The following is a 54,872-nucleotide window of genomic DNA, read 5'->3' on the forward strand; positions in this document are numbered from 1 at the left end:
AAATGCCCCATGGCGGTCAGAAATTGTCCGGTTACGGGAAGGACATGTCGATGTACGGGTTGGAGGACTACACCGTGGTTCGGCATGTGATGTTCAAGCACTAAAAGCATCGCCAGCAGGCTGGCTCCCACAGGGTTGTGTTGCGACCGGCCCTGCTGTGGCAAGCCTGCCCACAGGGTCGGGGGATGTACACCAATCCTGTGGGCAACTCAATACAGGTGGGAGCCAGCCTGCTGGCGATGGCGACCCTACGGTCACAACGTCCGCTGCCCGTTGCCGATCCCCTTGGCAATGTCCACCCCCCAATCCAGCGCCGCTTCCATGTCCAGCAAATGCGGTTTTGGATCAGGGTCTTCAAAGATGACCGAACCGTCCGGCCGGTAAACACCGATCAACATCTTCAACGAGCCGTCCCGCAATATTTCCGCTTTTACCTCGATGGTGCATCCGTTCGACAACGTCTCCTTATGGTCCAAATGGCGTTCAGTCATTGCGGCAATCCTCCGGTCGTTGAAGTCCGAGTCAGGTGTTCCCCTGCACTCATGTTAGCTCACCATTTCGCACCAAAATGGCCCACTGAATCGCCTGCAAACAGCGCCCTGACAGCGGCGCAATGCCACCTATACTCATAGCCACCGCCCCCTCGGGGTCTGCACGTCCAACAATAAAAAGCAGAGGTGGAACATGGTTTGGCAGCAAATCTACGATCCGTTCAACAACCCGGTCATATCCACGATCATGGCCGCCGTGCCGGTCGTGGTGATGCTGGCGTCCCTGGCTTTCTTTCACATCAAGGCGCATCTCGCTGCACTGCTTGCCTTGGCATCGGCCTTGCTGATCGCCATTTTTGCCTTCGGCATGCCTGCGAACATGGCAGGCTCCGCAGCGCTGTTCGGTGCCGCCAATGGCTTGCTGCCGATTGGCTGGATCGTGCTCAACATTATCTTCCTGCACCGGCTGACCACCGAGAACGGTTCGTTCAAGGTGCTGCAAGACTCGCTGGCGCGGATTACCGATGATCGACGATTGCAACTGCTGTTGATCGCGTTTTGCTTCGGCGCGTTCTTCGAAGGGGCCGCCGGGTTCGGTACCCCGGTGGCGGTCACCGGTGCCATTCTGATCGGCCTGGGCTTTTCGCCCCTCGCCGCTTCCGGCCTGGCATTGATCGCCAACACCGCGCCGGTCGCCTTCGGGGCGCTGGGCACACCGATCATTACCCTGGCCAAAGTGACCGGGCTGGATGAAATGGAACTGTCGATGATGGTTGGCCGGCAGCTACCGTTTTTCTCGGTGCTCGTGCCGTTCTGGTTGATCTGGGCGTTCGCGGGCTGGCGCAAAATGCTCGAAGTCTGGCCGGCGATCCTGGTGGCTGGGGTCAGTTTTGCGGTACCGCAGTTCCTCGTGTCCAACTACCACGGGCCGATGCTGGTGGATGTGATCGCGGCGCTGATCTCCATGGCTTGCCTGGCCGGGTTCCTCAAGGTGTGGAAACCCGCCACGGTGCACACCTCCGCAGCCCTGTCCGGCCGTGTCGACAACTCAAAAATCGACGCCGAGCATGACAAGAAGCCCGAACCCACCGCAGCCTTTGCCACCGACGCCAAGCCCGCCGTGATGCGCGCATGGATGCCGTGGATCATCCTGACCGTCTTCGTGTTTGCCTGGGGCACTCAAGGCTTCAAAAACATGTTCGACACCCGTCCGGCCATCGACCCGGTCACCCACTCGGCCAAGCTTGATCCACAGGGCAAGCCGATGCGCGAAGCGAACCCGATCTTCTCGCCGGCCCTGACATTCACTACCTTGCACCAGCAAGTCGAGAAGGTGCCGCCCGTGGTGCCTGCACCAAAAACCGAGGAGGCGATCTACAAGTTCAACTGGTTCACGGCGACCGGCAGCGGGATCCTGTTTTCAGCGATCCTCGGCGGGCTGCTGATGGGCTATTCCATCCCGCAGCTATTCAGCCAGTACGTGCGAACGTTGTGGGTGGTGCGCTATTCGCTGATCACCATCGCGGCGATGCTTGCGCTGGGCTACCTCACCCGCTATTCCGGTCTGGACGCAACCATGGGCCTGGCCTTCGCGGCGACGGGCATTTTCTACCCGATGTTCGGCACCCTCCTCGGCTGGCTCGGCGTGGCGCTGACGGGCTCGGACACGGCGTCAAACGTGCTCTTTGGTGGCTTGCAGCGCGTCACCGCCGAACAACTGGGGATCAGTCCGGTATTGATGGCCGCAGCCAACAGTTCCGGTGGGGTCATGGGCAAGATGGTCGATGCCCAGTCGATCGTCGTGGCGTCCACGGCGACGCGCTGGTATGGGCATGAAGGGGAAATTCTGCGCTACGTGTTTTTCCACTCGATCGTTCTGGCGATTCTGGTCGGCGGGTTGGTGACCTTGCAGGCGTACGTCGCGCCATTCAGCCATATGGTCGTCGGAGGGCACTGACATTCAATCAAGACCTGTGGCGAGGGAGCTTGCTCCCGTTGGGCTGCGAAGCGGCCCTAAAAAACAGGACTGCTGCGCAGCCCAGCGGGAGCAAGCTCCCTCGCCACAGGTGCAGTGTCGTTATTAGAGAGGTAGACCGATGACGCGTTTGACTGCGAAAGATTTTTCCCCGCAATTGCTCGAACTCTATGACTACTACGCTCACGGCAAGATCAATCGGCGCGAATTTCTGGACCGTGCGGCGCTGTTCACCCTCGGTGGTTTGACTGCCAGCGCCCTGCTGACTGCCCTGAGCCCGAACTACGCCCTCGCCGAGCAAGTGGAATTCACCGACCCGGACATCGTCGCCGAGTACATCACCTACCCTTCGCCCAAGGGTAACGGCCAGGTCCGGGCCTATCAGGTCAGACCGGCGAAGGCCACCGGCAAGGTGCCGGCGGTGGTGGTCGTGCATGAAAATCGCGGGCTCAACCCTTACATCGAAGACGTCGCCCGGCGTGTGGCCAAGGCCGGTTTCATCGCCCTCGCCCCCGATGGACTGACGTCCGTGGGTGGCTATCCAGGCAACGATGACAAGGGGCGGGAGCTGCAAGCTACGGTCGATCCGGAAAAACTCATGAATGATTTTTTCGCGGCCATCGAGTGGCTGATGAAGCACGACATGGGCACCGGGAAAGTCGGTATCACCGGTTTCTGCTACGGCGGCGGGGTCGCCAATGCGGCGGCCGTGGCTTATCCGGAACTGGGCGCCGCCGTGTCTTTCTACGGTCGCCAGCCTGAGGCAAAGGACGTGCCCCGGATCAAGGCCCCGGTGATGCTTCACTACGGCGAACTGGACACGCGCATCAATGAGGGCTGGCCCGCGTATGAGCAGGCGCTGAAAGCTGCGGGCAAGACCTACGAGGCGTACATCTACCCCGGCGCCAACCACGGCTTTCATAACGACTCGACACCCCGCTACGACGAGGCGGCGGCGAAGCTGGCGTGGGACCGCACACTGGCGTGGTTTCGGCGTTATCTGGTTTAAAAGCAATGCGACGACGCACTAACACATCCCGATCCCGATACGTCCTCTGTATGATGGCGCGCTTTTAGCGCGGGTCATTCATCGAGGAGTTTTCATGGGCAGGCATTACCGGACACGTCACAAGGGAATGTCCGCTCCGCGGTTCGCGCTCAACTGCTTCACTCTGGGCCTGCTCTCGGCCAACACCGCCCTGGCGGCCGAAACCGAGCTGCCGGCGCTGACCGTCACCGGCGAAGACACCTCCGGCTATCAAGCCGACAGCGCATCGGTCAGTGGTTTCGATGCCGCCCCCTTGCTTGACACGCCGGCGTCGATTTCGGTTTTCAACGACGCCCTGATCAAGGATCAACAGGCACGCCTGCTCAGCGAAGTGCTGCGCAACGATGCATCGGTCGGCCAGAGCTACGCGCCGGTCGGCTACTACGAAAACTTCGTGGTGCGCGGCTTCTCGCTGAATTCCGCCAGTAGCTACAAGATCAACGGGCGCACCATCACTGGCGAACAGAACGTCGGGCTGGAAAACAAACAACAGGTGGAGTTGCTCAAGGGGCTTTCCGGCCTGGAAAGTGGCGTCTCCGAACCGGGCGGACTGGTCAACTACGTGACCAAACGGCCCACCGATGTGCATTCGGTGACAGTGTCGACAGACGATCGGGGCAGCGGCTACCTGGCCACCGATGTCGGCGGTTTCTTCGGCAGCGAGCAGCAGTTCGGACTGCGCGCCAACCTCGCCCATGAAGACATTCATTCGTATGTCGAACACACCAACGGCCAGCGGGATTTCGCCTCCCTGGCGTTTGACTGGAACATCAGCCCTGACGCGCTCCTGCAACTGGACGCGGAATACCAGACCAAGGAACAGCGCTCGGCACCGGGCTACCAGCTACTCGGTGGCACGACGCTGCCGCACCACGCCTCACCGAAAAAACTGCTGGCTCACCAGAGCGGTTCCAGGCCGGTCACCACCGATGCGCTGAACCTCAACGGCAACTTCGAATACCGTTTCAGCGACGACTGGAAAGGCAACCTCAGCGCGTCGCGCAGCCGAGTGGTGATCGACGATTACAGTTCTTTCGCCTGGGGCTGCTACGGCGCCGCCAGTTGCGCCGACGCCGCGGTGCCGAACTACTTCAGCCCCGAAGGCGACTACGACATCTATGATTTCCGCAGCCCCGACGACACCCGCCGCAATGACGAGGTCCAGGCGACACTCAGCGGGCGTTTCGACACGGCCGGCCTCGGGCACGAACTGACTGTTGGTACCAGTGCATTTCGCCGGGTGGTGGATAAACGCGACCCGATCAACGTGATGATCGGCAGCGGCAACATCGACCGCGAACCGGAAGACTTCGCCCGCTACGACGGACCACTCAACGATTCCTTCCGCCGTCTGGACAGTCGCCAGTACGGAGTGTTTTTCAATGACCGGATCAGTTTCAACGAACGCTGGCAAACCGTGCTGGGTGGACGCGAAGTGCGACTGGATGAAGAAACCTTCGACAGCCAGGGCGACACCACGCGCCATACCCAGCGGTATGAATTCCTGCCCCAGGCCGCGCTGATCTACAAGCCGGTGCACAACCTGTCGTTGTATACCCGTTACAGCAAAGGGCTGTCCCTGGGCGGCGAAGCGGCCTGGTTCACTACCAACGCGTTCGAGATCCTGGCGCCAACGGTTTCCCGGCAGATCGAGGCAGGGATCAAGTACGACTGGCAGCGCATGACCCTGGGCGCGGCGCTGTTCCAGATTCGTCAGGACTACCAATACGCCCGGCCGAATGACGACGGCACCTTTACCTTTGCCCAACAGGGCGAACAGAAAAACACCGGGCTGGAACTCTCGGCCAACGGTTGGGCCACGCAGCGCCTACAGATCAGCGCCAGCGTTGCGGCGATTCGATCGCGGGTGACCGGTACCGGTACGCCTGCTTATGAAGGCCACCAGACGATCAATGTGCCGACGATGCGTGCCAGCCTTTATGGGGATTATGCGCTGCCGTGGGTCGAGGGTCTGGCAGTGCTGGGCGGCGTGCAGTACAGCGCCAGCAAGTACGCCAGTCAAGTGGGTGAAGTGGAGACGGGGGCGTATGCGATCTTCAACGTGGGGAGTCGCTTCAGTACGCGCATCGACGGCTATGAGACGGTGTTCCGGCTTAGCGTGGACAACCTGTTTGATAAGCGCTATTGGCGCGATGCAGGTGAATACATGGGGGATGACTATGTGTTCCAGGGCGCACCGCTGACCGCACGGCTGAGTGCTTCGATCAACTTCTGATCCGGGAGCATGGTGTTGGAGGCGGTGGCATATCCAGCATCTTCGTTACCTGACACGGCGTCATCGCGAGCAGGCTCACTCCCACAGGGGATCGGTTGAGGACAAAAATCTTTGTTAAATGCAAATCCCTGTGGGAGCCGAGCTTGCTCGCGATATCGCCCGTCCAGCCACTACCTGCATGCCTGACACACCGCCATCGCGGGCAAGCCCAGCTCCCACAGTTGATCGATGGTGCACACAAAGGCCAGATTCGCCGACGATCCTCTGTAGGAGTGAGCCTGCTCGCGATAGCGGTAGGAAATTCAACATCGAAGTCGCCTGACACGGCCCCATCGCGAGCAGGCTCACTCCTACATTTTGATCGGCGGTGAGCACTGGATCTGCGTCCAGCTCAGTTCCCCTGTGGGAGCGGGCTTGCTCGCGATGGCGGTCTGACATTAAGCATAGAGCCAGCCTGACACGACCCGCTCCGGCGGCATTCCAACAATCTGCACCTATGCTGAAACTATCCACCCGAGGATCAGCCCATGTGCGGTCGTCTATCGCAATACCGGGGTATTCACGATTTCGTCGCCGCGCTGAGCATTCCAGACGCGATGATCAATCACGTCGGTGATGAGCCGCTGGCCCGCTACAACGCCGCGCCTACCACCCAACTCGCCCTGCTGCATCTGGAAGACGACGGTCTGCACGCCGACACGGTTCGTTGGGGATGGCGCCCGCACTGGGCCAAGGATCGCCCGCCGCCGATCAATGCGCGTGTTGAAAAAGTCGCCCATGGACCTTTCTTTCGGGCGATCTGGCCGCACCGGGCAATTGTGCCGATCGACAACTGGTTCGAATGGGTGGAGGCCACGGACAAGACGAAGCAGCCCTGGCTCATCCGCCGCAAAGACCGCGAACCGGTTTTCTGCGCCGCCATCGGCCAGTTCCCCAGCCGAGACGCCGAGCCGCGGGCGGATGACGGATTCGTTATTGTCACGGCGGACAGCGCTGGCGGCATGCTCGACATCCATGACCGGCGCCCGATCGTATTGTCACCCGAACTTGCGCGGGAGTGGCTTGATCCTGCGACCCCGAGGGAACGCGCAGAACAGATAGCGCTGATGCAAGGTGAAAGCAGTGACGTTTTCGAGTGGTACAAGGTGGACAAAGCCGTCGGCAATTCAAGAAACCAGGGGCCGGCGTTAATTGAGAAAGTTGCTTGAACACTTCAACGAATCAGTCTTAGTTGTATAGACAGGCCCATAAGTTAAATCGTTACACTCACTGTTTCATCCAGGAAACACTGCCTTGAAAAAGTGGCAGTTTGCCGCCTCCACCGCCTGTCTGACATTTCGATTGTCATACATACATTTGAGACGACTGCCGCTAGCATGCGCGCCGCCATTCCCATGGCCTCAGCTTGATTGACCGAAGAGTCAACAAGCGAAAAAGGAGCCCCTGAAACTCAAGCCTTGCAGAGAATTAAGTTGCGCGACGATTTATCTACCAATGTACCTGGTGGTCTGGAGTGTGTTTTTCTTTCGACCACTGAACGCTATGCACTCGATTGTTTTATCGGGCAATACATCAACACCCGAAACCTGCAATCAATACCCGCCATTGAAGCGGTCCTGCGCGCCGCCTTGCGCAACTATCCGGGTAAACATCCGGTGATGGTCAATGAACTGAATGCCTGGATCGACAAGACGTTGGGTTATCGAGCGGCTCACCCTGACGAGCTGCTTGTGGAAGATGTTTGAGGCGACTCGACAGGGTTTGCTTATTCGTCGTGACCGCAAAAAATCAGCAGATCAAGATCAAAAGATCGAAGCCTCCGGCGGCTCACATGGATCGTGAGAGATGCCGAAGGCTCGGGCCGCGTGCGGACGATCTTTTGATCTGATCAAGGTTTTAGAGGGAACTCTCTGTCGCGGTCCGACAATTCTTTACCATCGTCGGGATGTTTCCAGGTCGGTGAAGAACGTCTCTGCTGCTCGATTTCTTCTTCCGATGGTTCATCCATGTCTTCATCCACGCCATTATTCGGGCCTGGATGCTTGGGATCATTTGCCATGTTCACCTCTCTTCCTGAAGGGATCAGTCATCAGGTTTCAGCGTAGAACAGATTTCGGCATCTGGCTTACAGCCACCACCGCAGCAAGAAGAAAAACGCCATGCTCAACAACATGCTCAGCAGCGTGTTGCGGGTGTAAATCACCAGCGCAACGGCCACCAACGAGCTGATCAGGTACGGATTGTCCCACTGCAGGTTCAGTTGCCTGTCGGGCATGAATACGATCGGCCCGCAGATCGCCGTCAACATGCCGGGCACAGCGAACCCCAGGAATTGCCGGACATTACTGCTCAGGCGCACCGGCAGCCGTGGCTCGAGAAACACGTAGCGGTTGAGAAACACCAACGCGCCCATCCCGAAAATCACCGCCCAGACCATCATGCTGCTTGCCTCACATAGAATTTGTTGCAGAGAAACCCTGTGGTCATCCCCGCCAGTCCCGCCAGGACCAGCGCCGAGCCCAATTGCCAGTAGCTGAACAGCACCGAGCAGAACAACGAGACCGCCACGCAGGCCACCGTCGGCACGTTGCGCACCACGGGTGTGATCAATGCGATGAAGGTCGCCGCGATGGAGAAATCCAGGCCCATATGCTCAAGCCCCGGAATGCTGCTGCCGAGCACGATGCCGGCCAGCGTGAAGAGGTTCCAGGCGATGTAGAACGTCAGCCCGACACCCAGCGCGTACCAACGATTGAATTGCTGCTTGTCATACTGGCTGGTCAGGGCGAACAGCTCATCGGTAAGCAAAAAACCCAACCCCACCCGCCAGCGACCCGGCAGGGGCGAGATCACCGAGCGCAGGCTCATGCCGTAGAGCAAATGTTGCGACGTCAGCAACAACGTGGTCAGCAGAATCGAAAAGATCCCGGCACCGCCCTTGAGCATGCCAATGGCAACCAATTGCGCGGCGCCGGCAAACACAATGCCGGACAGCGCCTGGCCTTGCAGAGGTGTGAGATTCGCTTCAATCGCCATGGAGCCTGCCAGCAGCCCCCAAGGCGCGGTCGCCAGGGATAATGGCAGGATCGCCACAGCGCCGCGCAAAAATGCGCTGCGGGGCAGGTGTGAGTTGGACATAACGCTCTTGACCGAAAAAAAGATGTCAGACTTTGCCAGCACTCATCGCCGATGGCTTTAAAAATTTGTCATTCGTTGAAGGGTGCACGAATCCCTACGCCCACTGCTCGCCTGACATCTCACGGAGTCGACATGCTGTATCGAATCGCTGCCGACGGGCTGGTGCTGTTCCACCTGATGTTCATCCTGTTCGTGCTGTTTGGCGGGCTGCTGGTGCTCAAGTGGCGCCCCCTGATCTGGTGGCACCTGCCCGCCGCTGCCTGGGGTGTCTCGGTGGAAGTCTTCCACCTGATCTGCCCGCTGACGGAATGGGAAAACCGCATGCGCCTGGCAGCCGGGCAAACCGGTTACGGTGGCGGCTTCATCGAACATTACGTGTGGCCGGTGATCTACCCCGCCGGCCTCACCCCCGCGATTCAGCTGGGGCTCGGCGCGGTGGTGCTGGTGATCAACGTTGGGGTCTATTTTCGAGTGTGGCGACGCGCCCATTGACTCAACAGATCGCCCGAGGACGTTGAACCCTGGCGCTCCCGACCCTGCGCGCGAACATTCTCGCCCAGGGCGATGGCTTGGCCGTGGGCTGGCCACGACCGCTTTGTCCGATATCAGTTGGCAATGACGCTCATGTTCCTGCCGCTGGCCTTGGCCACGTACAACGCCTTGTCCGCAGCGCGCACCAGGTCATCGGGTTGATCCTGCGAGGCGGTGTTGTAAGCGCAGACACCGATGCTGACCGTGACCGTGCCCTCGACCCCTTCACTGTGCTCGATACCGGCCTCCTTGACAGCGTTACGGATTTTTTCCGCGATCAGGAACGCGCCCACATAGTCGGTACCGGGCAACACCACGGTGAACTCTTCGCCGCCGTAGCGGGCGGCCAGGTCGCCTGGGCGCTTGATGTTGTCGCGAATGATTGCGCTGATCTTGCGCAAACAGAGGTCGCCCGCCACATGGCCGTACAGGTCATTGAAGCGCTTGAAGTGGTCGACATCGATCATCAGCAACGCCAGGTGAGTCTGGGTGCGCCGGGCACGGCCCATCTCGGCCAGGATGAACAGATCGAACTGCCGCCGGTTGGACAATCCGGTCAGGGCATCCTCCAGCGCCAGCAACTCCAGGCCATGATTGACCTCAAGCAGCTTTTCCTGAGCATCCAGCAAGACGCTCTGGATGTGATTCTGCTGCCTCATGAGTCGGATCAGGCGATAGCCCAAGACCCCGAGAAAACTCAACAGCAAGGCGACAATGCCGGCACTGAGCAGGGATTCGTCGCGCCAGCTGGTGAGGACTTCATCTTTGTCTAGCGCGGTAAAAATGATCAGCGGGTAACCCTCGACCCGGCGGAATCCCACCACGCGTTCCACACCGTCAACGATCGACTTGACCCTGGCCGTGCCTGAGTTGCCCTTGGGCAGTAATTGGGTAAACAGCGGTCCATTGGCAACGCTGGTGCCGATTTCTGCGTCATTGAATGGCCGGCGCACGACGATGGTCGCGTTGTCGGCGATCAGGTTGATGACGCCGTTGCGGCCCATGTCGATGCTGTCGTAGAGCCCGAGAAAATGATTCAGGTAGATCGTTGCCAGCGCCACGCCGGCAAAGCTGCCGTCCGGATGATTGACCCGGCGCGACACGGTCATGATCCATTCGCCGCTCGAACGACTCTTGATCGACGGGCCAATGTGCGGCCCCAGGTCGGGATGATCCCGATGAAAAATGAAATATTCACGGTCGGCATTATTGGAATTGGGCACCAGGGCGCCGTTGGAATTGGCGATCCACTGCCCCGTCGCGTCGTAGACGAACAAGCCATGCAACTGGCTCAACTCCGAGCGCTGCACACTGAGCAGCCGTTGCATCCTCGGCAGGCGCGCGGATTCGACACCTTCGTTTTCCAGGCGCTCGACCAGGGTCAACAGCAGCGTGTCCGCTTGCTTAATCGACGCCTGGGCTTGCCACGCCAGGGTCTGCGCAAGGTTGGACATTGCCACTTCCTTGTCCCGCAGATGGTACTGACGCGAACTCCAGGCTTCCCAGATGACAATAATCGTCATCGACAGACAGACCGCGACGAGCAGAAAGACCACGGACCGGACCTTGAGCCTGGACACGGGCCGCTCACCGTTCAACGGCGTGGCGAGCCTGGCGTTTTCGATGCGTTCGTTAATGGACAGCTGACCCATATCATTCCCTGATTACTTATGATTTCGGCGTTTGCTTGACGGCGTCCAGCCAGGCGGGATCCAGTCGCGTCTGGTCGGTATCAATGCCTAGCGCTTCCATTCGCGTTTTGTGCAGGTCAATCTCGCGATGCAACTGACCATGGTCGCTGGAATTGCCGTCCAGCTCATGCATCTGGCTCAACCCCAGATGGTAGAAGCGTAGCAACTTCATGGCGCGAGGATCGTCGCGCTCCACCGCGGCCGTCACCTGGTGCATGACGTTGGTGACGCTCATCAGGCTACGCTTGAGCTGCCAGCCGTATACGGCCGATGCCATCCACGGCTGGTTCCAGAAATAGCCGCGCATCAATGCAACCATCAACAGCACTGCCACGAACACGCCGCCAACGTTGAACCGCAGGTTGTCGCCGCCGGGCTCGCCGAACAGCGCCACAGCGGCGGTGGACAGCACCATCGCCAGCGCCAGGAACGTCAGGGCAATAATGACCGTGCTGCGCCGCGTCTGTTGTCGATAGGTCTGGGCATTTATCGGCTGAATTTCAAACATTGCGGCGGGGTTCCTTGGATCAAGGGAAAGAGACTCGGTGATAAAACTGCGGGGCATTATCGCCTCCCCGGCAGATTTAGCTATGCTGGAGCTCCTTTTCATCTTTTCATCGTCAAAGGGCAACGTGGCGATACTGCGCAGTTCGTGCCATCTTCTTTAATGGATACACACTATTCGGATGCCATTTGCCGATCCCCGTGTGAGTGACATCGTTTTAAGGATCATTGAATGACCCAACGCCATGTAATCAATGCCTCTGTCAGCCCAAAAGGCAGCCTGGAAACCCTTTCTCAGCGGGAAGTACAGCAACTGAGCGAAGCCGGATCCGGCAGCACCTACACCTTGTTTCGCCAATGCGCCCTGGCCATCCTCAATACTGGCGCCCATGTTGATAACGCCAAGACCATTCTGGAAGCCTACAAGGACTTCGAAATCCGCATTCACCAGCAGGACCGCGGCGTACGCCTCGAACTGCTGAACGCCCCGGCCAACGCCTTCGTCGACGGCGAAATGATCGCCAGCACCCGGGAAATGCTCTTCAGCGCCCTGCGCGACATCGTCTACACCGAAAACGAACTCGACAGCCAGCGTATCGACCTGAGCAATTCTCAGGGCATCAGCGATTACGTGTTCCACCTGCTGCGCAACGCCCGCACCTTGCGGCCCGGTATCGAACCGAAAATCGTTGTCTGCTGGGGCGGTCACTCGATCAACACCGAGGAGTACAAATACACCAAGGAAGTCGGCCATGAACTGGGCCTGCGCAGCCTGGATATCTGCACCGGTTGCGGCCCCGGTGTGATGAAAGGCCCGATGAAAGGCGCGACCATTGCCCACGCCAAGCAGCGCATTCACGGCGGCCGCTACCTTGGTTTGACCGAGCCCGGCATCATCGCGGCGGAAGCACCGAACCCGATCGTCAACGAGCTGGTGATTTTGCCGGACATCGAAAAACGCCTGGAAGCGTTCGTGCGCGTCGGCCACGGCATCATCATCTTCCCGGGCGGTGCCGGTACGGCGGAAGAGTTCCTGTACCTGCTCGGTATCCTGATGCACCCGGACAACGAAGGCCTGCCCTTCCCGGTCATCCTCACCGGACCGAAGCATGCCGCGCCTTACCTGGAGCAGCTGGACGCGTTCGTCGGCGCCACCTTGGGTGAAGCGGCGAAAAAGCATTACGAAATCATCATCGATGACCCGGCCGAAGTGGCCCGCCAGATGACCAAAGGCCTCAAGGAGGTCAAACAGTTCCGCCGCGAGCGCAACGACGCCTTCCATTTCAACTGGCTGCTGAAAATCGACGAAAGCCTGCAGCGCCCGTTCGATCCGACCCACGAGAACATGGCCAACCTGATACTGCGCCGTGATCTGCCCGCCCATGAACTGGCCGCCAACCTGCGCCGCGCGTTCTCCGGCATAGTCGCCGGCAACGTCAAGGACAAGGGCATCCGCCTGATCGAAGAACACGGGCCGTATCAGATCCGCGGCGACGCGGCGGTGATGCAGCCACTGGATAAACTGCTCAAGGCATTCGTCGCCCAGCACCGGATGAAACTGCCCGGCGGCGCTGCATATGTTCCGTGTTATCAAGTGGTTGCGTAAATAACCTAAAGTCAAATGTGTACTTGCGAGCCGAAGCTTTTGCTTCGGCTCGCTGCCTTCTACGGAAAGAGAAATCACGATGCGCCAACGTAATGCTGCACGACTCCTGGTGATAAACCCGCAGAACGAGGTGCTGCTGTTTCGCTTCCAGCACAAGGGCGATGCCCTGGATGGCCGCGATTATTGGGCCACGCTAGGCGGCGGGGTCGAGGATGGTGAAAGCTTTGAAGAAGCGGCGGTCCGCGAACTGCTGGAGGAAACCGGATTGCAGGTCGACAACGTGGGCACCTGCGTGGCCGAGCGCAATTTCACGATGATGCTGCCCAACGGCGAGACGGTGTTGTCCGTGGAACGCTACTTCGTCGTTCGCGCGGCGGGTGAGCAACTGACCCGTGATGGCTGGACCGTGGATGAGGCGCGAGTGATGACCGAGCACAAATGGTGGTCAGTCGGCGAGTTGGAGCAGACCGCTGAAACGGTGTGGCCGGAGCGGTTGATCGAGATGATCGAAAAGGTGTGACAACGCCATGCCAACTACCCGTGTAGGAGCTGCCGAGTGAAACGAGGCTGCGATCTTTTGATCTTTGATTTGTTAAAAACAAGATCAAAAGATCGCAGCCTCGTTTCACTCGACAGCTCCTACCAGTTCCTGCAAAGACGCGCGGTGGTGTTATAGCCGATCCGCATCAATCACTGCCTTGGCAAACGCCTGCGGGTCTTCTTGCGGCAGGTTGTGGCCGACACCCCCGTTGATCAGCCGGAATTCGTACTTGCCCGTGAACCGCTTGGCGTAATCTTCTGGCGCCGGGTGCGGCGCGCCGTTGGCGTCACCTTCCAGGGTAATGGTCGGCACGCTGATGGACGGCGCCTTGGCGAGTTTCTGCTCCAGGGCCTCGTACTGGCTTTCACCTTGCACCAGACCCAGGCGCCAGCGGTAGTTGAAGACCGTGATGGCGACATGGTCCGGGTTTTCCAGGGCCGCAGCACTGCGGTCGAAGGTGGCGTTATCGAATGACCACTTTGGCGACGCCAACTGCCAGATGAGCTTGGCGAAGTCGTGACGATTTTTTTCGTATCCCGCCTGACCGCGCTCCGTGGCGAAGTAAAACTGATACCACCACTGCAACTCGGCCTTGGGCGGCAGCGGGTTTTTCCCCGCTGCCTGGTTACCGATCAGATAGCCACTGACCGACACCAGCGCCTCTACCCGCTCCGGCCAGAGTGCCGCAACGATGTCTGCCGAGCGCGCACCCCAATCGTAGCCCCCCAGCACCGCCCGCTTGATCTTGAGCGCGTCCATGAAATCGATCACGTCACTGGCCAGCGCGGCGGGCTGGCCGTTGCGAACGGTCTTGTCCGAGAGGAAATGCGTATCGCCGTAGCCCCGCGCATAGGGAATCAGCACGCGGTATCCCTTCGCCGCCAGCAAGGGCGCGACCTCGGTGTAGCTGTGAATATCGTAGGGCCAGCCGTGCAGCAGGATGACGACCGGCCCGTCCGCTGGACCCACTTCCGCGTAAGCCACATTCAGCAAGCCTGCGTCGACATGCTTCAGCGGGCCGAACGGTGTGTACGCCGGCGTCTTGACTGTCGCCGCCACCGGCTCTGCGCCGGCGGCATTGGCTACTCCGAGCACGCCCAGCTGCATCAGTGCTAACGCAAGCACCGAGGGGCCAATCAAGCGGCGGCGTTTTGGGGTTTTCGGACTCAATACGGTCATGTTCACAGTGATCTCTCCCCAAGTCGGCGGCGTTAGGAATCAGCGTAGTGGAAGGGTCAGCCGCCCTGATTGGCGCATTCGGCGAACTTGCTGTAATCGAGGACTTTTTGTGTGCCGCTGGAATCCAGGTAAGTCATGCGGGCATTCACGATGCCGCAGCTGCCACCGCTTTCGACGGTCGAGATCACTTTCTTGATATCCAGGTGGGTGCCGTAGGTATAGGTCTGCGGCGCGCTTTTGACGTCGGCGTGGGCGGAAAACGCAGCGATATTCAGAACAGCGAAGACGCCAGCGACGATAACGTTGTTTATGCTCATGGTGATGACCTCGGGGCTGCAATGGGAAGACGTTGCGAGCAAGTTGCCTTGTCTCGATGGAACCCATTTAATCGACGCGAGGTATCTGCCATGTGTCGTAAAACCGCGGCTACTGAGGCGTAAGGTGTCAAACCGGGCATTCGATACAGTGCGATACAAAACCTGCGACACATAACAAGAAGGTTGAGCGATGGAACACGTGAACCACATCCTGATCGTCGATGACGATCGAGAAATCCGCGAGCTGGTCGGTAATTACCTGAAGAAGAATGGGCTGCGCACCACAGTGGTCGCCGATGGCCGGCAAATGCGCAGTTTTCTCGATGCCAACCAGGTGGACCTGATCGTGCTGGACATCATGATGCCCGGCGATGACGGCTTGCTGCTGTGCCGCGAACTGCGCTCAGGCAAACACAAGGCCACGCCGATCCTGATGCTCACCGCCCGCAACGACGAAACCGACCGCATCCTCGGGCTGGAAATGGGCGCCGATGATTACCTGACCAAACCCTTCTCCGCCCGCGAACTGCTCGCGCGGATCAATGCCGTGTTGCGCCGCACGCGGATGCTGCCGCCTAACCTGCTGATCACCGAAAGCGGCCGGCTGCTCGGTTTCGGGCGCTGGCGCCTGGACACCACGGCCCGTCATCTGCTGGACCAGGACGACACGATGGTGGCGCTCAGTGGCGCCGAGTACCGCTTGCTGCGGGTCTTTCTCGATCATCCGCAGCGGGTGCTCAGCCGCGATCAACTGCTGAACCTGACGCAAGGCCGTGACGCGGACCTGTTCGACCGCTCCATCGATCTGCTGGTCAGCCGGCTGCGCCAGCGGCTGATGGACGACTCCCGAGAACCGACCTACATAAAGACCGTGCGCAGCGAGGGGTATGTGTTCTCGTATCCGGTTGAGATGCTGGGCGCGTAGACAGCGCCGTTGCGTTCCCTCGGATCAACGCGCGTGATAAAGACTATGCGTGCAGGTGTTTTTTCATGCCCTGGCTCCAGCTCTACAGTGGCCACATCTTCTTCCCACGCTCTGGAGCTACATCATGAAAAGCATTATCGGTCTTGGTTTCGCGCTTTCGATTCTCGGTGCAACGTCCGCCATTGCCGCACCCCATGGGGTGTCGCAAGTCGTTGCCGCCGCCAAGGTCAGCCAACCGGCTACGTTGAACGTCAATACGGTTGGCGTTGATCACAAGGACGCTCAGACGAGCAAGCTGTATGTCGCCGAGAACCGTCCTGAGTTTGGGTCGAAGTATCAGCGTTATTGATTGCTGGCTTTAAACCCCGGGTGGTTCCCATCTACCCGTAAGCGTGATGCATACCTCTGTGGCGAGGGGATTTAGCGAAACGTCGCACCGCCCCGTTGGGCTGCGAAGCAGCCCTAAAACTGCAACTGAGGTGTACCTGATACACCTCCGTTTCAGGTTCTGGGGCCGCTTCGCAGCCCAACGGGGCGGTGCGACGTTTCGCTAAATCCCCTCGCCACAGTGCTGCGCTCGCCTCAAGCTCTTCTTGAGCGAACAGTATTACGTTCTATCCGGTTTTTTTAGGATCAGTCGCGCGGCGAGTGCCTTGGCCTGGCTCGCGACATCGGTGACTGCCGTGCTTTCCCACCACATGCCGCGCAATGGCGGCCCCATTGCAAACAATCGATCAGATACGTCGCCGTTTGCATCCATGACGGCGCCATCCGCCGCGGCCGCGATGCCGAGTGCCAGCGGGCCCGGCTGAATCAGTCCACGCGCGAGTAGCTGCCGGGGCAACGGTCGCGCGACGCGGCGCCAGTCATATTCGATGCCGCTGGAGTTGATCAACGCCGCACCGCTGACGACGGAGGTTTCGGTCTCGCCGCGACGCCGGATGTAAAGGCTGACGTTGTCGCCATGGGTCGAAGGCGCCAGCCCTTTGAACGACGCCGCCTCAATGTGCAATCGACCTTCCCCGAGCAACCGCGCGACCAGCTCGGCGCTCAAGGGCGGCGAACGGTGGTGATGACTTTCCCACCACGGCCGCACATGCCGTACAAACTGCCGGCGCTGTGCATCCGTCGCCTGATTCCACAACCGGCCGATATGCGCCCGGACCGTGTCCAAGGGTGCCTGCCAGTCGATGCCCCGAGCGATGGCGTCCCGGCAATGCCGACGCAATTCGCGAACCAGCTGGCGTGGGGTGCGCAACGTCGCATCTTCGGCGAGAAAGTCCACCCAGGCCGGCGGCTGACGCCTTACGTGCGGCAGCAAACCATGGCGCGAAAACACCTTGATCGGCCCGCGGTGCCCGGCCTGCTCCAGTGACACCACGGCATCGACCATGGTCAACCCGGAACCGATGATCAACACCGTCGATTGTGGATCGAGCTGCCGCATGGCCGCCACATCCCAAGGATCGAGCGCGGCCGCGTTCACACCGCTGGATTGGGTCTGGGGTGTGCGCGCAGCGGGAAACATCCCGGTCGCCAACACGGCGTAAGCGCCCTGCAAGCGTTGGCCGTCGCTCAGGGTCAGCCGAACGCTATCGTCCAGAGTCTCAAGGTCCACCACTTCAGCCCGCACGTGCTCGACCGTCGACCCGTTCAGCGCGCCGACCGCTTGTGCTTCCCTCAGACGCTGCTGCACGTACACACCGAACAGCCCGCGAGGCGGGAACAACTCGCTGATGGGCACATGTTGCTGGTCAGACTCGGGCCAGCCGCCCGCCTCAATGTGTTCGGTGAGCCATTGCGTGAGGTCGTCGGCGTTGTCCGGATCGACGCTCATGCGGGCGGCATTGCCATTGAGCGTATGGCCCAATTCGACGGCGCTGTACGCTTCGCCCCGACCGAGTTCGGCACGCGGTTCGATGACCAGCACCGAGCGCTTGCCCGGCAAACGCAGAAGCTGCGCCGCCAGCATGGCGCCGCTCAGACCGCCGCCGACGATCAGAATGTCGGCGTGGCGAATGACGTCGGTCGCGTGTCCGCGTGGGGTTTCACTCATGGCGTTCTCACAGATCAGTGTTTACCTAAAGGGAAGTCATGCAGTTCGCGCGGCTGCTGCCGGATTGGCGAGGCGACTGTGAGCGCCACATTAAAGGGTCGCCCGGGAATCAGGAAGCGGGCAATTTCCTGAACGATCATAAGCCGCAAATCCATGAAGGGTTCGTCAGTCAGTACCAAAGTAGGACGCCTGGCTGGATCACGTTCACGCGGTGTCCCGTTTCAGTTCGAACAGCCAGTCAGCCCGCGGTTGCGTGCAAGGGTGTTGCGTGACGGGCCAGATAAAGTGCAGGTTCTGGAAGCCGAGCAGGCGTCGAACGCCCTGTTTGATCAGCCGTTGCGGGCCTTTCTCCGGGTGTATTTGGCACATCGACTCGCCACTCGGAGATGTCCCCGATGGGGGAACGCTTGAGTTCGTGCACGCTCATGAAATCGACCTCTGTTGATGGACGAAAGCATGCGGTGGTCCGCCGGGCCGGGATGTGTGTTGAATGGAAGGGCCTCATCGCGAGCAGGCTCGCTCCTACAGTTTTGTAGCTTTGCCGGGGGCGGTGTTTGTGTCCGACGCTGATCCCCTGTGGGAGTGAGCCTGCTCGCGATGGCGGTGTAACTGGCGACATCGATGCCGGATGTGCCGGCCTCATCGCTAGCAGGCTCACTCCTGCAGGGATTGATGTGTTATGCAGATACCGACTTTTTCTCTTCCTGCCGCAACGCCGCCAGGTCCCGATACCCCGCTCCGGGATGGATCGCCGGTAACGTTGGTCCTTCTCCAAATAGTTTCTCGCGCAAAGTCCCTGGCGCATATTCGGTCTTGTACACCCCGCGCTTCTGCAACTCCGACACTAGCAGTTCAACCGCGTCGATGAAGGTTTCATGGGTCAGCGCGTAGGCCAGGTTGAAGCCGTCCACATCGGTGTCTTCGACCCATTCCTGAAGCAGATCAGCGACGGTTTCAGGGCTGCCGACAAACAAGGGACCAAACCCTCCGATACCAACCAGTCCGCCAGCTCGTTCGGCGTCCAGACCTTGTTTGGATCAGCCGTCGAAAACGCCTCCACCGCCGATTGAATGGCGTTGGTGTGCACATGCTTGAGGGGCTCGTCTGGCTTGAACCGGCAGAAGTCGATGCCGGTCCAGCCAGAAATCAGCGCCATCGCCCCTTCATAGCTGACCCAGGTTTTGTATTCCTCAAACTTGGCTTTGGCCTTGGCATCGATCTCGCCGAGGATCACCGTCTGCAGGTTGAAGATCAGGATTTTCGAAGGATCACGTCCGGCTTCGGCGGCGCGACGGCGAATGTCCGCAACGGTTTTCTTCAGGAGGACCTTTGACGGCGCGGCGACAAACACACATTCGGCATGTTCAGCGGCGAATTGTTTGCCCCGACTCGATGCACCCGCCTGGTACAGCACGGGCGTGCGTTGCGGCGACGGTTCACAGAGGTGAATGCCGGGCACCTGGAAGTGTTTTCCGACGTGGCGGATTTCATGGATTTTGCTCGGGTCGCTGAAAATCCGACGCTCACGATCCCGCAGGATCGCGCCCTCCTCCCAACTGCCTTCCCAGAGCTTGTAGCAAACCTGCAGGTACTCTTCGGCGAAGTCGTAGCGGGCGTCGTGTTAGGCAGATTTCACGGGCCATTGCGCGGCGCTCCGAAAACGGTGGGAATCAATACCCAGAGCGTTTGCAGGAGTCATGTTTAAACTGTAATCCGTTATATATCAGCAGCTTATAGAACAATTCGAGAAAGACATGGAGCTTTAGAAAAGCAAAGTGTCTATTCAATGTTGCCGGGCAGACAGTCAGATCACCACGTTGCGCACAAACCTCGCGGCCACTGCCCCCTCATTTCGATACGAGTGAGGCTGGTTGCTGGCGAACATGTGGAACTCACCGGCAGCGATCGCATGGGGTGTCTCGCCCAGCATCAAAGTCAGACAGCCTTCAAAGACAAAGATCTGCTCGCTCCAGCCATCGGCATCCGGCAATGAGGGGTAAATTTCCCCCGGTTGGAGGCACCACTCCCACTGTTCGACTTCACGGGTGGCGGTGGCTTTGGACAGCAGAACCGCTTTACTGCCCGGAATGGTTCCAGCCCAGGCCACTTCATTGATACGGCTCGGATCACGTGCATCGGGCGCCTGGATCAGATCGCTGAACGCCACATCCAGCGCTTCGGCAACGCGATCAAGGGTGGTCAGGCTGACATTCTTTTCGCCCGCCTCGATCGCTACCAGCATCCGTCGACTGACACCCGACTTTTCCGCCAGGGCGGTCTGGCTCATGTCGGCTGCATGGCGCAAGCGTCGAACGTTCTGACTGACGTGCTGGAGGACCGAAGCCCGTGGCGTGGAATCTTTGTGCACTATATTGCTCACTTAGTGGGGTTGGGCAGTATACTGCGCAACATTCGACGCATTGTGCGTCTCCCTCAGGTAGCGCGCAAGGTCATGACGTCGGTGAACTCCTCTCACACTTCTCCCCGTTTCTCACGATTCAGCAAAGCCGAATGCGTGCTGGTGGTGATCACCATGATCTGGGGCGGCACCTTTTTGCTGGTGCAACATGCCATGACCGTCAGTGGGCCAATGTTTTTCGTTGGCCTGCGCTTTGCGGCGGCAGCCATCATTGTTGCGCTGTTCTCCTGGCGTCACCTGCGCGACCTGACGTTGTTCGAACTCAAGGCCGGGGCGTTTATCGGTGTGGCGATCATGCTCGGTTATGGCTTGCAGACTGTCGGCTTGCAGAGCATTCCGAGCAGTCAATCGGCATTTATTACCGCGCTGTACGTGCCCTTCGTGCCGCTGCTGCAATGGCTGGTGCTGGGACGGCGTCCCGGGTTGATGCCGAGCATCGGGATCATGCTGGCGTTTGCCGGGTTGATGCTGTTATCAGGGCCTGCCGGCGCTTCTTTCAACTTCAGTCCCGGTGAAATCGCAACATTGATCAGTGCCGTGGCGATTGCCGCCGAGATCATTTTGATCAGCACCTATGCAGGCCAGGTCGATGTGCGTCGCGTGACCGTGGTGCAATTGGCAGTCACTTCCGTGCTGGCGCTCTTGATGGTGGTGCCGACCCAGGAGCGGATACCGGACTTCTCCTGGTTGCTGCTTTGCAGCGCTCTGGGCCTGGGCGCGGCCAGTGCAGCGATTCAGGTCGCCATGAACTGGGCGCAGAAAAGTGTTTCGCCGACCCGGGCGACATTGATCTATGCCGGAGAGCCGGTGTGGGCCGGGATTGTCGGTCGGATCGCCGGGGAGCGGTTGCCGGCGATTGCCTTGGTGGGCGCCGGATTGATTGTGGCGGCGGTGATCGTGAGCGAGCTGAAGACCAAGGGAAAAGGTGTGGCTGTCGAGGAAGCGCTGGAGCGGGAAACGGAAGGTTGAGCGTGAGGATTGAGTCGCTGGGCAGATTGCTTTCGTGAGCAGGCTCGCTCCTACAGGGGAAATGCGCAGGACTTTCGTGTTCACCGTCTTTAGAAAGTGGGCGTGAGCCTGCTCGCGATGGGGCCGCAGCGGTTGATACCTGGTTGCTGAAACAATGTTAAACAGGCTTTTTCCGTCTACGGTGTAGGATTCTGCCACAGGTTGGAGTTTGGCGATCCGGGGGCTGGCACGTATGATGCTTCACAAACTTCCGCAGATTAGAAGCCTATGTCCCTGATAGTTCTACTGCTTCTGCCTTTCATAGGCAGCTGTCTGGCAGCCGTGCTGCCGCACAACGCGCGTAACGCCGAATCATTGCTCGCTGGTCTCGTTGCCCTGATAGGCACCGTCCAGGTCGCACTCCTGTACCCGCAGATCGCCCATGGCGGGGTGATTCGCGAAGAATTCTTCTGGCTGCCCAGCCTGGGCCTGAACTTCGTCCTGCGCATGGATGGTTTCGCCTGGCTGTTCTCGATGCTGGTGTTGGGCATCGGCACGCTGGTTTCGCTGTATGCACGCTATTACATGTCACCCGACGATCCAGTGCCGCGATTCTTCGCGTTCTTTCTCGCGTTCATGGGCGCCATGCTCGGGCTGGTCATCTCCGGCAACCTGATCCAGATCGTGTTCTTCTGGGAATTGACCAGCCTGTTTTCCTTTCTGCTGATCGGCTACTGGCACCACCGCTCCGACGCGCGACGCGGCGCTTACATGGCGCTGATGGTCACGGGCGCAGGGGGATTATGCCTGCTGGCGGGGGTAATACTGCTCGGCCATGTGGTGGGCAGCTATGACCTGGACAAGGTCCTGGCCGCCGGCGATCTGATTCGCGCACACGCCCTCTACCCTATTCTGCTTCCTCTCATTCTCATCGGCGCCTTGAGCAAAAGCGCGCAATTCCCCTTCCATTTCTGGCTGCCACACGCAATGGCAGCACCGACGCCAGTCTCGGCGTACCTGCACTCGGCAACGATGGTCAAGGCCGGGGTGTTCCTGCTGGCGCGACTCTGGCCATCCTTGTCCGGCAGTGAAGAATGGTTCTACATCGTCAGCGGCGCCGGCGCCTGTACCTTGTTGCTCGGCGCGTACTGCGCGATGTTCCAGAACGACCTCAAGGGACTGCTCGCCTACTCGACCATCAGCCATCTCGGGCTGATCACCCTGCTGCTGGGCCTGAACAGTCCGCTGGCCGCCGTGGCCGCCGTGTTCCACATCCTCAACCACGCCACGTTCAAAGCCTCGCTGTTCATGGCTGCCGGTATCATCGACCACGAGAGCGGCACCCGGGACATTCGCAAGCTCAGTGGCTTGATCAAACTGATCCCCTACACCGCCACCCTGGCCATGGTCGCCAGCGCCTCGATGGCCGGCGTACCGTTGCTCAACGGCTTCCTCTCCAAAGAGATGTTCTTCGCCGAAACGGTATTCATCAACGCCACCGCCTGGGTCGAGATGACCTTGCCGATCGTTGCGACCATCGCCGGTACGTTCAGCGTTGCTTACTCCCTTCGCTTTACCGCCGATGTATTTTTCGGCCCGACCGCCACTGACCTGCCGCACACCCCTCATGAGCCACCACGCTGGATGCGCGCGCCCGTCGAGTTGCTGGTGTTCGCGTGCCTGGTGGTGGGGATTTTCCCGGCGCAGGTGGTCGGCCCGATCCTGGCGGCTGCCGCGCTGCCCGTGGTCGGTGGCACGCTGCCGGAATACAGCCTGGCGATCTGGCACGGCTGGAACGCACCAATGATCATGAGCCTGATCGCCATGACCGGCGGCATCGTGCTCTATTTGCTGCTGCGCAATCAGCTCAAGCGCGGACGCTTCAAGTATCCGCCGATCATTGGCCGGTTCAACGGCAAGCGCCTGTTCGAACGCTGCCTGGTGATCATGATGCGCCTGGGTCGTCGTCTTGAACGGCGGATCAGCACCAAGCGCCTGCAAACCCAGCTGTTCCTCGTGGTCCTTGCGGCAGTGCTGGCCGGGTTGATACCCATGCTGCACAGCAGCCTAAGTTGGGGCGACCGCCCGAAGATCCCGGGTTCGATCGTGTTCGTGACCCTCTGGCTCCTGGCGATCGCCTGCGCGTTGGGCGCGGCATGGCAAGCCAAGTATCACCGGCTCGCGGCCCTGACCATGGTCAGCGTCTGCGGCCTGATGACGTGCGTGACCTTCGTCTGGTTCTCGGCGCCGGACCTGGCGCTGACTCAACTGGCGGTCGAAGTCGTCACCACAGTGCTGATCCTGTTGGGCCTGCGCTGGTTGCCGCGACGCATCGAAGAGGTCGCGCCGTTGCCGAGCACCCTGCGCAAGGCGCGCATCCGTCGCTTGCGTGACTTGCTGTTGTCGACCGCGGTCGGTGGTGGGATGGCGCTGTTGTCCTACGCCATGCTGACGCGGCAGACCCCCAACGTCATTTCCTCGTTTTACCTCAGCCGCGCCCTGCCTGAAGGTGGTGGCAGCAACGTGGTCAACGTGATGCTGGTGGACTTCCGGGGCTTCGATACTCTCGGTGAAATTACCGTGCTGGCCGCCGTGGCCCTGACCGTGTTCGCCCTGCTGCGCCGCTTCCGCCCACCGAAAGAGAGCCTGCAGTTGCCGGCCCAGCAACGTTTGCTGGCTCCGGACGTGGTCACTGACCTGGTCAACCCGCGTCACGCCAGCGATACCGCCCTGGGCTTCATGATGGTGCCGGCAGTGCTGGTGCGGCTGCTGTTGCCCATCGCGTTTGTGGTGTCGATCTACCTGTTCATGCGCGGCCACAATCAGCCGGGGGGCGGGTTTGTCGCCGGACTGGTCATGTCGGTAGCGTTCATCCTGCAGTACCTGGTTGCCGGCACGCAGTGGGTCGAAGCGCAGATGAGCCTGCGGCCGTTGCGCTGGATGGGCACCGGGCTCCTGTTTGCCACGGTCACTGGCCTTGGCGCACTAACCGTCGGGTACCCGTTCCTGACCACCCACACCTGGCATTTCTCTCTGCCGGTGTTTGGCGACATCCACATCGCCAGCGCCCTGTTCTTCGATATTGGCGTGTACTCCGTGGTCGTGGGTTCGACATTGCTGATCCTGACCGCCCTCGCCCACCAATCGGTCCGCGGACACAAAACCGCGGCCTTGCCAAAATCCGTCGCCAGCAAAGGAGCCGTCTGATGGAAGAAGTCATCGCAATCGCCATCGGCGTCCTCGCGGCGTCCGGTGTCTGGCTGATACTGCGGCCGCGAACGTTCCAGGTGGTCATGGGCTTGTGCCTGCTGTCCTATGGCGTCAACCTGTTCATCTTCAGCATGGGCAGCCTGTTCATCGGCAAGGAACCGATCATCAAGGACGGCGTACCGCAAGACCTGTTGAACTACACCGACCCGCTGCCCCAGGCACTGGTGTTGACCGCCATTGTCATCAGCTTCGCCATGACCGCGCTGTTTCTCGTTGTGCTGCTGGCCTCTCGGGGTCTGACCGGCACCGACCATGTGGACGGCCGGGAGCCTAAAGAATGACGCTGATGCCGCACCTGATCGCTGCACCTATTCTGCTGCCGCTGCTGACTGCCGCCGTGATGCTGATGCTGGGCGAGAAGCACCGCCCGCTGAAAGCCAGGATCAACCTGTTCTCCAGCCTCGTAGGCCTGGGCATCGCCGTGCTGCTGCTGCAATGGACCCAGGAGACCGGTGTTCCCGGCTCGATCGGCGTGTACCTGCCAGGCAACTGGCAGGCCCCGTTCGGTATCGTGCTGGTGGTTGATCGACTCTCGGCCCTGATGCTGGTGCTGACCGGAATCATCGGCGTCAGCGCCCTGCTCTTTGCCATGGCACGATGGGACGGGGCCGGTTCGAGCTTCCACGCGCTGTTCCAGATTCAGATGATGGGCCTCTACGGCGCGTTCCTGACCGCCGACCTGTTCAACCTGTTCGTGTTCTTTGAAGTGCTGCTGGCGGCATCGTACGGGCTGATGCTCCACGGCTCGGGCCGTGCACGGGTGTCGGCGGGCCTGCATTACGTCTCGATCAACCTGCTGGCCTCGTCGTTGTTCCTGATTGGCGCGGCGCTGATCTATGGCGTCACCGGAACGCTCAACATGGCTGACCTTGCGTTGAAAATCCCGCTGGTGCCGGAAGCCGATCGCGGCCTGTTGCATGCCGGCGCGGCGATTCTGGCGGTGGCCTTCCTGGCCAAAGCCGGGATGTGGCCGCTGAATTTCTGGCTGGTGCCGGCGTACAGCGCGGCGAGTGCCCCCGTGGCGGCGATGTTCGCGATCATGACCAAAGTCGGCGTCTATACCTTGCTGCGCCTGTGGACCCTGCTGTTCTCCGGCCAGGCGGGCGCGTCGGCGTACTTTGGCGGTGACTGGCTGATCTACGGCGGTATGGCAACCATCGTCTGTGCGGCGGTGGCCATCCTTGCGGCGCAACGTCTGGAACGTCTGGCCAGCCTGAGCATTCTGGTGTCGGCGGGGATTCTGCTGGCGGCCATCGGCTTCGCCCAGCCCAACCTGATCGGCGCTGCATTGTTCTATCTGGTCAGCTCAACCTTGGCCTTGAGTGCACTGTTCCTGCTGGCCGAACTCATCGAGCGTTCGCGTTCGGCCAATGATATGCCGCTGTTCGACGACGGCGACCTGCTGCCTCGGCCGATGGAATCCCTACAGCCCCCCAAAGGCATCAACCTCGACGATGAGCAAAAAGCGGTTGTCGGCCAAGTGATTCCCTGGACCATGGCGTTCCTGGGGTTGAGCTTTATCGCCTGCTCCCTGCTGATCATCGGCATGCCGCCGCTGTCCGGTTTCATCGGCAAGCTCGGCTTGCTACACGCCCTGCTCAACCCGCTGGGGCTGGGTACCGGCGCCGATGAGCCGGTCTCGAACGTTGCGTGGGGCTTGCTCGCGCTGCTGATCATCTCGGGGCTGGCCTCGTTGATTGCTTTCTCACGCCTGGGCATCCAGCGTTTCTGGACACCTGAAGAACGACCGTCGCCTTTGCTGCGCCGTCTGGAGTGCGTACCGATCATTGCGCTGTTGGGTCTGAGCATTGCACTGACCTTCAAGGCCGAGCCCCTGATGCGCTATACCCAGGACGCCGCTGCGGCCCTGAACAATCCGCAGCAATACGTCATGGCGGTGCTCGGTACCCGCGCCGTTCCCAGCCCCGAGGCAAAAGCCGTGATCGTGGAGGTGCAACCATGAAGCGTCTGTTTCCTGCACCGTGGCTATCGCTGGCGCTGTGGGTGTTGTGGTTGGTGCTGAACCTGTCGATGAGTCCCGGCAACTTGCTGTTGGGCGCGATACTCGGCTTCTGCGCGCCCCTGATGATGCGCAAGCTGCGGCCACTGCCGATTCGCATTCGTCGACCGGGCGTCATCCTCCGTTTGCTGCTGGTGGTCGGGCGTGACGTCGTGCTGTCCAACCTCGCCGTGGCCTGGGGCGTGCTCAACGCCGGTCGCCGTCCGCCGCGTTCGCACTTCATCAAGGTGCCGATGGACTTGCGCGATGCCAACGGCCTGGCCGCACTGTCCATGATCACCACGGTCGAACCAGGCACGGTCTGGTCGGAGCTGGCGCTGGACCGCAGCATCCTGCTGCTGCACGTGTTCGATCTGGAGGACGAGGCGTTGTTCATCGAGCATTTCAAGGCGACCTACGAGCGCCCCCTGATGGAGATCTTCGAATGAGCCCCTTGCTGTCGAATGCCATCCTGCTGAGCCTGTTCATTTTCTCGGTCGCGATGGTCCTGACCCTGATCCGCCTGTTCAAGGGGCCATCGGCACAGGACCGCGTACTCGCGCTGGATTACCTGTACATCCTGGCGATGTTGATGATGCTCACGCTGGGGATTCGTTATGCCAGTGACACCTACTTCGAAGCGGCGCTGCTGATTGCGCTGTTCGGATTTGTGGGCTCGTTTGCCCTGGCTAAATTCCTGCTGCGTGGCGAGGTGATTGAATGAGCGCGCAACTGTCTTTGTGGGTTGAAGTGCCGGTGGCGATCCTGTTGGTGCTCAGCAGTCTCTTTGCGTTGATCGGCGGCATCGGGCTGTTGCGCATGAAAGATTATTTTCAACGCATGCACCCGCCTGCGCTCGCGTCGACACTGGGGGCCTGGTGCGTGGCCCTGGCGTCCATCATTTACTTCTCGGCGCTCAAGTCCGGACCGGTGCTGCACGCGTGGCTGATTCCGATCCTGCTGGCGATTACCGTGCCGGTCACCACGTTGCTGCTGGCGCGAGCGGCGTTGTTTCGCAAACGCATGGCCGGGGATGATGTGCCGGCTGAGGTGAGCAGCCGACGCAAACCAGAACGGTAGGCGCAAAGCTTGCTCGTGATGGCGTCTCTGGAGCTTGTGCCGGGCTTCATGGCCTTATCGCGGGCAAGCCCGGCGGTCTTCGGTGTCTGGAAGCGCCTGTAGGAGCTGTCGAGTGAAACCAAACTGCGATCTTTTGATCCTGCTTTGAATCAGATCCAGGCCACGGCCAGCAATCCCGCCCCCAGCACCACGCACAAGGGTGAATAAGCCCAGGTATCCAGGCGGGCGAATCGCGAATCCTTGACCTGCTTGAAGAACCCCACCAGATTCGAATCGCCAATCGCCCGGGCAAACATCAACATGGCGATCGCGCTAATGACCCATTGCAGCGACCAGTGATGCACCGCCGGCAGGTACAAGCCGACCCGCAGGCACACCAGCATCGCAATCAGCAGCAACCCCACCGCCACCAGCAAGGTTGTGAAGCCTGAAGGTTTGAACGCCGGCCTGGGTGCCTGGCCGTCCTCCCCGGGCACACGAGGCACCGCGGCCTCGCTTCCCAGTTTGCCTCCCGCCGCCCAATACAGATGTATCAGGCTGATCAACAGGAAGACGGCAGCCATCCATTGCGCAATTATCAGGCTCATAGTCAAACATCCAGCGTGAAATGTCGCCGCAGGATGAACCTCCCCAAACGTTTATGTAAGGGCAGGTTCGAACTCACTTCAAATCGGCCGAGACTTTGTCCGCCACATCCTTGGGCACCCAGGCCTGCCAGACGTCCGGATGCGCCCTCATGAAGGCTTGCGCGGCCTGACGAGGCGCGGTGTGTTTTTCGCTCATTTCGGCCAGCGCCTTGTTCAACGGATCAATCGGAAAATCGACTTTGCTGAAGAACTCGGCAATCTCCGGGTACTGCTTCTGGAACGGTGTGGACACGCCGATGGACAGCTTCGAGGCCAATGAACGCGTCGGTTTCGGATTGGGGTTGTCGGCGTCGGTGAGGGTTTTCCAGGCCTCGGCATCAAACGGTGGCTCTTCCAGTTGAATCAACTTGAAGCGTCCCAACAATGGCGTGGGCGACCAGTAATAAAACAGGATCGGTTTGCCCCGGCGGATCGATGAGCTGATCTCGGCGTCCAAAGCAGCCCCGGAACCACTGCGAAAATTCACATAGCTGTCTTCCAGGCCATACGCCCTCAACTTTTGCTTGTTGACCACTTCGGACGTCCAGCCGATCGGACTGTTGAGGAAGCGGCCTTTGCCTGGTGATTCCGGGTCACTGAAGACGTCTTTGTATTTGGGCAGGTCGCTGACGCTACGCAGACCCGGCGCGGCGGGTTTGATGCCCTTGGCAGGGTCGCCCTTGATCACGTACTCCGGAACCCACCAACCTTCTGTGGCGCCCTTTACCGTATCGCCCAGGCTCACGACCTTGCCTTCAGCCTCGGCCTTGACCCAGACCGGACTGCGCCCCGCCCACTCTTCACCAATGACCTGGATGTCGTTATTGGCCAGTGCAGTTTCCAGAGTGATGGTCGTCCCGGGCAACGTATCGGTCGGCAGCCCGTAACCCTTTTCGACAATGATCCGCAGGATGTCGGTGATCAGGCTGCCGCTTTCCCAGTTCAGGTCCGCAAAGTGGATGGGCGCCTGTGCCGCAAGCCCCGGAACGGGTGAAGCCAACACACTGCAGGTGACCACCGTAGCGGCCAGCAACCGTCGTAGTCCTTTCATGCTTTGCACCTCGTGCTGATCACAGCAATAGCAGGATGGCCGCGCGGAAGACCGCAAGCCTCAAAATACTCAGTCAACTGACTGTAGTAGAGGTTCCTGCTTTCGAGGGGTGTGAATCGATTTTCGGATATTTCCCGCAAACCCGAGGCGGTTACTCGCTGGCCTTGAAGGTTACCAGCTCGCCCTTGCGCCATTTTGCAGCCTTGGCGGTGACGGCCTTGAGGGTCTTGGTCAAGCCTTCCTGCAACTGTTGATGGGCGGCAAACACCATCACCACGCTATGACCTTCCTTGAACACAATGCCGTGCCCGTCAGCGGTGGTCACGAACGCGTAATCGCCCAATCCGTAGACGGTCAGTTTGATTTCGCGAAACTTGATCTCCAGCTTGCCGCCTTCGCGACTGGGTAGCACGGAGGCGCTGAAATGATCGCCGACCTTGAGTTTGAGCCCGGGTTTGTCATCGACGACCAAGGCTTCTTCGGTGTCGATCTCGGCAATGTAAATGCCTTCAGCGTTTTGTTCGGTGATGTAAACGAAACGCGACTGAAACTGTTTAACCAGCTTTGCGCGCAGATCACCCAGCACGAACAAAGCATGCATATCTAGATTACTTACTGCCAAGGAAACATCCCCACATCTGAAATGACGCCGCGCGCGAAAAGAGCGTGCGGAAGAAAAAAAGCGGCCATGCCGAAAGTGAAACCAAACTACCGAATTGAAATCCGGAGACGAGCAGCCTACTGGAAGTTTGCTCGCATCGCTCTGCCTGGCGTTCTTCAACGCCTGAAGGAAAAGGTACTTTCTATCGCCAGACAAAACGGACTATCAACTTTAGGGAAAAATCGCTTTGAAAAAAGCATTTTTCCGACAGATCGCCAGCGAAAAATTGCTTTAGATAATCAACGATCACTCACCAATACGGGTGATTCTAGAGCAGCGATGCTCACCGAGACTACCCATAACGGCGTTCAAACGTCGGCAAAACAACGAAAAGGATTTCACATGTGCACCCTGACACACTTTTTCCATCCTCATGCCCTTAAATTAAACGACTCGCAAGCCATGAAATCCGGGCTTTTCCCACTGGGAGACGCGCATTTCGCGGCCCCCGCCCCCGCTCGTTTTCAGGTCGTTCTGGCCGGTAACGCCTTCTTCCATATCAAGGAAACTTCCACGGGGCACGTAAGAGGTTTCCGTCGTCACCATAACGAAGCCTGCGCGTTGGCCCGCTCCCTGGAGTTGCGCCACTGACAACCCTGGCCCTTGTTCTCGATAGACGTTTCGTCATGCCGACGACTTAACTCAGCCGTCGGCAGGCAACTACTGCCATACTGCCCGACCAAAGAAACTGTCCCCAAGCCGGACGGCGTTCAAAACAACAGAATATTTTCAAGGGAAGGCAGCTACGTGACGGAATTTGATATCGGCGAATTTTTTATCCGGGGCGAAGCCAGAGAAGTCGAGGGTGAATTCCAGGCGGTTATTGTCATGCGAGCCAAACCGCCATTGACGACTGTGACCTATCACCAGGTCGAGAAGGATCGCTGGTTCAAGACATCGGACGTCGCTGATTTCGCCGCCAAAGAAGCAGCCAAAGCCCTCAAGCTTGCCGTTGATGAAGGCGCACTGAAAGCCTGATACCGGGTTTGCAGTCTATGCTTGCTCTGCTTTCGAACAACGCTATCGAACTCCTGGAGTGCGGGCCCCTCAGATGCAATGAGCCGCACTTCAGATCTCGCACTCGGCGCGACCCGCAAGGAGAGAAACATGGATTCACCTACACATGACTTGAAAGGACTGTTCGACCAACTTGGCCTGGACTCCAGCGAAAAGGCCATCGACGATTTCATCGAAAGTCATTCCCCCCTGCCCGAAGACAAGAAACTCATTGATGCCGAGTTCTGGACGCCACAACAGGCAGCCTTCCTGAAAGAACAATTACGCGAAGACGCTGATTGGGCGCGCGTGGTCGATGACCTCAACCTGCGCATGCACCAGATTCACTAGTCCCGGATCAATGCAGGCTGCCAGGATTCCCGACGCTCAATTGCGCCAGCCAGGCAGCCCTGCACTCCTCCGCCTCGTTACGACTGGAGAAGGCTGTCCCGCGGCGTTCACCATTGAGCAGCACCACCCAGCAGACACTCTGCCCCATCGCTCGCAGGCAAGCGGGCACACCGCTGCCAATCATCACCGCCACATCGACTTTGCTTTGCATGCTGACCTCTGAACTTAATTAGCCACCTAACTATGTAGGCATGGTAGTAAGTTCCTGAACGAGGAAACAGCGACGCCGCTGCACAGCTTCATTGCCGAACCGGTAACAATCCGCGGCTCCTCAGTGCGGATTCTCTGGTCTATAGCCCATGCGCAAACCGCCCCAATGCCGTCCTTTGATAACGATCGGCACAGAAAGATCGTGCATGAGCTCGCCGGTATCGCGGGTATAGGTTTGCAACAGAACGGCTTGCTGATGGCTGCCGCAACGGATGCCAGTGCGGTCGGCAAATTTGCGCTTGGTACGGTTCTGCAGCGCATCCACCTGGGCATCCCCCGTCAGCGGCTGGCTGAAGACCTTGTTATGGGTCGGCACATAACCTTGCTGGGTACAGGCGATGGCGAACACCAAGCCTTCATGGCGCGTCAGTAAAGGTTCCTGAATGGCCGGCAACACCTGATCGGTATAGCGATCGAAACGGGTCTGGAATTTGGCCGGTTGAGTGTTCGCGATTGCCTGGTAATGCCGGTCGAACAGGTCGTCCAGGCTGACTCGCCCCTGATCGATATCGGCTTCAAAACACGCCGCAATTTGTGCGGCCCCTTCGCGCGCCAGGTCGTAGATACGCTGGTGATAGTCATCCAGACCGACTTCGGCCAGCCGCTCACTGATGGTTTCTGCCTGCCCTTCCATTTGCACCGCCGCCTGGGCCAGGCGTTGTGTCTGTTGATCGCTGACGGCCAGGTCACTGCGCATTTGCTCGATGGCGTGGAACAGGCTGTCGAGTTGCTCACGGTTGGTGTCAGCGCCTTGAGCGATTTCCCCGACCTGGATTTCTACGCCCGCCGCCAGACGCGCAATGTTGTCCAGGTGCTGCCCCGTCTGTTCGACTTGCTCGACACCTATATCCAGATCGGTGGAAAGTTGGCGAATCTGTTCCACCACCTGCGCGGTGCGCTGCTGGATATCGGCGACCATCTCGCCCACTTCACCCGTCGCCGCAGCCGTGCGCGCTGCCAGGCCACGCACCTCATCGGCGACCACCGCAAAGCCCCGACCGTGTTCGCCGGCTCGCGCGGCTTCGATGGCCGCGTTCAACGCCAACAAATTGGTTTGGCTGGCAATGGATTGAATGACCAGGGTGACTCGCTGAATGTCGTCGCTGCGCAGGCTCAAGGCCTCGATCAGCTCGCGGCTGTTACTGGCGCGTTGGCTGAGCTGGTGCATGCGAGCAATGGACTCGACCAGTTCCGAGCGCCCCGCTGCGCTGCTTTGATGGGCTTCACTGGCGGCGCTGAGGGCGTTGCGGCTCAAGGTCGAGGTGGCTTGTTCGGTGGCGATCATCACTTCGGCATTGCTGACGATTTGCGCCGCCGCGCCAAGCTGCGATTGCAGCCTGTCGGCTAACTGCTTGACCGAAAACGCTACGCCAGCGGCTGACAGCGCGTTGTGACTGGTGGTGTAGGACAGATCGCGAGTCAGTTCGGCAATCGTGCCGTGACTGTCCACCAAGGCGGGTTCTGGAAGGGTTCGCGATCGCAGGCGCGGTAGCCAGATGATCATCACGGCCAGCGGCAAGCCGAGGTAGAGCGGCCAGTTACCTAGCGCGACGCCACACAACAGGAGCATCAGTGCGATGCTTTGCAGGGTCGGCGCCAGCCAGCGGGTTGGGGTCACAGGTACTGGTACGGGCACTTGCCCAACCAGAGATCCGTCTCTTGTCATCTTCGTCACCCTACGACTCTTCTAATTGTATGTGCATTAGACGCCACTAGATCGCCATTATCTATGGTCCCTTAGTCGGAGGCGTTGCAGCAGATCAATAAAAGAGGACGCTTTCTGGCAGACGAAAAAAAGCATCGCGCGCAAGCCTTGCTCTTGATGGAGCCGGGCTTGCCCGCGATGCGGGGCGTTACGAAATCAGGCCTGACGCTGGTGCTTGTCGATCTGTTCGTGACGCTCTTGAGCTTCGATGCAGTACTTGGTGGTCGGGCTGATCAGCAGGCGCTTGAGGCCAATCGCCTCGCCGCTGTCATCACACCAGCCGAAGCTGTCTTCTTTGATGCGTTCCAGAGCCTGTTCCAACTGAGGCAGCATGCGCTGGTCACGATCGATAGCGTTCACCAGCCAGGTGCGCTCTTCTTCAACAGAAGCAGCATCGGCCGGATCGGCTGGAGTGTCCAGGCTCTCGATGGCGATGCGGTTCTGTTCAATGCGCTCATGGGTTTCGACTTTCATGTTCTGCAACAGCTCGGAGAAGAAAGCATGTTGCTCGGCATTCATGTAGTCATCCGCCGGCATGGCCAGCAACTTGTCCTTTGTCATTGATATCTCTATAAAAAAACGTGCATTAAGGCGAATTAGGGAGCGTTCCGCGGGACCTGGTCTGGCCATCGGAAAGGCGCCGTTTATTCCAAGCGCCACCCGGCACTCAATTTACGAGGGGCGGCAGTCTAAGGCCGACTTGAGGCCTCAGCAACTGAAAAGACAGCGAATTCGTCCGACAAAGCCTTGAAAGTGCGCTACGGCAGCCTTTGTGGTGGTTATCGGAGTGCGTTTATAGCAAGAAATTCCATCCAGCGGCTGTATATGGAAGACAAATGGCTGATCGGTATCGGGGATCAGCCTGACATCCATTGCAGCGAATGGAACCTAAGCTAAGGTTGAACATCCGAAATCGTCATCTCAAGGAGAGCCCAAATGAAGCTGATCGGCATGCTGGATTCCCCCTACGTGCGGCGCGTCGCCATTTCTGCCAAGTGCCTTGGCATTCAGCTGGAACATCAGTCGGTTTCCGTGTTCCGCCATTTCGAGCAATTCCAGCAGATCAACCCGGTGGTCAAGGCGCCGACGCTGGTACTGGATAATGGCGACGTACTCATCGACTCGACCCTGATCATCGATTACCTGGAAGCGCTGGCCGGGACCGGCAACAGCCTGATGCCGACCGACATTGATCAACGTGTGCGGTCCTTGCGTTTGATTGGTCTGGCGTTGGCGGCGTGCGAGAAGTCCGTGCAGCTTTATTACGAGCGCACCCTGCGTCCGGTCGAGATTCAATTTGAACCCTGGGTGGAACGGGTTGAAGGGCAACTTGCCGCCGCGTACCTGGCGCTTGAGCGGGAACTGGAAAAACAGTCACTGAAGACCGACGGTTCGATTACCCAGGACGGAATCACCCTGGCGGTGGCCTGGAGTTTCGCCAGGCTTGTGGTTCCTGAACAAGCAGACGCTGCCCAATTTCCACGGATCGCAGCGTATACGGCGTACGCGGAGCAGCTTGAGGAGTTTCTCAATACGCCGATTGAATGAATGCCCTCACCCGAAAAAATCAGGCCCCACAAAAAAGCCGCTTCTACCCGAGGTAGAAGCGGCCGAGGCATCAGCCCCAGTGTTATCAGTGCATGAACAGGGCGATCAGGATAATGATCGGGATCGGTACGCCGAGGAAAAACAACAGTAATGAGCGCATGAGTATTCTCCTGGATTAACGAATAGAGGACGGGGTGGTGACATAAGCATCGGATTCGACATACACCACCGCATCCCGACGACGACCGCCGAAGGTTGCAGCGAAGCTGGCGAAGAACGCGCCGATCAACAGGGCAACGAACATCCACAACGCCGTCATGGCAGCGACTTTGGCTGCGGTATCAGCCGCTTCCTTGGCCGCTTGCTTGGCATCGGCCACGGCTTTCTGGGTGCGGGCATACACTTCGTCGACACGACGCTCAGCGTCGGCCTGGGTCAGGTTGGTCCGTTGGGCAACCAGTTGCGCGAGGTAGGTACGGTCTTCAGCGGCCAGCTGACCGTCGTTCAGGCTGCGCACAAAGATGCGGGTGACGGTGCCACGGGCAGCGTCATCGCTGACGGCGGCAGGACGATCATCACGGAACAGGCTGTCGACGAAGTAGCCATACTGGTCACTGCTGGTGTTATTGGCCGCTGTACCGGCGGCTTGAGTCGCGGCACTGGCGGCACCGCCGACAACATTGGCGCCGGCCTGCACACCCCCACTGACAATGCTGCTGACCGAGCCAACGACCAGTGTGGCCGCAACCAGTGTCGCAACACACCAGGCCAGGAAGCCATGGGCGGTGTCACGGAAGTACACTTCGTCACCGTGCATGTTGGCCCATTTCACCCGCAGACGACCGGCGATGTAGCCACCGAGCCCCGAGGCGATGATTTGGGTAAACGCCAACCAGACGATCGTCGATATGCCAAGGCCCTTGGCGCTGACGCCTTCGTTAGCCCAAGGGGAAACCGCCGAAAAGCCCAGACCGAAACCGAGCAATACCAGGATCAACGACAACGCCGCCGCCGCAGCGGCCCCAGCGAAGATCGCACCCCAGGAAACGCCCGACCGCGCGTTTGATTCTTCTGCGGCAGGATAGAAACCATCCGAGGATCTATTCATTATTATGTCGCTCCAGGCAGGAAAGATGTTGTTACAAGTTGTTGATTGAGTCAGTGCAGTCAGCGTGCCAATGCGGAATTTTTAAAAAGTCTTTATTTTTCATAATCTTAAAAATTTTGAACTTCCAAAAGCCATGCAAATTGCAACGAAACGTCATAACCAGCGGGTTTTATGCATTGCGCCTTTAGATGAAGTTTTATTTAGAAAGACCGGCGCTAATTATTGGCAAAATGCCGGCAACGTTTTGAACCACCATCAGGCCTTCCTATGACCCGAATCTTGACCATCGAAGACGACGCCGTGACCGCCCGGGAAATTGTTGCGGAACTCAGCAGCCATGGCCTCGACGTGGACTGGGTCGACAATGGCCGCGAAGGACTGGAGCGTGCAGTCAGTGGCAACTACGACTTGATCACCCTCGACCGCATGCTGCCCGAGCTGGACGGCCTGGCCATTGTCACCACGCTCAGGACCATGGGTGTCGCCACGCCAATCCTGATGATCAGCGCCCTCTCCGATGTCGATGAGCGAGTACGAGGCCTGCGCGCAGGGGGTGACGATTACCTGACCAAACCCTTTGCCACCGATGAAATGGCCGCTCGGGTTGAAGTCCTGCTGCGCCGCCAGAACACCGTCGCCACCCAGGCCACCACGCTGCGGGTCGCTGACCTCGAACTGAACCTGATCAGCCACGAAGCCAGCCGCGACGGTCAACTGCTGACGCTGTTGCCCACCGAGTACAAACTGCTGGAGTTTCTGATGCGCAACACCGGGCAGATCCTGTCGCGCATGATGATTTTCGAAGAGGTCTGGGGCTATCACTTTGATCCCGGCACCAACCTCATCGACGTGCACATCGGCCGGTTGCGCAAAAAGATCGACCCCCCCGGCAATGCCCCACTGATACGGACCGTGCGAGGCTCGGGTTATGTCATTGCCGAACCCGTCTAAAGGCTGGCGCTCTTCCAGCAGTCGTTTGCTCGCGCTCTACAGTTCACTGTTCGTGATCTGGAGCGGCATTCTCATGGGGGTCATGTACTACGAGGTTTCCGCCTACCTGGACAACCTGGCCAAACACTCTCTTTTGCAACGCCAGCATCTGTTCTCGCACTTTCAGGGCCAGCAACTGGTCGACGCCCTCGCCGTCAGCATGACCTTCGACATCCGCGGCATCGACGCCTATGGCCTGTTCGACGAGCAGCACCGCTACCTGAGCGGCGCGCTGAACCACGTTCCCGAAGGATTGCCACTGGACGGCAAGATTCACATGCTCAGCGATTGCGCCGATTCCGACGACCCGAGCCTGCCGGCCGACAGTTGTGATGCGGTCGCCACCCAGACGCTCGACGGTCGCTGGCTGATTCTGGTGCGCGACAACGGCTCTCTGTTTGCCGTCACGCGAATCATCCTCCACGCCTTGTTCTGGGGCGTCACCCTGACCATCCTCCCGGGCATCGCTGGTTGGCACCTGTTGCGGCGCCGCCCCTTGAAACGGATTCGCGGGATTCAGGCCAGCGCCGAAGCCATCGTGGCCGGTGACTTGACGCGCCGATTGCCGCTGTCCAACCGTCGCGATGAACTGGACATGCTCGCAGCCATCGTCAATGCCATGCTCGAACGCATCGAGCGGTTGATGAACGAGGTCAAGGGCGTCTGCGACAACATCGCCCATGATCTGCGCACGCCACTGACCCGCTTGCGGGCGCAGTTGTACCGCATCCAGCAGCAGGCGGACGAAGGCTCACCCCTGGCCGTGCAACTGGACTCCGTGCTCGGCGAAGCAGACACCTTGATGGCGCGTTTTCGCGGCCTGTTGCGGATTTCCGAACTGGAAGATCGCCAGCGCCGTTCCGGTTTTGTGCAGCTGGATCCCGTGCCGATGTTGCAGGAGCTGCATGACTTTTACTTGCCGCTGGCCGAAGAAGGCGAACTGAAATTCCAGCTGCAAATACCACTCTCATTGCCGCCGCTAAACGGTGATCGGGCGTTGTTGTTTGAAGCCGTGGCCAACCTGTTGAGCAATTCGATCAAGTTCACCCCACCAGGTGGCGAAGTGATTTTGCGTGGGGTCAATGAGGGTGGGCATACGCGGATCGAAGTACTCGACTCCGGACCCGGCATACCGTTGGCCGAACGGGAAGCGGTGTTCCAGCGCTTCTATCGCGCCGAGGGTGGCAACCAGCAAAGCGGGTTTGGACTTGGACTGTCCATCGTCGCCGCGATTGTCAGCCTGCACGGGTTTACGCTGGAGGTAGGGAGCAGTGAAAGGGGTGGCGCGCGGTTGGTGCTCGATTGCCGGCAGAGCCTGATCCCACAGACCTGACCCCTCCTGCATGTCAATGAAGATCAACATGTGGGAGCGCGCTTGCTCCCCCAGGGTAAAGCTGTTCACTTAAGCCTGACACTGCAACTGTGGCGAGGGAGCTTGCTCCCGCTGGGCTGCGTAGCAGTCCCTCTTTTGGGGCCGCTTCGCGACCCAGCGGGAGCAAGCTCCCTCGCCACGGATTCAACCCAGATCAAATGTGGGAGCAGGCCTGCCAGCGATTGCGGGGTTCCAGGCGAAATCGTGCTGAATGTGCCACCGCCATCGCGAGCAGGCTCACTCTCACAAGGTTTTGGGTTGGTTATCAACCCGGGTAATTGGCCCGCAACGCTTTGAGCCCGCCCTCATAGATCCCCGTAAACAAGGCCACCACTTCTTCGTCACTGACGCCGACCGGTTCAAACTTCCCTGACCACGTCACCCGCGCACCCTCCCCTCGAGCCTCAACGCTCAAGGTCGCCAGGTAATCCTTCGCCGGAAACGGCGCCTGCAAAATCGAATAGCTGTAAGTCTTCGCCGCGTTATCAAACAGCTCAAGCCGCTCGACCACCACCGCGCCATCCGAGGTTTGCAGGCTGCGCACACGTCCGCCTTCACTCAACTCACTGTTGGGAATGAACGGCAGCCAGTCCGGCAGCGTGTCGAAGCCACCAATCAATTGCCACACCTGGTCGGCCGAAGCCGGGATATCGATAAAAGCTGATGCAGTTGCCATAGTGCGTTCTCTCTAGATGAAAAGGGTTCAGATTGCCATGCTGTCGACGACACCGCCGTCGACCCGCAGGGCCGCGCCAGTGGTGGCCGAGGACAGTGGCGACGCAATGTAGGCCACCAGATTCGCGACTTCCTCGACATCCGCCACGCGCTGGATGATCGACGTCGGACGGGCCTTACGCACAAAGGCGTCGGCTTCTTCCCGGGCGCTGCGTCCGGATTCGGCGATGGCATCCTTGAGCATGTGTTCCAGGCCGTCGGTGAATGTCGGGCCGGGCAGCACCGAATTGACCGTTACGCCAGTGCCTGCCAAGCGCTTGGCCAAACCATGGGACACCGCGAGGTTAGCGCTTTTGGTGACGCCATAGTTGATCATGTCTGCCGGGGTCGCGACGCCGGATTCGGAGGACAGGAAAATCACCCGCCCCCATCCTTGCTTGACCATGTCCGGCACGTAATGCCGAGACAGGCGCACACCGGAGATCACGTTGACTTCGTAGAAGCGCGTCCACTCACTGTCTGACGCGTCGAAGAAATCCACGTCATTGAAGATCCCCAGGTTGTTCACCAGGATGTCCGCCCGCGGTTCGGCGGCGAACAACTGTTCAGCGCCTTCAGCAGTGCCCAGGTCAGCTGTCACACCGCGCAACTGCGCACCTGGCACGCTTTGGCGAATGCTGGCCAACGCTTGCTCGACCTTCGCCGCTTCCCGGCCGATCACCACTACCGTTGCGCCGGATTCGGCCAGCGCCTTGCTGATGCCCAAGCCAATGCCGGCGGTACTGCCGCTGACAATCGCCAGTTTTCCGCTGAGATCAATTTTCATACGTCACCATCCTTCATGTAAGCGCTGCCGAAGGCTCGGGCTGCGATCTTTTGGCCTGGCAGCGGAGCCCGCTCGGACACCAGCTTCGCGTCACGCAGTGCCTGCCAGAACGCCGCAGGAATCACCGCCGACAACGCCGCCACATCTTCAGCAATCCGGTCAGGACGGCTGGAGCCTGGAATCACCGCCGCCACCGCCGGATTCGCCAGGGAAAACTGCAACGCCGCTGCTTTGATATCGACGCCGTGGGCCGCGGCAATGCGCTTGATCTGGTCGACCTTATTGACGATCGCCGGACTGGCTTTCTGGTACTCGAAGTGCGTGCCGCCCGCCAGAATGCCCGAGCTGTACGGACCGCCGACCACGATCTCGACGTTCTGCGCCAACGCGGCATCCATCAAACGCTGTAAGGCACGGTCATGGTCGAGCAGCGTGTAGCGCCCCGCCAAGAGAAAACCGTCCGGCTGAGCTTCGGTCAGGTCAAGGGTCAGTTCGCAAGGCTCTACCTTGTTCACACCCAGGCCCCAGCCCTTGATCACCCCTTCCTCACGCAACCGCGTCAGCACTTTGAACGCGCCGGTGCGGGCCTGATTGAAGTACTCGAGCCACTGATCACCGTAAAAATCCTGGGCAATGTCATGCACCCAGACAATGTCCAGACGGTCGGTTTGCAGACGCTTGAGGCTGTCTTCGATCGAACGTATCGTCGCGTCAGCACTGTAGTCATTAACGATCTTGTTCGGGCGACCGTGCTCGAACACCCCACTCTTTTCGCCCAGGTCCCGGGCCGAAGCATCTTCGACTTCATCAAGAATCACCCGGCCAACCTTGCTGCTGAGCACATAGTCGTCGCGGTTGTATTGCGCCAGCGCGGTGCCGAGGCGAATCTCCGAGAGGCCGGAGCCGTAGAACGGCGCGGTATCAAAGTACCGAACGCCCGCGTCCCAGGCCGCGTGCACGGTGGCCATCGCCTCTTCTTCGGGAATGGCGCGGAACATGTTGCCCAGTGGCGCGGTGCCGAAACCCAGGGTGCCGGGCAATTTGTCTTTCAAGCTCATGATTCAATCCTCGTCAGTTTCAGAGGTCGCCTTGCTAAAGGAGTGCAGGTGACCGTTGAGCAGATCCTAGATTGCTACGATCGGACCGTCCAAGACATAATGTGCAGCACTTGAGTCCCAAGAGGTCTGACATGATCGACATCCGCCAATTGCGCTACTTCGTCGCCGTCGCTGAAGAAGAGCACGTCGGACGCGCTGCCGAACGCCTGCACATTTCCCAATCACCCCTGAGCCGTCAGATCGCCCAGCTCGAAGAACGTCTGGGCCTGACACTGTTCGAGCGCAGCCAGCAACGCATCCGCCTGACCCGCGATGGGCAGACTTTCCTGGCAGAAACCCGCGCACTGCTCACCCACGCCAATCGACTTGAATCCCTCGGCAAGCGTCTGGGTCGAGGCGAAGAAGGCGGCCTGTGCATCGGCTACATCGAGAACGCCATGCACGCCGGCGTGCTGCCCAATGCCCTGCGCGTGCTGCGGGTCGAGCGACCCAGCGTCCACGTCGCGCTGTACAACCTGAGCTCTGTCGAACAACTCGAAGGCCTGCGTCAGCGTAGTCTGGATATCGCCCTGGTCAGCGAACCACCCGTCGCCGACGATCCGGACCTGCTGGGTTTCCAGGTACTCGACGACCCGATGTTGCTGGCGCTGCCCGAACATCACCCACTGGCGCTTCAAAAAAACCTGACCCCGGCCGACCTCGTGGATCAGGAGTGGATCGGCGTGCAACACCGCCAGAACTGCGCCAGCCGCGAAGACTTCGTCAGCGCCTGCATCCGCGCCGGCTTCACTCCCGACATTCGCATGGAAGCCACCGAACCCTTCACGGCACTGGGCCTCGTCGCCTCAGGCCTGGGCATCGCGATGATTCAAAAAGGGTTAAGCCGCAACGCACCGCCGGGCGTGGTGCTGCGGGAAGTGCCGTGGATCGCATTCACCACACCACTCTGGGCAGCCTGGCACCGCATAAACTTGCGGCCGCTGGTGGAAACGTTCAGGAAAGTGCTGACCGAATAGGAGTTACACAATCCCCTGTGACGAGGGAGTTCACTCCCGCTGGGTTGCGAAGCGACCCCAAAACCTGCAACCGCAGTCATTCAGCCAAACCTCGCACCCAGGTTTTTCGACTGCTACGCAGCCCAGCGGGAGCAAGCTCCCTCGCCACAATTAATCATCTGACTATTGAAATGTATACGGACTGACACACGAAAACCTAACAGTTCTGCTAGTTCCAAAGCGTCCTGAATCCGCCAACACTGATCCGCAACATATCAGTCAAGCGGAGCACTGATTTATGAAGCGATCACAGCCAATCCAAATATGCCACTACCGCTACGACGCCCTTGACCGGTTGATCGGCCATACTTTGACCGACGAACCGCAGCTTCAACGCTTCTATAGCAAAAACCGGTTAGCCACCGAGATTCAGGACGCTGTGAAGCACTCCATTGTCCAGCACGGTGATGTGTTGTTGGCCCAGCAGCGATTTGAAAACGATACGTTCAACACATCATTACTGGCCACCGATCAACAGCGTTCAATAACCCGGACGCTTAGCGCCGATCATTCAATACAACCCATCGCTTACTCGCCTTACGGCCACCGCCTCCCTGCAAACGGAATGTGCAGCCTGCTGGGGTTCAATGGCGAACGGCCAGACCCGGTAACCGGGCATTACTTATTGGGCAATGGATATAGGGCATTCAACCCGGTGTTGATGAGGTTTAACGGCCCGGATAATTTAAGTCCATTTGGGAGAGGCGGAATCAATTCATATGCATATTGTTTAGGAGACCCAATAAATTTGATTGACCCTACGGGAAACATCCCTGTTTTTAGCCAACTTTGGAAAAAGTCCAGCAACTTTTTCAAAAACCGGCAAATTAAAAAACTCACACGTAAACACGAACAAATTTTATTGCTTATTGGTAATCAAAAAAACGAAAATTTCAATCAGCTCTATGCCAAAACACGGATTGCGCAGTCAGATCATGCCTTTGCTGGCAATCCGCCCTCACTTCTTGACCTGGCACGAGCAGCAGTACCAATAGGGAGAGAAGTAGATCCGATAATAGCAAAACAGATAGCCCACAAAAACAACTCCCTCGTATATTCACCGAAGTATCGCCAACTAAGCGACGATCTTGCAACGTTCAAATCCATTGCTGAGACGGCCCCAGATGGAAACATCTCAAAATCGGACCAACTCGCCCTCTTAAGAAATGAACACTCTAAAGAAATCTACAAAAATTTAGACCACCTTAGAGAACAACTTTGGAAAAGTTACGAAAGAATGGACAAGATCAGAGGAGTTCCCGATCAATTTTTGTCTTCAAGACTATTGGATCCTAATTATAGGTGGTAAAACTGAACTGCTGAAAAAGCGAAAAACTCGGAGTCCGCGTCTTAATTGAGGTCCGAATCCCTGCCGGAGATCCACTAATGAACCGCAATACGCTGCGCGTGCAGTCATGAACTTGCTTACGAATTTCAGACTTTGATGCTTGAAAGAAACCGGCTCGATATTGAGAAAACGTATTCATCGGAAATCCCGCCATCAGTGTTTTACTGGCCAAGTTATATACCGATGACATGCCGTTCGACATCATGCTCTCAGTGTTGTAAATGGCCTGAGAAATGGTCAACGATAACGATAACGATACGGCAACACATTGGTAGCGCTGGCGAATAACCCGACACCTGCCCGAGCCGACGGCTGAGCGCTAGCCGTTTGAACATTCGGATCATGCTCGCGAAGGAACACCGGCAGGTCGGTAACGGGGGGCATTGCCGGGATTTCGAAGTACATCTGGACGATCCAGCCTCGGTGATAGCTGGCGTGATTAACCACGTGCATCAGCATTGCGCCGGTACTCATGGTGCCGCTTTCACCCGTGACAAACGCAAACTGAACGAGCTTGCGCAGCGACTCATCAGTCTGGCGCGAACTCCAGTCGCAGTACCAGTGATCGATATCTCTTTGCGCCTTGCGCAAGTCAGGCAATTCGGCATGCAGCAAGTCGTGTGACGTCTTGAAGCCGTGGCCTCGGCCTTCGAGATGGGCCTTCCAGATGCAGTCCACGACGTAAATGTGATTGAGGGTGCCGATCATGTTCTTGAAGACCGAGGCCCGCTCTCTACCGACCTCACCCGCCGGCAGCGCGACCAGGCTTTCAAACAGTCGTAAGTCAGCCCAACGTTTGTAATCGGCGAGCAGACAGGCAGTGGCTACATTGATCATCGGAAATCTCCCATTGCATGGGCACACTGCAAAGCATAGCCCCCTTGGCGCGTGGCATTGCAGACACTGATCATCGGTCGCCTCGCTCTCCACGCTTCCCACACTTCCTGTAGCAGCTGCCGAGCCTGCGAGGCTGCGTTCGACTGCGCAGCAGTCGCAAATTCGTAAAGCACAGAGTGTCAGTCGGACTATATGCACAGGACCAACGACTGCTGCGCAGTCGAACGCAGCCTCGCAGGCTCGGCAGCTGCTACAGAGGGCGAGGCATGCGGAAACAGACAGGTGCGTGCAGGTTAATTTTGAGTGTGGCGCGCTCTGCTGCGCTCAGTGCGGCGGCTCCAAATTGATTAAATTGCGGAGAGTGCTTGAAGTGATTATTCGCGCATCAAGGAACTCCTGAGTACTGTCGGGCATCCTAAGCTATGTGGTAATTCCCTTACGCTTCAAGCTGTCGGAGGACACCGTCATGCGCCGTCTTTTTCTGATCTCTTCCCTGGTACTGTGTTTACCCTTTGGTTCGGCTATGGCCAAGGTCGATGCAGGCGATGTTGCCACGTCGGCCGGGGTTTCAGCGTCCCTGTATTCAACCTTCAAAGATCACAAGTTGATGATTCCCGCCAAGGACGACGCGTCCAGCTTCGTTGCCAGCGGTGGTGCGATTCGTGGGGTTTATCTTGAGTCGGTGATGCATCAGATCCGCCAGGATAATCCTGGTCTGAACGCTACCGACGAAGATCTGGCTCGAGCCATTCTGATAAATGACGGCGCGGCAAGCGGGCAATAGAGTTTTTAGCCGCCGACAGATCAGTGGGACAACGACAGATAGGTAGAATGAAAACTGTGGGAGCAAAGCTTGCTCGCGATAGCACTGTATGAGGCTCAGTCAACTTGCCTGACACACCGCTATCGCGAGCAAGCTTTGCTCCCACAGATTTTTCATTGCGCCTTAAATGCAGCGATAACGCGATGCCGGCGTTGAGTTGCCGAACAAGCCTGACAGCTCTTTACGTTGGGCTTCGTAGCGGTCCCAGTGTTCACCATCGTGCAGCCCCGGAATTGTCACCACCTCTCCCGCCGCCAACCCCACCAGCGCAGCATCGACCATGTCCGTGGCGGACATGACGATGTCCTGCGGAAGATTTTCCACGGGATTGCCCGCCTCGCTCCAGAAATCCGTAGCCGTGGCGCCAGGCAACACCGCCTGCACGCGAATGCCTTTGTCGGCCAACTCGTGGTGCATCGATTGGCTCAACCCAAGGACGAACGCCTTGGTGCCGCCGTATACGCCATTGAGAATTTCAGGCGCGATGGCGACGATCGAAGCAATATTGATCACGGTCCCGACGCCCCGAGCGACGAAACCAGGCACCACCGCATAAGCCAAACGCATCAGCGCGGTGACGTTGAGGGTGATCATGTCTTCCATGTCATCCACCGGGCTGCCCAACAAGGGCATGACACCGCCGACACCCGCGTTGTTGACCAGCAAGGTGATACTGGCGTCATTGCGCAGCACTTCTTCGACCCGCAACAGGTCCGCCCTCTCCTTCAAATCAGCAGCGATGACCTCCACGGCGCGGCCGGTTTCGTTGCTCAATTGATTGGCCAGCGCGTTCAATTTCCCGCGGCTGCGAGCAACTAGAATCAGGTTATAGCCTTGACGCGCCAATCGGTCGGCATAGACCGCACCAATGCCGGAAGAAGCGCCCGTAATCAGGGCAGTACCTTTGGAAGAGAGAGCCATTTCAAGTTTCCTTCACAGTGAGGCGATAAGGTCGCCGGTGTGAACCTTTATAAAGGCACTCACGCTTGTCTCAAATGACGTTTAAAGTACGTTTTCAGGACACTTCCGTTTGAGGACAAATCGATGACTTCCATAGCCTTTGTGGTGTTTGAGGGATTTCAGTCCATGGCACTGGCCGCGATGCCGGTGTTCGAGTACGCCAACTTCAGTGCTGGCGAACCCCTTTATGACGTCAGCGTGCTGTCCGAGCACGGCCACACATTGCGTGCCTCCGGGGGGTTGACGGTCGGCACCGAGGCCTTCGATGAGCGCGTGTTCGACACCCTCATTGTGGTCGGCGGCGATTCCATCCTCGAGCAGGCACCGGCCGGGGTGTTGAGTTTCTTGCGTGACAGCGTTAACGCCACACGCCGCACCGCATCGATCTGTTCGGGTGCGTTCGTGCTGGCCCAGGCCGGTTTACTTGAGGGGCGACGGGCGACGACTCATTGGGCGTATGCCCGGGATTTGCAAGCGCGGTACCCGTCGATCCGGGTGGAAGAAGACCGGATTTACGTGGTCGACGGCTCAATCTGGACGTCCGCCGGGATGACCGCCGGCATTGATCTGGCACTGGCGATGGTCGAAAAGGATCACGGCGCCGAGCTGGCCAGGTCCGTGGCGCAGAAACTGGTGATGTACCACCGCCGCGCCGGTGGCCAGTCGCAGCACTCCGCGCTGCTGGAACTGGAACCGAAATCCGACCGCATTCAAACCGTTCTTGCCTACGCGCGCGAACACCTCGCCGAGGCCTTGTCAGTGGAGCAATTGGCGGACGTCGCACGTCTCAGTCCGCGCCAGTTCAGCCGGGCTTTTCGCGCCGAAACCGGCCAGTCGCCCGCAAAAGCCATCGAGAACCTGCGCCTGGAAGCGGCGCGGCAATTGCTGGAGCGCGGGCGCCTGACCCTTGATCAAATCGCCATCGAAAGCGGGTTCAGTGATCCAAGACGTATGCGCGAAGCTTTCTTGCGCGGGTTTGGGCAGCCGCCGCAGGTGATTCGGCGAAATGCCCGAAACGAAAACGCTGCGTAGGCACAGGCGGTGGCCGCAAACTTCCGCACTTGAAAATCAAAAGATCGAAGCCTTCGGCAGTTCCTACGCCAAATGGAGTCAATCATGAAAATCTCGGCCCAACTTGCCTTGGTGATTGCCATCGGGTGGGCATTGGCCTGTCGCTCCGGCGTAGGCCTCGCGTTGGCTGCCGTCACACTGATCCCGCTGATCGCCCGTATTCAGGCGGAAGCAGCGCTGTTGAAGGCGCAGTTCGGCGGCGAGGATGACGCTGACTGCCACCGCGGCTAGCGATTGGTACCGGGGATTTACTGATGAACGCACTACTCAAAAGTGGCGCGAGCATTTGTGGCGAGGGGATTTATCCCCGTTGGGTTGCGAAGCAGCCCCCAGCATTCTTCAGTCACACCGAGCCGTCAGGGCTTGCGACTGCTTCGCAGCCCAACGGGGATAAATCCCCTCACCACAAGATAAATCCCCTCGCCACAAAATGCGTGAGTGCCGCAAAACGCGAGTACACCCTCAAATCGGGTTAAGGCGAATTCGGCCATCAGGATCCGTTTCAACACTGACCGAGTCATAGCTGGCAAGCGTGGCATGCGGCGTCTGAATCGGATGCGGATGGGTCGACGTAATCACCACCAGATCCGCCCCCGACGCCTCAGCCGCCTGAATCCCCACGCTGGCATCTTCGAAAATCAGGCAGTCCGTCACATCGAAGCCCAGACGTTTAGCCGCCAACAGGTAACCGGCAGGATCGGGTTTGCCAGCACTGACATCCTGCGCAGTCACCAACACCTCAGGTTCCGCAATCCCCGCGGCGGCCATCCGGCGCAAAGCCAGCTCCCGGGGTGCCGACGTCACAATCGCCCATTGCCTGGCGGGCAGGGATTTCAAAAACTGCGCCGCCCCTGACACCTCGACAATCCCTTCCACATCTTCAACTTCCGCCTGCGTCACCCAGGCGGCTTCCGCCTCGGCATCCACGCCCGGCAACCCCTGACGGTTAACCGTATCGATTGCCCGAGCGCCGTGGATCGTCGGCAAAAACGACGGCACATCAATACCGTGGCGCAAGGCCCAGGTGGTCCAGATCCGCTCGGCGGCGGCGATGGAATTAAGGACGGTGCCATCCATGTCGAACAAAAATGCGCGGTAGGGGGTGTTGAAGACAGTGTCGTGAGCAGGCAAAGAGAGACTTCCTTTCGCAGGTGCCAAGCGGGATTTTCAGCAAATGTACAGGATCAACGTTGAGGACGGTGTGACTTCAACGCGCCTTCCACACAATCGAGCAACTGCCCGAGCGCCCAGGGTTTCTTGATGAAAGACACCTCGTGCCGCACCCCGGAAGTCTCCGGCGTTTCGAAGCCCGACATGATCATGATGGGCTTGTCCGGGTATCGGTCGCCGAACTGGTTGGCCAGATCGGCACCATTGAGTTTGCCGGGCATGGTGATGTCCGTCAGTAGCAGACTGACCCTATTGGAGTGTTCCTCCAGATAGATTGACGCAGCGTCTGCACTGATCTGCGGTTCAACCGAGAAACCTTCTTCCTGCAGAATTTCGCAGAGAAACTCCAGGATTAACGGATCATCCTCGACCACCAGAATCAATCCGCCAGCAAGGGAATCACCCGCCGTCGTTACTGGACTCATAACTCTGCCACTCCCTGATTGCCTTAATGAATTCGCGGGCTCAAATCCGCTGCCTACAAGTATGAGCAGCGGACTCGGCGGAAATTCATTTTTGATACAACCAGACGACAAAATCAGGCGTGCTGTAGCTGGCGGGTACTTAAATCACTGGGCCATGTCGTCCTTTTTCATGGCGTCTTTGGACATTGCATCCTTCTTCATGGCGTCCTTGGACATGCCGTCCTTCTTCATCGTGTCCTTGCTCATGGAGTCCTTGGACATGCCGTCATTTTTCATCGAATCTTTTTTCATCGCGTCCTTGGACATCGAATCTTTGGACATCGAATCCTTGCTCATGCTGTCGTTACTCATCGTATCGGCAGCAAAAACGCTGGCAGCCCCTACGGCGAGGCACATGGACAGTACAACGGTGGTTAGCTTTTTCATGATGAAACTCCTGGAGCACAGTTACGATTAACGCAGCGGTCGCCGCGCGGTGAAATGCCCAGGCGACTTCAGCTTCCACCGAACCAGTTGTAGCCCTGGTCTTCCCAGTAGCCACCGCTGTAGGTATTGCTGACGAAAATCGCCTGAATGTGTTTGGGGTTCTTGTAGCCCAGCTTGGTGGGCATGCGCAGCTTCATGGGGAAGCCGTACTCGCGAGGCAGTACCGCGCCGTCATAGGTCAGCGCCAGCAAGGTTTGCGAATGCAGTGCGGTGGCCATGTCGATGCTGGTGTAGTAATCGTCGGCGCATTTGAAGCCGACGTACTTCGCGTCGGTGTCGGCGCCGATGCGTTTGAGGAAATCGCTGAACCGCACACCGCCCCAGCGCCCGATTGCGCTCCAGCCTTCGACACAGATATGCCGGGTGATTTGCTCGGTTTGCGCCATGGCGCGCAGTTCCTCAAGCCGCCAGCTGCGTTTGTCGGCGACACGCCCTGTCACCTCCAGCCGATAACTGTCTTCCTCGACCGTCGGTGCCTCGTCGATGCCGTAGAAAGCATTGAACGGAAACGGTCGGGTAATCATTGATTCCGGATACGTCGGCGCCAATACGTTGGGGTTGAATAACCAGCCTTGAACCCGGTCGTTGAAACGGGACATGGAGGACAGCGCGGTCTCAACGCTTTCGTTGTCCGTCAGGTTGCAGCCGGACAACATCGCCACACCGCCGAGGGTCAGGCCGCGCAGCAAAAACGAACGACGGGAGCGGTCTTCAATCTGCGGGGCAATGATTTTCCGGGCGTCGGTGAGGATGGACGATTCGTCCAGTCCCGATCCTTGCAGATGCTTTTTCATACGGGCTCCTTGCGACCGACAATCATGGCCAACAGGGTTTTGGGAACCAGCGCGACCATCACCAGATGCACCGCAACAAAAGCCATCAGCAGCGACATCGCGATGAAGTGCACATGGCGCGCGGCGTCGTAGCCACCCATGAGTTCACGCAACAGCGGGAACTGCACGGATTTCCACATCACCAGCCCGGAGATCACCAGCAGCGTGATGTCGACCATCACGAACAGATACGCCAGCCGTTGCACCTGGTTGTAATGACTGAGGTCCGCGTGCCCCAAACGCCCTCTCAACGCAGCCCACAGGTCATGAACAAGACCTTTGGGCGACAGCGGAAAAAAGCGCCGGAACAGACGACCGCTCGCAATATTGATGATCAGGTAAACGAGGCCGTTGATGGCCAGGAACCACATCGCCGCGAAATGCCATTGCAAGGCACCGCCCAGCCATCCACCCAGCGTGATCGAGACGGGGAAACTGAAATCGTAGAGGGGCGAGGCGTTGTAGATGCGCCAACCGCTGGTGACCATCACCAGCACCGCCAGGGCATTGAGCCAGTGGGTCAGTCGCAACCAACGGGGATGGCTGCTGACCTTGGGTGAAGCAGGTGGCTTAGTCATGGCGGCTCTCCCAACGGTTGTTGTTATTCGTTGGAGCCGAGTATGTGAGCCGGCAGATCCCCAAATCCTCACGTAAAGTTAAATTAAACGTGATAACTCTCGACGCCCGGCACAGCGCCTTGCGGTGCAATTGTGGTTAAAATGCCGCCCCCTCAAATGGCCGACCTGACCCGATGAATCCAAACGCGCTCACCCTCCTCCACGACCATCTGTTGACTGGCCTGGCCTCGGCACCCGCAGAAACACGCCGACTGTTCCATGGCCGTGGTCGATGCTGGCCGGGGCTGGAGCAACTGACCGTCGACTGGTTACAGGGCGTGGTGCTGGTGTCGCTGTTCAAGGAACCTGAACCTGCGCAACTGGAAGACTTGAAGCAAAGGCTGTTGGCGCTCACTCACAGTCCGGAGTGGACTGCGTCGGGCGCGCACACCTTGCTCCTGCAACATCGCTACCTGCTGCAAAGCACTACCGAATGGTTGCTTGGGGAGGCCATTGAGGAAATGACCATCACCGAAGGCGGCCTGCGCTATCGCGTGGACCTGGGCCGCAAGCAAAACAACGGGCTGTTCCTCGACATGCGCTACGGTCGCGATTGGGTGCAAACCCATGCACAGGCTAAACGGGTGTTGAACCTCTTCGCCTACACCTGCGGCTTCTCGGTCGCGGCCATCGAAGGTGGCGCCGAACACGTCGTCAATCTGGACATGTCCAGCGCGGCCCTGAGCCGTGGTCGCGATAATCACCGGCTCAACGGGCATGACCTGAGCAAGGTGACATTCCTCGGTCACGACCTGTTCAAATCCTGGGGCAAGGTCATCGGCAAGGGCCCGTACGACCTGGTGATCATCGACCCGCCGTCCTTCCAGAAAGGCAGTTTTCTGCTGACCAAGGACTATCAGCGCGTACTGCGTCGATTGCCGGAACTGCTCAGCCCACAGGGTACGGTGCTGGCTTGCATGAACGATCCGGCATTCGGTCCGGACTTCCTCATCGACGGCGTGATGCGTGAAGCGCCGAGCCTGCACTTTGAACAACGGCTGGAAAACCCGCCGGAGTTTCCGGATGCGGACATCGAGTGCGGGTTGAAGGCGTTGGTGTTCAAGCTGTAGGAGCGGATTGCCTCAGTCGCGAGCAGGCGTAGTCACCCGATCGACCACGCCAATCACACCTTCACTGTGCATCTGCTGCAGCAAGGCCAACCCGCCCGCCCTGAACTGCGCCGATCGAACCGCGCCGGCTTCCAGTGCCAATCCGTCCAGCTGTGCACGCCCGGCAAGCTGCGGGAATTCATCGATACGCTGCAACAGTCGCCACGCCAACGGACTGAGCTCGGAAAAATTCACACGCCAATCAGCTGATCGACGCACCAGCAACAACGTTGGCTGCACGGGCGGCGCTTCGGGCTGGTAATCGGGCCCCACTTGCTGCACCGGCCAGGCATACGCCAACGGCCAGGCCAATGGCGAAACCCGTAACGGCCGATCCAGTAACTCGCCGGCATTGCTGGCAGGCAAGGGCTCGGCATCGGACTGCTGCAGTGCCATCTCCACCCATTCGTAATGCGCCAGTTCGACCATGAACGCTGGCCAGTTACCCTCCCTCAAGGCTTGCGGTTCGTCAGCCACGAACCCGACAAACTCCTGGGCAATCTCGCCGAATTTGGGCGTACGCGCGCGATGGTCGCGCAGAAACAGACGGACCAGTGTGCGCCAGCGTTCATTGCCGAGAATCCTGATCAGCACCGGAAACGTTCCGCTCAGCAATGACGACAGATTCGCGAAAATCAGATCCCGGTAAACCTCAGCCCGCGCGACATCCATCCCCGTCGGCGGCGTGCAGTGATCGGGATCGCGCAGGTAACGACCCAAGGTGTTCTGCTGCTCGAATAGGCCTGATTTATCCACGGTTCAACTCCCTGCTTTGCAAGCGCCGAATGGTCTGCAGTTCGGCGACCAATTCATCGAACGCCGGGAAGTTGAAGTCCCGTTCGAGCAAGGTCGGTTGCGCACCGAAACGGGCGTATGCCTCAGCCAGCAACGCCCACACCACCGGTTTGACCGAGGCGCCATGGGTGTCGATTTTCAGCGTATCCGACTCATCAAAATGCCCGGCCACATGCATCGCCACCACCCGCCCCGAATCGATGCCGGCCAGAAAGGCCAGTGCATCGAAACCGTGATTGATCGAGTTGACGTACACATTGTTGACGTCCAGCAAGAGGTCACAATCGGCTTCGCGCAGCACCGCGTTGGTGAAGGTCACCTCATCCATGTCCTGCCGGGGCGCGGCGTAATACGAGACGTTTTCCACCGCCAGGCGCCGCCCCAGAATGTCCTGCGCCTGACGAATCCGCGCGGCGACGTGGTGCACTGCTTCTTCGGTAAACGGCAGCGGCAACAGGTCATAAAAATGACCGTCATCGCCGCAGTAACTCAGGTGTTCGCTGTACAGCGGCACGTTGTAGTGATCAAGAAAACCTCGTACCTCCTGCAGAAACCCGACGTCCAGCGGCGCCGGACCGCCCAACGACAGGGACAAGCCGTGGCAGGACAACGGATACCGCTCCGCCAGGTCCCGCAACGCCGCACCATGGGCGCCGCCGATACCGATCCAGTTCTCCGGAGCAACCTCCAGAAAATCGAAATCACCCACACGGGCCGCTTGAAGGTCCTTCATCAATCCACGACGCAAGCCAAGCCCTACGGTCGCTGCTGCTGAGGCAATGGGGGTCTGCATGATGTCGATCTCGAGGTAGTCAGAACGGATGTTCAGTCAATCATCGGGATGTATCGGGTCTGTGTTCGGCTGGGGGCCGGTGTTGCGCGGAACTGTATCGGGAAGGGGGTTGGATACATTCCAGTACATGAGAGACGGTCAGGTTTGCCTTTAGATCGGGTAGGTGTGCGAGGTTTGGGTGGGTTGATAGCGGGCGGATGAAAACTCTGGACTGGAGCGTATGCGCGATCAGGTATGGATCAAACTGGTTGGTTGTCTGTACTGCCGTCATCGCGAGCAGGCTCACTCCTACAGTTGATCGGGTGCATACCCATGAATCAGGTCGGTCAATCGGCCGCTATCGCGAGCAGGCTCGCTCCTACAGTTTGATCGGGTGCATACCCACGAATCAGGTCGGTCAGTCGGCCGCTATCGCGAGCAAGCTATGCTCCTACAGAAGATCAAAAACAAACCACCACCCATCGCCGTTGACCTTCACCACTCAAGGCCGAGCGTTAGCTCGCCTGCAAGCTTTTGATCTTGATCCGGCTTTTGATTCACCCGCCCCGTCGGGAGGCCGAGTGGAGGTGTTCATCTGGGGGTCAGGCGCGAAGCGCCGTGCGGCGAAGCCGCACACATCGAGAGGAGGTCGTCGCGAAGCAGACCGTAGGCGATGCCCCCAGATGGACACCGGAGCGAGGGAACACCGAGCTTTAGCGAGGTGCCGTACGCTGGGGCGAGCCTTTTTGGTTCCTTTTGACTGGGCCGGCATTCCGGGCGTTTGTCAAAAGGGACTCGCTGTAAGAGCGAAACCGTCAGTGGCCATTACCGCAGAAACGGATATGTACACCCGCAAAAGACAGGTCGGCTGTCAGGCCGCCATCGCTGGCAGGCCAGCTCCCACAGGGATCGGGGTACATCCGAAAAAGACAGGCCGCCTCGTCATCACCCCCCACACCAACCCAGCACTTTCGTCGCCCCACCCAACACCCCAAGGCCAGCGAACTAAACTTAACCCACGCAGGACACATCGTGCGTCCTGTTCATTCCCACGACCACCGCCCAGACGTGCCACCCCCGAAAACACCACCTCTGGACCGTGATCCTGCCAAAGGAGCACACGTGATGGACGAGGCCAGACTCAACGAATTCATGGGCAAACTGATCAACGACATGGGCGGCGCAGCCATGCTCGCCAATGTCATTCTCGGCGAGGAACTCGGCCTGTACCGGGCCATGGCCGACAGCCAACCCATCACCCCGGAAATACTCGCCGACAAAACGGGCTGCAACACCCGCCTGCTGCGCGAATGGCTCAGTGCCCACGCCGCCTCCGGCTACATGGAACATCGCGACGGCCAGTTCCGTCTCCCTGAAGAG

At 59.0% G+C, this 54,872-nt stretch carries 60 protein-coding genes and 2 pseudogenes (1 of these 62 running past the window's edge); 30 read left to right on the forward strand and 32 right to left on the reverse strand.

Annotated elements, in window-relative coordinates; genetic code table 11:
• Positions 1–254: 254 nt before the first annotated feature.
• The gene (locus AC3ZVB_RS23885; RefSeq protein ID WP_162439222.1) at positions 255–491 is read right to left on the reverse strand and encodes a hypothetical protein; all 237 of its coding nucleotides are present in this window, start codon (positions 489–491) and stop codon (positions 255–257) included.
• 193 nt (positions 492–684) lie between these two features.
• On the opposite strand from AC3ZVB_RS23885, the gene AC3ZVB_RS23890 reads away from it, so the two are divergent.
• From AC3ZVB_RS23890 to AC3ZVB_RS23910, 5 genes are all read left to right on the forward strand, one after another.
• Positions 685–2,448: an L-lactate permease gene (locus AC3ZVB_RS23890; RefSeq protein WP_490147874.1), complete on the forward strand. Its 1,764-nt coding sequence runs from the start codon at positions 685–687 to the stop codon at positions 2,446–2,448.
• 139 nt (positions 2,449–2,587) lie between these two features.
• Positions 2,588–3,475 (forward strand): YghX family hydrolase, encoded by an 888-nt coding sequence (yghX, locus tag AC3ZVB_RS23895; RefSeq protein WP_490147875.1) that lies wholly within the window; start codon positions 2,588–2,590, stop codon positions 3,473–3,475.
• A 94-nt stretch (positions 3,476–3,569) separates the two neighbouring features.
• Positions 3,570–5,750: a TonB-dependent siderophore receptor gene (locus AC3ZVB_RS23900; protein WP_490147876.1), complete on the forward strand. Its 2,181-nt coding sequence runs from the start codon at positions 3,570–3,572 to the stop codon at positions 5,748–5,750.
• A gap of 527 nt (positions 5,751–6,277) precedes the next feature.
• Complete coding sequence (locus tag AC3ZVB_RS23905; RefSeq protein WP_490147877.1) at positions 6,278–6,958, forward strand: SOS response-associated peptidase; 681 nt, start codon at positions 6,278–6,280, stop codon at positions 6,956–6,958.
• A 264-nt stretch (positions 6,959–7,222) separates the two neighbouring features.
• Positions 7,223–7,495, forward strand: a complete 273-nt coding sequence (locus tag AC3ZVB_RS23910; protein WP_194692227.1) for a hypothetical protein — start codon at positions 7,223–7,225, stop codon at positions 7,493–7,495.
• 143 nt (positions 7,496–7,638) lie between these two features.
• Here AC3ZVB_RS23910 and AC3ZVB_RS23915 read toward each other — a convergent pair whose 3' ends face one another.
• From AC3ZVB_RS23915 to AC3ZVB_RS23925, 3 genes are all read right to left on the reverse strand, one after another.
• Complete coding sequence (locus AC3ZVB_RS23915; protein ID WP_490147878.1) at positions 7,639–7,809, reverse strand: hypothetical protein; 171 nt, start codon at positions 7,807–7,809, stop codon at positions 7,639–7,641.
• A gap of 66 nt (positions 7,810–7,875) precedes the next feature.
• Entirely contained in the window at positions 7,876–8,187 is a 312-nt protein-coding gene (locus AC3ZVB_RS23920) for an AzlD domain-containing protein (RefSeq protein ID WP_162439235.1), read from the reverse strand.
• Positions 8,187–8,888 (reverse strand): AzlC family ABC transporter permease, encoded by a 702-nt coding sequence (locus AC3ZVB_RS23925; protein WP_490147879.1) that lies wholly within the window; start codon positions 8,886–8,888, stop codon positions 8,187–8,189. The genes AC3ZVB_RS23920 and AC3ZVB_RS23925 overlap by 1 nt, the downstream gene beginning before the upstream one ends.
• Positions 8,889–9,020: 132 nt before the next feature.
• Between AC3ZVB_RS23925 and AC3ZVB_RS23930 the strand changes: the two genes are divergently transcribed.
• Positions 9,021–9,380, forward strand: a complete 360-nt coding sequence (locus tag AC3ZVB_RS23930; RefSeq protein WP_162439216.1) for a DUF2784 domain-containing protein — start codon at positions 9,021–9,023, stop codon at positions 9,378–9,380.
• A 113-nt stretch (positions 9,381–9,493) separates the two neighbouring features.
• Here AC3ZVB_RS23930 and AC3ZVB_RS23935 read toward each other — a convergent pair whose 3' ends face one another.
• Complete coding sequence (locus AC3ZVB_RS23935) at positions 9,494–11,071, reverse strand: sensor domain-containing diguanylate cyclase (RefSeq protein WP_490147880.1); 1,578 nt, start codon at positions 11,069–11,071, stop codon at positions 9,494–9,496.
• A 16-nt stretch (positions 11,072–11,087) separates the two neighbouring features.
• On the reverse strand, positions 11,088–11,618 hold the full coding sequence (locus AC3ZVB_RS23940; RefSeq protein WP_162439214.1) for a DUF3087 domain-containing protein: 531 nt from the start codon (positions 11,616–11,618) through the stop codon (positions 11,088–11,090).
• A 228-nt stretch (positions 11,619–11,846) separates the two neighbouring features.
• Between AC3ZVB_RS23940 and ppnN the strand changes: the two genes are divergently transcribed.
• Entirely contained in the window at positions 11,847–13,220 is a 1,374-nt protein-coding gene (gene ppnN, locus AC3ZVB_RS23945; RefSeq protein ID WP_162439213.1) for a nucleotide 5'-monophosphate nucleosidase PpnN, read from the forward strand.
• A gap of 79 nt (positions 13,221–13,299) precedes the next feature.
• On the forward strand, positions 13,300–13,740 hold the full coding sequence (locus AC3ZVB_RS23950) for an NUDIX hydrolase (RefSeq protein WP_490147881.1): 441 nt from the start codon (positions 13,300–13,302) through the stop codon (positions 13,738–13,740).
• A gap of 150 nt (positions 13,741–13,890) precedes the next feature.
• Here the strand turns inward: AC3ZVB_RS23950 and AC3ZVB_RS23955 are convergent, their stop codons facing one another.
• Together AC3ZVB_RS23955 and AC3ZVB_RS23960 are read right to left on the reverse strand one after the other, a co-directional pair.
• Positions 13,891–14,940: an alpha/beta fold hydrolase gene (locus AC3ZVB_RS23955; RefSeq protein WP_490147882.1), complete on the reverse strand. Its 1,050-nt coding sequence runs from the start codon at positions 14,938–14,940 to the stop codon at positions 13,891–13,893.
• A 56-nt stretch (positions 14,941–14,996) separates the two neighbouring features.
• Entirely contained in the window at positions 14,997–15,257 is a 261-nt protein-coding gene (locus tag AC3ZVB_RS23960) for a DUF2790 domain-containing protein (RefSeq protein WP_162439211.1), read from the reverse strand.
• A 190-nt stretch (positions 15,258–15,447) separates the two neighbouring features.
• On the opposite strand from AC3ZVB_RS23960, the gene AC3ZVB_RS23965 reads away from it, so the two are divergent.
• Positions 15,448–16,182 carry a response regulator gene (locus AC3ZVB_RS23965; protein WP_162439210.1) on the forward strand — a complete coding sequence of 245 codons (735 nt, stop codon included), beginning with the start codon at positions 15,448–15,450 and terminating at the stop codon, positions 16,180–16,182.
• Positions 16,183–16,306: 124 nt separating this feature from the next.
• Positions 16,307–16,531, forward strand: a complete 225-nt coding sequence (locus AC3ZVB_RS23970; protein WP_490147883.1) for a hypothetical protein — start codon at positions 16,307–16,309, stop codon at positions 16,529–16,531.
• A 258-nt stretch (positions 16,532–16,789) separates the two neighbouring features.
• On the opposite strand, the gene AC3ZVB_RS23975 is transcribed toward AC3ZVB_RS23970, so the two are convergent.
• The 5 genes and pseudogenes from AC3ZVB_RS23975 to AC3ZVB_RS23995 form a co-directional block, all read right to left on the reverse strand.
• Positions 16,790–18,238, reverse strand: a complete 1,449-nt coding sequence (locus AC3ZVB_RS23975) for an FAD/NAD(P)-binding protein (protein ID WP_490147884.1) — start codon at positions 18,236–18,238, stop codon at positions 16,790–16,792.
• 14 nt (positions 18,239–18,252) lie between these two features.
• Complete coding sequence (locus AC3ZVB_RS23980; RefSeq protein WP_490147885.1) at positions 18,253–18,378, reverse strand: hypothetical protein; 126 nt, start codon at positions 18,376–18,378, stop codon at positions 18,253–18,255.
• A gap of 64 nt (positions 18,379–18,442) precedes the next feature.
• Positions 18,443–18,607 carry a hypothetical protein gene (locus AC3ZVB_RS23985; protein ID WP_490147886.1) on the reverse strand — a complete coding sequence of 55 codons (165 nt, stop codon included), beginning with the start codon at positions 18,605–18,607 and terminating at the stop codon, positions 18,443–18,445.
• Positions 18,608–18,915: 308 nt separating this feature from the next.
• Positions 18,916–19,859 (reverse strand): annotated as a pseudogene (locus AC3ZVB_RS23990) (NtaA/DmoA family FMN-dependent monooxygenase); the annotation flags it as partial.
• Between the two features lie 183 nt (positions 19,860–20,042).
• Positions 20,043–20,606 (reverse strand): helix-turn-helix domain-containing protein, encoded by a 564-nt coding sequence (locus AC3ZVB_RS23995; RefSeq protein ID WP_490147887.1) that lies wholly within the window; start codon positions 20,604–20,606, stop codon positions 20,043–20,045.
• Here AC3ZVB_RS23995 and AC3ZVB_RS24000 point away from each other — a divergent pair.
• The 7 genes from AC3ZVB_RS24000 to AC3ZVB_RS24030 all read left to right on the forward strand — a co-directional run bounded on the left by AC3ZVB_RS24000 (position 20,601) and on the right by AC3ZVB_RS24030 (position 27,954).
• A complete protein-coding gene (locus tag AC3ZVB_RS24000) occupies positions 20,601–21,626 on the forward strand; it encodes a DMT family transporter (RefSeq protein ID WP_490147888.1) in 1,026 nt (341 codons plus the stop codon). The genes AC3ZVB_RS23995 and AC3ZVB_RS24000 overlap by 6 nt on opposite strands.
• A 267-nt stretch (positions 21,627–21,893) precedes the next feature.
• On the forward strand, positions 21,894–24,812 hold the full coding sequence (locus AC3ZVB_RS24005) for a monovalent cation/H+ antiporter subunit A (protein WP_490147889.1): 2,919 nt from the start codon (positions 21,894–21,896) through the stop codon (positions 24,810–24,812).
• Complete coding sequence (locus tag AC3ZVB_RS24010) at positions 24,812–25,156, forward strand: Na+/H+ antiporter subunit C (protein WP_003192163.1); 345 nt, start codon at positions 24,812–24,814, stop codon at positions 25,154–25,156. Before AC3ZVB_RS24005 ends, AC3ZVB_RS24010 begins: the two co-directional genes overlap by 1 nt.
• A complete protein-coding gene (locus AC3ZVB_RS24015; RefSeq protein WP_490147890.1) occupies positions 25,153–26,838 on the forward strand; it encodes a monovalent cation/H+ antiporter subunit D in 1,686 nt (561 codons plus the stop codon). Before AC3ZVB_RS24010 ends, AC3ZVB_RS24015 begins: the two co-directional genes overlap by 4 nt.
• Positions 26,835–27,323 (forward strand): Na+/H+ antiporter subunit E, encoded by a 489-nt coding sequence (locus AC3ZVB_RS24020; RefSeq protein ID WP_490147891.1) that lies wholly within the window; start codon positions 26,835–26,837, stop codon positions 27,321–27,323. Before AC3ZVB_RS24015 ends, AC3ZVB_RS24020 begins: the two co-directional genes overlap by 4 nt.
• On the forward strand, positions 27,320–27,598 hold the full coding sequence (locus tag AC3ZVB_RS24025; RefSeq protein ID WP_162439201.1) for a K+/H+ antiporter subunit F: 279 nt from the start codon (positions 27,320–27,322) through the stop codon (positions 27,596–27,598). The genes AC3ZVB_RS24020 and AC3ZVB_RS24025 overlap by 4 nt, the downstream gene beginning before the upstream one ends.
• Positions 27,595–27,954, forward strand: coding sequence for a Na+/H+ antiporter subunit G (locus AC3ZVB_RS24030; RefSeq protein WP_162439200.1), 360 nt, complete (start codon positions 27,595–27,597; stop codon positions 27,952–27,954). Before AC3ZVB_RS24025 ends, AC3ZVB_RS24030 begins: the two co-directional genes overlap by 4 nt.
• A 149-nt stretch (positions 27,955–28,103) precedes the next feature.
• On the opposite strand, the gene AC3ZVB_RS24035 is transcribed toward AC3ZVB_RS24030, so the two are convergent.
• The 3 genes from AC3ZVB_RS24035 to AC3ZVB_RS24045 form a co-directional block, all read right to left on the reverse strand.
• On the reverse strand, positions 28,104–28,541 hold the full coding sequence (locus AC3ZVB_RS24035) for a DUF3995 domain-containing protein (protein WP_490147892.1): 438 nt from the start codon (positions 28,539–28,541) through the stop codon (positions 28,104–28,106).
• Positions 28,542–28,614: 73 nt separating this feature from the next.
• Positions 28,615–29,631 (reverse strand): ABC transporter substrate-binding protein, encoded by a 1,017-nt coding sequence (locus AC3ZVB_RS24040; protein ID WP_490147893.1) that lies wholly within the window; start codon positions 29,629–29,631, stop codon positions 28,615–28,617.
• Positions 29,632–29,782: 151 nt separating this feature from the next.
• Positions 29,783–30,253, reverse strand: a complete 471-nt coding sequence (locus tag AC3ZVB_RS24045; protein WP_162439196.1) for a hypothetical protein — start codon at positions 30,251–30,253, stop codon at positions 29,783–29,785.
• A 441-nt stretch (positions 30,254–30,694) separates the two neighbouring features.
• Between AC3ZVB_RS24045 and AC3ZVB_RS24050 the strand changes: the two genes are divergently transcribed.
• The 3 genes from AC3ZVB_RS24050 to AC3ZVB_RS24060 all read left to right on the forward strand — a co-directional run bounded on the left by AC3ZVB_RS24050 (position 30,695) and on the right by AC3ZVB_RS24060 (position 31,639).
• Entirely contained in the window at positions 30,695–30,883 is a 189-nt protein-coding gene (locus AC3ZVB_RS24050) for a hypothetical protein (RefSeq protein WP_235992892.1), read from the forward strand.
• A gap of 156 nt (positions 30,884–31,039) precedes the next feature.
• Positions 31,040–31,270 carry a hypothetical protein gene (locus AC3ZVB_RS24055; RefSeq protein WP_162439195.1) on the forward strand — a complete coding sequence of 77 codons (231 nt, stop codon included), beginning with the start codon at positions 31,040–31,042 and terminating at the stop codon, positions 31,268–31,270.
• 129 nt (positions 31,271–31,399) lie between these two features.
• Positions 31,400–31,639, forward strand: a complete 240-nt coding sequence (locus AC3ZVB_RS24060) for a DUF2789 domain-containing protein (RefSeq protein WP_162439194.1) — start codon at positions 31,400–31,402, stop codon at positions 31,637–31,639.
• 7 nt (positions 31,640–31,646) lie between these two features.
• Here the strand turns inward: AC3ZVB_RS24060 and AC3ZVB_RS24065 are convergent, their stop codons facing one another.
• From AC3ZVB_RS24065 to AC3ZVB_RS24075, 3 genes are all read right to left on the reverse strand, one after another.
• Complete coding sequence (locus AC3ZVB_RS24065; protein ID WP_162439193.1) at positions 31,647–31,850, reverse strand: hypothetical protein; 204 nt, start codon at positions 31,848–31,850, stop codon at positions 31,647–31,649.
• Between the two features lie 120 nt (positions 31,851–31,970).
• The gene (locus tag AC3ZVB_RS24070) at positions 31,971–33,575 is read right to left on the reverse strand and encodes a methyl-accepting chemotaxis protein (RefSeq protein WP_490147894.1); all 1,605 of its coding nucleotides are present in this window, start codon (positions 33,573–33,575) and stop codon (positions 31,971–31,973) included.
• A gap of 195 nt (positions 33,576–33,770) precedes the next feature.
• Entirely contained in the window at positions 33,771–34,175 is a 405-nt protein-coding gene (locus AC3ZVB_RS24075) for a TraR/DksA family transcriptional regulator (RefSeq protein WP_007907888.1), read from the reverse strand.
• A gap of 375 nt (positions 34,176–34,550) precedes the next feature.
• On the opposite strand from AC3ZVB_RS24075, the gene AC3ZVB_RS24080 reads away from it, so the two are divergent.
• Positions 34,551–35,162, forward strand: a complete 612-nt coding sequence (locus tag AC3ZVB_RS24080; protein WP_490147895.1) for a glutathione S-transferase — start codon at positions 34,551–34,553, stop codon at positions 35,160–35,162.
• Positions 35,163–35,337: 175 nt separating this feature from the next.
• Here the strand turns inward: AC3ZVB_RS24080 and AC3ZVB_RS24085 are convergent, their stop codons facing one another.
• Entirely contained in the window at positions 35,338–36,270 is a 933-nt protein-coding gene (locus tag AC3ZVB_RS24085) for a hypothetical protein (RefSeq protein ID WP_162439190.1), read from the reverse strand.
• 267 nt (positions 36,271–36,537) lie between these two features.
• Here AC3ZVB_RS24085 and AC3ZVB_RS24090 point away from each other — a divergent pair, with 267 nt between their 5' ends.
• Together AC3ZVB_RS24090 and AC3ZVB_RS24095 are read left to right on the forward strand one after the other, a co-directional pair.
• Positions 36,538–37,221: a response regulator transcription factor gene (locus AC3ZVB_RS24090; RefSeq protein ID WP_194691977.1), complete on the forward strand. Its 684-nt coding sequence runs from the start codon at positions 36,538–36,540 to the stop codon at positions 37,219–37,221.
• Entirely contained in the window at positions 37,199–38,593 is a 1,395-nt protein-coding gene (locus AC3ZVB_RS24095) for a sensor histidine kinase (protein WP_162439188.1), read from the forward strand. The genes AC3ZVB_RS24090 and AC3ZVB_RS24095 overlap by 23 nt, the downstream gene beginning before the upstream one ends.
• Positions 38,594–38,897: 304 nt before the next feature.
• On the opposite strand, the gene AC3ZVB_RS24100 is transcribed toward AC3ZVB_RS24095, so the two are convergent.
• From AC3ZVB_RS24100 to AC3ZVB_RS24110, 3 genes are read right to left on the reverse strand one after another with little or no spacing between them, the layout of a single operon-like run.
• Complete coding sequence (locus AC3ZVB_RS24100; protein ID WP_194691976.1) at positions 38,898–39,308, reverse strand: SRPBCC family protein; 411 nt, start codon at positions 39,306–39,308, stop codon at positions 38,898–38,900.
• A 27-nt stretch (positions 39,309–39,335) separates the two neighbouring features.
• Positions 39,336–40,133 carry an SDR family NAD(P)-dependent oxidoreductase gene (locus tag AC3ZVB_RS24105; protein ID WP_194691975.1) on the reverse strand — a complete coding sequence of 266 codons (798 nt, stop codon included), beginning with the start codon at positions 40,131–40,133 and terminating at the stop codon, positions 39,336–39,338.
• Positions 40,130–41,191: an aldo/keto reductase gene (locus tag AC3ZVB_RS24110; RefSeq protein WP_490147896.1), complete on the reverse strand. Its 1,062-nt coding sequence runs from the start codon at positions 41,189–41,191 to the stop codon at positions 40,130–40,132. The genes AC3ZVB_RS24105 and AC3ZVB_RS24110 overlap by 4 nt, the downstream gene beginning before the upstream one ends.
• 131 nt (positions 41,192–41,322) lie before the next feature.
• Between AC3ZVB_RS24110 and AC3ZVB_RS24115 the strand changes: the two genes are divergently transcribed.
• Both AC3ZVB_RS24115 and AC3ZVB_RS24120 read left to right on the forward strand, forming a co-directional pair.
• Positions 41,323–42,207, forward strand: a complete 885-nt coding sequence (locus AC3ZVB_RS24115; RefSeq protein ID WP_490147897.1) for a LysR substrate-binding domain-containing protein — start codon at positions 41,323–41,325, stop codon at positions 42,205–42,207.
• A 277-nt stretch (positions 42,208–42,484) separates the two neighbouring features.
• Positions 42,485–43,555, forward strand: coding sequence for an RHS repeat-associated core domain-containing protein (locus AC3ZVB_RS24120; RefSeq protein ID WP_490147898.1), 1,071 nt, complete (start codon positions 42,485–42,487; stop codon positions 43,553–43,555).
• Between the two features lie 276 nt (positions 43,556–43,831).
• On the opposite strand, the gene AC3ZVB_RS24125 is transcribed toward AC3ZVB_RS24120, so the two are convergent.
• Positions 43,832–44,431 (reverse strand): DinB family protein, encoded by a 600-nt coding sequence (locus tag AC3ZVB_RS24125; protein WP_490147899.1) that lies wholly within the window; start codon positions 44,429–44,431, stop codon positions 43,832–43,834.
• Positions 44,432–44,897: 466 nt separating this feature from the next.
• On the opposite strand from AC3ZVB_RS24125, the gene AC3ZVB_RS24130 reads away from it, so the two are divergent.
• Positions 44,898–45,215 (forward strand): DUF2388 domain-containing protein, encoded by a 318-nt coding sequence (locus AC3ZVB_RS24130; RefSeq protein WP_162439181.1) that lies wholly within the window; start codon positions 44,898–44,900, stop codon positions 45,213–45,215.
• A gap of 162 nt (positions 45,216–45,377) precedes the next feature.
• Here the strand turns inward: AC3ZVB_RS24130 and AC3ZVB_RS24135 are convergent, their stop codons facing one another.
• Positions 45,378–46,175 carry an SDR family NAD(P)-dependent oxidoreductase gene (locus AC3ZVB_RS24135; protein ID WP_490147900.1) on the reverse strand — a complete coding sequence of 266 codons (798 nt, stop codon included), beginning with the start codon at positions 46,173–46,175 and terminating at the stop codon, positions 45,378–45,380.
• Positions 46,176–46,298: 123 nt separating this feature from the next.
• Here AC3ZVB_RS24135 and AC3ZVB_RS24140 point away from each other — a divergent pair, with 123 nt between their 5' ends.
• Positions 46,299–47,246: a GlxA family transcriptional regulator gene (locus tag AC3ZVB_RS24140; protein ID WP_194691969.1), complete on the forward strand. Its 948-nt coding sequence runs from the start codon at positions 46,299–46,301 to the stop codon at positions 47,244–47,246.
• 108 nt (positions 47,247–47,354) lie between these two features.
• Positions 47,355–47,516: pseudogene (locus tag AC3ZVB_RS24145) on the forward strand (isoprenylcysteine carboxylmethyltransferase family protein); the annotation flags it as partial.
• Between the two features lie 231 nt (positions 47,517–47,747).
• On the opposite strand, the gene AC3ZVB_RS24150 reads toward AC3ZVB_RS24145, so the two are convergent.
• The 5 genes from AC3ZVB_RS24150 to AC3ZVB_RS24170 form a co-directional block, all read right to left on the reverse strand.
• Positions 47,748–48,416 carry an HAD-IA family hydrolase gene (locus tag AC3ZVB_RS24150; protein ID WP_490147901.1) on the reverse strand — a complete coding sequence of 223 codons (669 nt, stop codon included), beginning with the start codon at positions 48,414–48,416 and terminating at the stop codon, positions 47,748–47,750.
• Positions 48,417–48,469: 53 nt separating this feature from the next.
• Complete coding sequence (locus AC3ZVB_RS24155) at positions 48,470–48,880, reverse strand: response regulator (RefSeq protein ID WP_194691967.1); 411 nt, start codon at positions 48,878–48,880, stop codon at positions 48,470–48,472.
• Between the two features lie 144 nt (positions 48,881–49,024).
• Positions 49,025–49,306, reverse strand: coding sequence for a pentapeptide MXKDX repeat protein (locus tag AC3ZVB_RS24160; RefSeq protein WP_490147902.1), 282 nt, complete (start codon positions 49,304–49,306; stop codon positions 49,025–49,027).
• 68 nt (positions 49,307–49,374) lie between these two features.
• Positions 49,375–50,160, reverse strand: coding sequence for a molybdopterin-dependent oxidoreductase (locus AC3ZVB_RS24165; RefSeq protein ID WP_490147903.1), 786 nt, complete (start codon positions 50,158–50,160; stop codon positions 49,375–49,377).
• On the reverse strand, positions 50,157–50,777 hold the full coding sequence (locus AC3ZVB_RS24170; protein WP_162439174.1) for a cytochrome b/b6 domain-containing protein: 621 nt from the start codon (positions 50,775–50,777) through the stop codon (positions 50,157–50,159). Before AC3ZVB_RS24170 ends, AC3ZVB_RS24165 begins: the two co-directional genes overlap by 4 nt.
• Before the next feature lie 173 nt (positions 50,778–50,950).
• On the opposite strand from AC3ZVB_RS24170, the gene AC3ZVB_RS24175 reads away from it, so the two are divergent.
• Positions 50,951–51,886 (forward strand): class I SAM-dependent methyltransferase, encoded by a 936-nt coding sequence (locus AC3ZVB_RS24175; RefSeq protein ID WP_490147904.1) that lies wholly within the window; start codon positions 50,951–50,953, stop codon positions 51,884–51,886.
• 12 nt (positions 51,887–51,898) lie between these two features.
• On the opposite strand, the gene AC3ZVB_RS24180 is transcribed toward AC3ZVB_RS24175, so the two are convergent.
• Positions 51,899–52,681 (reverse strand): HvfC family RiPP maturation protein, encoded by a 783-nt coding sequence (locus tag AC3ZVB_RS24180; RefSeq protein WP_490147905.1) that lies wholly within the window; start codon positions 52,679–52,681, stop codon positions 51,899–51,901.
• A complete protein-coding gene (locus tag AC3ZVB_RS24185) occupies positions 52,674–53,513 on the reverse strand; it encodes an HvfB family MNIO-type RiPP peptide maturase (protein WP_490147906.1) in 840 nt (279 codons plus the stop codon). Before AC3ZVB_RS24185 ends, AC3ZVB_RS24180 begins: the two co-directional genes overlap by 8 nt.
• A 1,104-nt stretch (positions 53,514–54,617) precedes the next feature.
• Here AC3ZVB_RS24185 and AC3ZVB_RS24190 point away from each other — a divergent pair.
• Positions 54,618–54,872: the 5' portion of a class I SAM-dependent methyltransferase gene (locus AC3ZVB_RS24190; protein WP_490147907.1), read on the forward strand. Its footprint extends 792 nt past the window's final position; 255 of the gene's 1,047 nt are visible here — the first part of the coding sequence; its start codon is at positions 54,618–54,620; the stop codon falls past the right edge of the window.

It is taken from the genome of Pseudomonas sp. MDV22-iso1, assembly GCF_058145095.1.

Coding starts and splice junctions, on each gene's coding strand:
- AC3ZVB_RS24175 (WP_490147904.1), top strand. CDS start 50,951: ATGAATCCAAACGCGCTCACCCTCCTCCACGACCATCTGTTGACTGGC.
- AC3ZVB_RS24080 (WP_490147895.1), top strand. CDS start 34,551: ATGAAGCTGATCGGCATGCTGGATTCCCCCTACGTGCGGCGCGTCGCC.
- AC3ZVB_RS24140 (WP_194691969.1), top strand. CDS start 46,299: ATGACTTCCATAGCCTTTGTGGTGTTTGAGGGATTTCAGTCCATGGCA.
- AC3ZVB_RS23975 (WP_490147884.1), bottom strand. CDS start 18,238: ATGAGTGAAACCCCACGCGGACACGCGACCGACGTCATTCGCCACGCC.
- AC3ZVB_RS24060 (WP_162439194.1), top strand. CDS start 31,400: ATGGATTCACCTACACATGACTTGAAAGGACTGTTCGACCAACTTGGC.
- AC3ZVB_RS24005 (WP_490147889.1), top strand. CDS start 21,894: ATGTCCCTGATAGTTCTACTGCTTCTGCCTTTCATAGGCAGCTGTCTG.
- AC3ZVB_RS24185 (WP_490147906.1), bottom strand. CDS start 53,513: ATGCAGACCCCCATTGCCTCAGCAGCAGCGACCGTAGGGCTTGGCTTG.
- AC3ZVB_RS24115 (WP_490147897.1), top strand. CDS start 41,323: ATGATCGACATCCGCCAATTGCGCTACTTCGTCGCCGTCGCTGAAGAA.
- AC3ZVB_RS24120 (WP_490147898.1), top strand. CDS start 42,485: ATGAAGCGATCACAGCCAATCCAAATATGCCACTACCGCTACGACGCC.
- AC3ZVB_RS24010 (WP_003192163.1), top strand. CDS start 24,812: ATGGAAGAAGTCATCGCAATCGCCATCGGCGTCCTCGCGGCGTCCGGT.
- AC3ZVB_RS23985 (WP_490147886.1), bottom strand. CDS start 18,607: ATGTGCCAAATACACCCGGAGAAAGGCCCGCAACGGCTGATCAAACAG.
- AC3ZVB_RS23920 (WP_162439235.1), bottom strand. CDS start 8,187: ATGGTCTGGGCGGTGATTTTCGGGATGGGCGCGTTGGTGTTTCTCAAC.
- AC3ZVB_RS23950 (WP_490147881.1), top strand. CDS start 13,300: ATGCGCCAACGTAATGCTGCACGACTCCTGGTGATAAACCCGCAGAAC.
- AC3ZVB_RS23925 (WP_490147879.1), bottom strand. CDS start 8,888: ATGTCCAACTCACACCTGCCCCGCAGCGCATTTTTGCGCGGCGCTGTG.
- AC3ZVB_RS24170 (WP_162439174.1), bottom strand. CDS start 50,777: ATGACTAAGCCACCTGCTTCACCCAAGGTCAGCAGCCATCCCCGTTGG.
- ppnN (WP_162439213.1), top strand. CDS start 11,847: ATGACCCAACGCCATGTAATCAATGCCTCTGTCAGCCCAAAAGGCAGC.
- AC3ZVB_RS24040 (WP_490147893.1), bottom strand. CDS start 29,631: ATGAAAGGACTACGACGGTTGCTGGCCGCTACGGTGGTCACCTGCAGT.
- AC3ZVB_RS24095 (WP_162439188.1), top strand. CDS start 37,199: ATGTCATTGCCGAACCCGTCTAAAGGCTGGCGCTCTTCCAGCAGTCGT.
- AC3ZVB_RS23885 (WP_162439222.1), bottom strand. CDS start 491: ATGACTGAACGCCATTTGGACCATAAGGAGACGTTGTCGAACGGATGC.
- AC3ZVB_RS23905 (WP_490147877.1), top strand. CDS start 6,278: ATGTGCGGTCGTCTATCGCAATACCGGGGTATTCACGATTTCGTCGCC.
- AC3ZVB_RS24085 (WP_162439190.1), bottom strand. CDS start 36,270: ATGAATAGATCCTCGGATGGTTTCTATCCTGCCGCAGAAGAATCAAAC.
- AC3ZVB_RS24125 (WP_490147899.1), bottom strand. CDS start 44,431: ATGATCAATGTAGCCACTGCCTGTCTGCTCGCCGATTACAAACGTTGG.
- AC3ZVB_RS23960 (WP_162439211.1), bottom strand. CDS start 15,257: ATGAGCATAAACAACGTTATCGTCGCTGGCGTCTTCGCTGTTCTGAAT.
- AC3ZVB_RS24165 (WP_490147903.1), bottom strand. CDS start 50,160: ATGAAAAAGCATCTGCAAGGATCGGGACTGGACGAATCGTCCATCCTC.
- AC3ZVB_RS24105 (WP_194691975.1), bottom strand. CDS start 40,133: ATGAAAATTGATCTCAGCGGAAAACTGGCGATTGTCAGCGGCAGTACC.
- AC3ZVB_RS24030 (WP_162439200.1), top strand. CDS start 27,595: ATGAGCGCGCAACTGTCTTTGTGGGTTGAAGTGCCGGTGGCGATCCTG.
- AC3ZVB_RS23970 (WP_490147883.1), top strand. CDS start 16,307: ATGAAAAGCATTATCGGTCTTGGTTTCGCGCTTTCGATTCTCGGTGCA.
- AC3ZVB_RS24110 (WP_490147896.1), bottom strand. CDS start 41,191: ATGAGCTTGAAAGACAAATTGCCCGGCACCCTGGGTTTCGGCACCGCG.
- AC3ZVB_RS23935 (WP_490147880.1), bottom strand. CDS start 11,071: ATGGGTCAGCTGTCCATTAACGAACGCATCGAAAACGCCAGGCTCGCC.
- AC3ZVB_RS23965 (WP_162439210.1), top strand. CDS start 15,448: ATGGAACACGTGAACCACATCCTGATCGTCGATGACGATCGAGAAATC.
- AC3ZVB_RS23980 (WP_490147885.1), bottom strand. CDS start 18,378: ATGATCGTTCAGGAAATTGCCCGCTTCCTGATTCCCGGGCGACCCTTT.
- AC3ZVB_RS23940 (WP_162439214.1), bottom strand. CDS start 11,618: ATGTTTGAAATTCAGCCGATAAATGCCCAGACCTATCGACAACAGACG.
- AC3ZVB_RS24135 (WP_490147900.1), bottom strand. CDS start 46,175: ATGGCTCTCTCTTCCAAAGGTACTGCCCTGATTACGGGCGCTTCTTCC.
- AC3ZVB_RS23900 (WP_490147876.1), top strand. CDS start 3,570: ATGGGCAGGCATTACCGGACACGTCACAAGGGAATGTCCGCTCCGCGG.
- AC3ZVB_RS24015 (WP_490147890.1), top strand. CDS start 25,153: ATGACGCTGATGCCGCACCTGATCGCTGCACCTATTCTGCTGCCGCTG.
- AC3ZVB_RS24100 (WP_194691976.1), bottom strand. CDS start 39,308: ATGGCAACTGCATCAGCTTTTATCGATATCCCGGCTTCGGCCGACCAG.
- AC3ZVB_RS24050 (WP_235992892.1), top strand. CDS start 30,695: ATGAAATCCGGGCTTTTCCCACTGGGAGACGCGCATTTCGCGGCCCCC.
- AC3ZVB_RS23915 (WP_490147878.1), bottom strand. CDS start 7,809: ATGGCAAATGATCCCAAGCATCCAGGCCCGAATAATGGCGTGGATGAA.
- AC3ZVB_RS24070 (WP_490147894.1), bottom strand. CDS start 33,575: ATGACAAGAGACGGATCTCTGGTTGGGCAAGTGCCCGTACCAGTACCT.
- AC3ZVB_RS23890 (WP_490147874.1), top strand. CDS start 685: ATGGTTTGGCAGCAAATCTACGATCCGTTCAACAACCCGGTCATATCC.
- AC3ZVB_RS24130 (WP_162439181.1), top strand. CDS start 44,898: ATGCGCCGTCTTTTTCTGATCTCTTCCCTGGTACTGTGTTTACCCTTT.
- AC3ZVB_RS24090 (WP_194691977.1), top strand. CDS start 36,538: ATGACCCGAATCTTGACCATCGAAGACGACGCCGTGACCGCCCGGGAA.
- AC3ZVB_RS24020 (WP_490147891.1), top strand. CDS start 26,835: ATGAAGCGTCTGTTTCCTGCACCGTGGCTATCGCTGGCGCTGTGGGTG.
- AC3ZVB_RS24075 (WP_007907888.1), bottom strand. CDS start 34,175: ATGACAAAGGACAAGTTGCTGGCCATGCCGGCGGATGACTACATGAAT.
- AC3ZVB_RS24025 (WP_162439201.1), top strand. CDS start 27,320: ATGAGCCCCTTGCTGTCGAATGCCATCCTGCTGAGCCTGTTCATTTTC.
- AC3ZVB_RS24035 (WP_490147892.1), bottom strand. CDS start 28,541: ATGAGCCTGATAATTGCGCAATGGATGGCTGCCGTCTTCCTGTTGATC.
- yghX (WP_490147875.1), top strand. CDS start 2,588: ATGACGCGTTTGACTGCGAAAGATTTTTCCCCGCAATTGCTCGAACTC.
- AC3ZVB_RS24155 (WP_194691967.1), bottom strand. CDS start 48,880: ATGAGTCCAGTAACGACGGCGGGTGATTCCCTTGCTGGCGGATTGATT.
- AC3ZVB_RS23955 (WP_490147882.1), bottom strand. CDS start 14,940: ATGACCGTATTGAGTCCGAAAACCCCAAAACGCCGCCGCTTGATTGGC.
- AC3ZVB_RS24160 (WP_490147902.1), bottom strand. CDS start 49,306: ATGAAAAAGCTAACCACCGTTGTACTGTCCATGTGCCTCGCCGTAGGG.
- AC3ZVB_RS24065 (WP_162439193.1), bottom strand. CDS start 31,850: ATGCAAAGCAAAGTCGATGTGGCGGTGATGATTGGCAGCGGTGTGCCC.
- AC3ZVB_RS23930 (WP_162439216.1), top strand. CDS start 9,021: ATGCTGTATCGAATCGCTGCCGACGGGCTGGTGCTGTTCCACCTGATG.